Source organism: Mesorhizobium sp. AA22 (assembly GCF_001672375.2).
Lineage (GTDB): Bacteria > Pseudomonadota > Alphaproteobacteria > Rhizobiales > Rhizobiaceae > Mesorhizobium > Mesorhizobium wenxiniae.
The window spans coordinates 1-57289 of record NZ_CP048406.1; the positions used below are offsets into that span (position 1 = coordinate 1).

Annotated in this window: 54 protein-coding genes and 1 other RNA gene; 11 read left to right on the plus strand and 44 right to left on the minus strand. The window is 62.7% G+C overall.

Going from position 1 to position 57289, the window contains the following annotated elements; all coding sequences use genetic code 11:
• The 5 genes from dnaA (at window position 1) to A9K68_RS00025 (ending at window position 5337) form a co-directional block, all read left to right on the plus strand.
• Window positions 1-1473, plus strand: a complete 1473-nt coding sequence (dnaA, locus tag A9K68_RS00005; protein ID WP_245316063.1) for a chromosomal replication initiator protein DnaA — start codon at window positions 1-3, stop codon at window positions 1471-1473.
• Window positions 1474-1664: 191 nt separating this feature from the next.
• Window positions 1665-2783 (plus strand): DNA polymerase III subunit beta, encoded by a 1119-nt coding sequence (dnaN, locus tag A9K68_RS00010; protein WP_065005876.1) that lies wholly within the window; start codon window positions 1665-1667, stop codon window positions 2781-2783.
• A gap of 25 nt (window positions 2784-2808) precedes the next feature.
• Entirely contained in the window at window positions 2809-3975 is a 1167-nt protein-coding gene (gene recF, locus A9K68_RS00015) for a DNA replication/repair protein RecF (RefSeq protein ID WP_065005877.1), read from the plus strand.
• A 120-nt stretch (window positions 3976-4095) separates the two neighbouring features.
• Window positions 4096-4851, plus strand: a complete 756-nt coding sequence (locus A9K68_RS00020) for a molybdopterin-synthase adenylyltransferase MoeB (protein ID WP_065006125.1) — start codon at window positions 4096-4098, stop codon at window positions 4849-4851.
• A 3-nt stretch (window positions 4852-4854) separates the two neighbouring features.
• A complete protein-coding gene (locus tag A9K68_RS00025; RefSeq protein WP_065005878.1) occupies window positions 4855-5337 on the plus strand; it encodes a GNAT family N-acetyltransferase in 483 nt (160 codons plus the stop codon).
• 54 nt (window positions 5338-5391) lie between these two features.
• Here A9K68_RS00025 and A9K68_RS00030 read toward each other — a convergent pair whose 3' ends face one another.
• A complete protein-coding gene (locus tag A9K68_RS00030; RefSeq protein WP_029356930.1) occupies window positions 5392-6393 on the minus strand; it encodes a D-glycerate dehydrogenase in 1002 nt (333 codons plus the stop codon).
• A 158-nt stretch (window positions 6394-6551) separates the two neighbouring features.
• On the opposite strand from A9K68_RS00030, the gene A9K68_RS00035 reads away from it, so the two are divergent.
• Window positions 6552-7109 (plus strand): SH3 domain-containing protein, encoded by a 558-nt coding sequence (locus A9K68_RS00035; RefSeq protein ID WP_029356932.1) that lies wholly within the window; start codon window positions 6552-6554, stop codon window positions 7107-7109.
• Between the two features lie 63 nt (window positions 7110-7172).
• Here A9K68_RS00035 and irrA read toward each other — a convergent pair whose 3' ends face one another.
• Window positions 7173-7604: an iron response transcriptional regulator IrrA gene (gene irrA, locus A9K68_RS00040; protein WP_065005879.1), complete on the minus strand. Its 432-nt coding sequence runs from the start codon at window positions 7602-7604 to the stop codon at window positions 7173-7175.
• 241 nt (window positions 7605-7845) lie between these two features.
• Here irrA and fabA point away from each other — a divergent pair, with 241 nt between their 5' ends.
• The 3 genes from fabA (at window position 7846) to fabI (ending at window position 10528) form a co-directional block, all read left to right on the plus strand.
• On the plus strand, window positions 7846-8364 hold the full coding sequence (gene fabA, locus A9K68_RS00045) for a 3-hydroxyacyl-[acyl-carrier-protein] dehydratase FabA (RefSeq protein ID WP_065005880.1): 519 nt from the start codon (window positions 7846-7848) through the stop codon (window positions 8362-8364).
• A 118-nt stretch (window positions 8365-8482) separates the two neighbouring features.
• Window positions 8483-9703: a beta-ketoacyl-ACP synthase I gene (gene fabB, locus A9K68_RS00050; RefSeq protein WP_065006126.1), complete on the plus strand. Its 1221-nt coding sequence runs from the start codon at window positions 8483-8485 to the stop codon at window positions 9701-9703.
• A gap of 12 nt (window positions 9704-9715) precedes the next feature.
• Window positions 9716-10528 (plus strand): enoyl-ACP reductase FabI, encoded by an 813-nt coding sequence (fabI, locus tag A9K68_RS00055; RefSeq protein WP_065005881.1) that lies wholly within the window; start codon window positions 9716-9718, stop codon window positions 10526-10528.
• A 104-nt stretch (window positions 10529-10632) separates the two neighbouring features.
• Here fabI and A9K68_RS00060 read toward each other — a convergent pair whose 3' ends face one another.
• From A9K68_RS00060 to rimP, 10 genes are all read right to left on the minus strand, one after another.
• Window positions 10633-11646 carry a class I SAM-dependent methyltransferase gene (locus A9K68_RS00060; RefSeq protein ID WP_065005882.1) on the minus strand — a complete coding sequence of 338 codons (1014 nt, stop codon included), beginning with the start codon at window positions 11644-11646 and terminating at the stop codon, window positions 10633-10635.
• Between the two features lie 92 nt (window positions 11647-11738).
• On the minus strand, window positions 11739-13886 hold the full coding sequence (gene pnp, locus A9K68_RS00065) for a polyribonucleotide nucleotidyltransferase (RefSeq protein WP_065005883.1): 2148 nt from the start codon (window positions 13884-13886) through the stop codon (window positions 11739-11741).
• A gap of 406 nt (window positions 13887-14292) precedes the next feature.
• Window positions 14293-14562, minus strand: a complete 270-nt coding sequence (gene rpsO / locus A9K68_RS00070) for a 30S ribosomal protein S15 (protein ID WP_006337962.1) — start codon at window positions 14560-14562, stop codon at window positions 14293-14295.
• Window positions 14563-14745: 183 nt separating this feature from the next.
• Entirely contained in the window at window positions 14746-15840 is a 1095-nt protein-coding gene (corA, locus tag A9K68_RS00075; protein WP_065005884.1) for a magnesium/cobalt transporter CorA, read from the minus strand.
• A 44-nt stretch (window positions 15841-15884) separates the two neighbouring features.
• The gene (gene truB / locus A9K68_RS00080) at window positions 15885-16847 is read right to left on the minus strand and encodes a tRNA pseudouridine(55) synthase TruB (protein WP_065005885.1); all 963 of its coding nucleotides are present in this window, start codon (window positions 16845-16847) and stop codon (window positions 15885-15887) included.
• Window positions 16847-17284: a 30S ribosome-binding factor RbfA gene (gene rbfA / locus A9K68_RS00085; RefSeq protein ID WP_065005886.1), complete on the minus strand. Its 438-nt coding sequence runs from the start codon at window positions 17282-17284 to the stop codon at window positions 16847-16849. The genes truB and rbfA overlap by 1 nt, the downstream gene beginning before the upstream one ends.
• A gap of 122 nt (window positions 17285-17406) precedes the next feature.
• Window positions 17407-19974 carry a translation initiation factor IF-2 gene (gene infB, locus A9K68_RS00090; protein ID WP_065005887.1) on the minus strand — a complete coding sequence of 856 codons (2568 nt, stop codon included), beginning with the start codon at window positions 19972-19974 and terminating at the stop codon, window positions 17407-17409.
• Window positions 19971-20621: an RNA-binding protein gene (locus A9K68_RS00095; RefSeq protein WP_029356953.1), complete on the minus strand. Its 651-nt coding sequence runs from the start codon at window positions 20619-20621 to the stop codon at window positions 19971-19973. The genes infB and A9K68_RS00095 overlap by 4 nt, the downstream gene beginning before the upstream one ends.
• A 38-nt stretch (window positions 20622-20659) precedes the next feature.
• On the minus strand, window positions 20660-22255 hold the full coding sequence (gene nusA / locus A9K68_RS00100; protein ID WP_065006127.1) for a transcription termination factor NusA: 1596 nt from the start codon (window positions 22253-22255) through the stop codon (window positions 20660-20662).
• Window positions 22256-22303: 48 nt separating this feature from the next.
• A complete protein-coding gene (gene rimP / locus A9K68_RS00105; RefSeq protein WP_065005888.1) occupies window positions 22304-22948 on the minus strand; it encodes a ribosome maturation factor RimP in 645 nt (214 codons plus the stop codon).
• 282 nt (window positions 22949-23230) lie between these two features.
• Between rimP and A9K68_RS31195 the strand changes: the two genes are divergently transcribed.
• Entirely contained in the window at window positions 23231-23395 is a 165-nt protein-coding gene (locus tag A9K68_RS31195; RefSeq protein ID WP_082982091.1) for a hypothetical protein, read from the plus strand.
• Between the two features lie 75 nt (window positions 23396-23470).
• Here the strand turns inward: A9K68_RS31195 and A9K68_RS00110 are convergent, their stop codons facing one another.
• The 20 genes from A9K68_RS00110 to A9K68_RS00205 form a co-directional block, all read right to left on the minus strand.
• The gene (locus A9K68_RS00110; protein WP_065005889.1) at window positions 23471-24172 is read right to left on the minus strand and encodes a tRNA (guanosine(46)-N(7))-methyltransferase TrmB; all 702 of its coding nucleotides are present in this window, start codon (window positions 24170-24172) and stop codon (window positions 23471-23473) included.
• Window positions 24173-24183: 11 nt separating this feature from the next.
• Window positions 24184-25473 (minus strand): methionine adenosyltransferase, encoded by a 1290-nt coding sequence (metK, locus tag A9K68_RS00115; RefSeq protein ID WP_065005890.1) that lies wholly within the window; start codon window positions 25471-25473, stop codon window positions 24184-24186.
• Window positions 25474-25816: 343 nt separating this feature from the next.
• The gene (locus tag A9K68_RS00120; protein ID WP_029356958.1) at window positions 25817-26236 is read right to left on the minus strand and encodes a helix-turn-helix transcriptional regulator; all 420 of its coding nucleotides are present in this window, start codon (window positions 26234-26236) and stop codon (window positions 25817-25819) included.
• A gap of 137 nt (window positions 26237-26373) precedes the next feature.
• Window positions 26374-27966 (minus strand): apolipoprotein N-acyltransferase, encoded by a 1593-nt coding sequence (lnt, locus tag A9K68_RS00125; protein ID WP_065005891.1) that lies wholly within the window; start codon window positions 27964-27966, stop codon window positions 26374-26376.
• Between the two features lie 121 nt (window positions 27967-28087).
• On the minus strand, window positions 28088-28366 hold the full coding sequence (locus tag A9K68_RS00130; protein ID WP_156768169.1) for a hypothetical protein: 279 nt from the start codon (window positions 28364-28366) through the stop codon (window positions 28088-28090).
• 104 nt (window positions 28367-28470) lie between these two features.
• The gene (locus A9K68_RS00135; RefSeq protein WP_156768170.1) at window positions 28471-28812 is read right to left on the minus strand and encodes a hypothetical protein; all 342 of its coding nucleotides are present in this window, start codon (window positions 28810-28812) and stop codon (window positions 28471-28473) included.
• Window positions 28813-29232: 420 nt separating this feature from the next.
• Window positions 29233-29982, minus strand: coding sequence for an alpha/beta hydrolase (locus tag A9K68_RS00140; RefSeq protein ID WP_246811271.1), 750 nt, complete (start codon window positions 29980-29982; stop codon window positions 29233-29235).
• A 411-nt stretch (window positions 29983-30393) separates the two neighbouring features.
• Window positions 30394-31467, minus strand: coding sequence for a hemolysin family protein (locus A9K68_RS00145; RefSeq protein ID WP_065005894.1), 1074 nt, complete (start codon window positions 31465-31467; stop codon window positions 30394-30396).
• A 27-nt stretch (window positions 31468-31494) separates the two neighbouring features.
• Window positions 31495-32001, minus strand: coding sequence for an rRNA maturation RNase YbeY (ybeY, locus tag A9K68_RS00150; protein WP_065005895.1), 507 nt, complete (start codon window positions 31999-32001; stop codon window positions 31495-31497).
• A 12-nt stretch (window positions 32002-32013) separates the two neighbouring features.
• Window positions 32014-33063, minus strand: coding sequence for a PhoH family protein (locus tag A9K68_RS00155; protein WP_065005896.1), 1050 nt, complete (start codon window positions 33061-33063; stop codon window positions 32014-32016).
• Window positions 33064-33089: 26 nt separating this feature from the next.
• Window positions 33090-34391: a tRNA (N6-isopentenyl adenosine(37)-C2)-methylthiotransferase MiaB gene (gene miaB / locus A9K68_RS00160; RefSeq protein ID WP_246811439.1), complete on the minus strand. Its 1302-nt coding sequence runs from the start codon at window positions 34389-34391 to the stop codon at window positions 33090-33092.
• Window positions 34392-34618: 227 nt separating this feature from the next.
• The gene (locus tag A9K68_RS00165; RefSeq protein ID WP_065006129.1) at window positions 34619-35419 is read right to left on the minus strand and encodes a 1-acyl-sn-glycerol-3-phosphate acyltransferase; all 801 of its coding nucleotides are present in this window, start codon (window positions 35417-35419) and stop codon (window positions 34619-34621) included.
• Window positions 35420-35506: 87 nt separating this feature from the next.
• Window positions 35507-36001, minus strand: coding sequence for a ribosomal protein S18-alanine N-acetyltransferase (gene rimI / locus A9K68_RS00170; RefSeq protein WP_065005897.1), 495 nt, complete (start codon window positions 35999-36001; stop codon window positions 35507-35509).
• A complete protein-coding gene (gene tsaB, locus A9K68_RS00175) occupies window positions 36001-36705 on the minus strand; it encodes a tRNA (adenosine(37)-N6)-threonylcarbamoyltransferase complex dimerization subunit type 1 TsaB (protein ID WP_065006130.1) in 705 nt (234 codons plus the stop codon). Before tsaB ends, rimI begins: the two co-directional genes overlap by 1 nt.
• Window positions 36706-36887: 182 nt before the next feature.
• Window positions 36888-37994, minus strand: coding sequence for a DUF1513 domain-containing protein (locus tag A9K68_RS00180; protein WP_065006131.1), 1107 nt, complete (start codon window positions 37992-37994; stop codon window positions 36888-36890).
• 104 nt (window positions 37995-38098) lie between these two features.
• Window positions 38099-39178: an imelysin family protein gene (locus tag A9K68_RS00185; protein ID WP_065005898.1), complete on the minus strand. Its 1080-nt coding sequence runs from the start codon at window positions 39176-39178 to the stop codon at window positions 38099-38101.
• Window positions 39178-40785 (minus strand): di-heme oxidoredictase family protein, encoded by a 1608-nt coding sequence (locus A9K68_RS00190; protein WP_065005899.1) that lies wholly within the window; start codon window positions 40783-40785, stop codon window positions 39178-39180. The genes A9K68_RS00185 and A9K68_RS00190 overlap by 1 nt, the downstream gene beginning before the upstream one ends.
• Window positions 40786-40797: 12 nt before the next feature.
• A complete protein-coding gene (gene bfr, locus A9K68_RS00195; protein WP_065005900.1) occupies window positions 40798-41283 on the minus strand; it encodes a bacterioferritin in 486 nt (161 codons plus the stop codon).
• Window positions 41249-41560: a (2Fe-2S)-binding protein gene (locus A9K68_RS00200; protein WP_065005901.1), complete on the minus strand. Its 312-nt coding sequence runs from the start codon at window positions 41558-41560 to the stop codon at window positions 41249-41251. Before A9K68_RS00200 ends, bfr begins: the two co-directional genes overlap by 35 nt.
• 129 nt (window positions 41561-41689) lie before the next feature.
• Window positions 41690-42979, minus strand: coding sequence for an imelysin family protein (locus A9K68_RS00205; RefSeq protein ID WP_203546911.1), 1290 nt, complete (start codon window positions 42977-42979; stop codon window positions 41690-41692).
• Between the two features lie 468 nt (window positions 42980-43447).
• On the opposite strand from A9K68_RS00205, the gene A9K68_RS00210 reads away from it, so the two are divergent.
• A complete protein-coding gene (locus A9K68_RS00210; protein WP_065005902.1) occupies window positions 43448-44698 on the plus strand; it encodes an FAD/NAD(P)-binding oxidoreductase in 1251 nt (416 codons plus the stop codon).
• A gap of 156 nt (window positions 44699-44854) precedes the next feature.
• Here A9K68_RS00210 and A9K68_RS00215 read toward each other — a convergent pair whose 3' ends face one another.
• The 12 genes from A9K68_RS00215 to ffs form a co-directional block, all read right to left on the minus strand.
• On the minus strand, window positions 44855-46132 hold the full coding sequence (locus A9K68_RS00215; RefSeq protein ID WP_065005903.1) for a 4-aminobutyrate--2-oxoglutarate transaminase: 1278 nt from the start codon (window positions 46130-46132) through the stop codon (window positions 44855-44857).
• Between the two features lie 139 nt (window positions 46133-46271).
• Window positions 46272-47021 carry an ABC transporter ATP-binding protein gene (locus A9K68_RS00220; RefSeq protein ID WP_065006133.1) on the minus strand — a complete coding sequence of 250 codons (750 nt, stop codon included), beginning with the start codon at window positions 47019-47021 and terminating at the stop codon, window positions 46272-46274.
• On the minus strand, window positions 47018-47851 hold the full coding sequence (locus A9K68_RS00225; protein WP_065005904.1) for an ABC transporter ATP-binding protein: 834 nt from the start codon (window positions 47849-47851) through the stop codon (window positions 47018-47020). The genes A9K68_RS00220 and A9K68_RS00225 overlap by 4 nt, the downstream gene beginning before the upstream one ends.
• Window positions 47852-47861: 10 nt before the next feature.
• A complete protein-coding gene (gene nikC, locus A9K68_RS00230) occupies window positions 47862-48782 on the minus strand; it encodes a nickel transporter permease (RefSeq protein WP_065005905.1) in 921 nt (306 codons plus the stop codon).
• Window positions 48779-49846: an ABC transporter permease gene (locus A9K68_RS00235; protein ID WP_065005906.1), complete on the minus strand. Its 1068-nt coding sequence runs from the start codon at window positions 49844-49846 to the stop codon at window positions 48779-48781. The genes nikC and A9K68_RS00235 overlap by 4 nt, the downstream gene beginning before the upstream one ends.
• An 18-nt stretch (window positions 49847-49864) precedes the next feature.
• On the minus strand, window positions 49865-51508 hold the full coding sequence (locus A9K68_RS00240) for an ABC transporter substrate-binding protein (RefSeq protein ID WP_065005907.1): 1644 nt from the start codon (window positions 51506-51508) through the stop codon (window positions 49865-49867).
• A 221-nt stretch (window positions 51509-51729) separates the two neighbouring features.
• On the minus strand, window positions 51730-52986 hold the full coding sequence (locus A9K68_RS00245; RefSeq protein WP_065005908.1) for a lytic murein transglycosylase: 1257 nt from the start codon (window positions 52984-52986) through the stop codon (window positions 51730-51732).
• Window positions 52987-53014: 28 nt separating this feature from the next.
• On the minus strand, window positions 53015-53620 hold the full coding sequence (gene recR, locus A9K68_RS00250) for a recombination mediator RecR (RefSeq protein WP_065005909.1): 606 nt from the start codon (window positions 53618-53620) through the stop codon (window positions 53015-53017).
• Window positions 53621-53704: 84 nt separating this feature from the next.
• The gene (locus tag A9K68_RS00255; RefSeq protein ID WP_065005910.1) at window positions 53705-54607 is read right to left on the minus strand and encodes a cell wall hydrolase; all 903 of its coding nucleotides are present in this window, start codon (window positions 54605-54607) and stop codon (window positions 53705-53707) included.
• A gap of 256 nt (window positions 54608-54863) precedes the next feature.
• Window positions 54864-55187: a YbaB/EbfC family nucleoid-associated protein gene (locus A9K68_RS00260; protein ID WP_065005911.1), complete on the minus strand. Its 324-nt coding sequence runs from the start codon at window positions 55185-55187 to the stop codon at window positions 54864-54866.
• 23 nt (window positions 55188-55210) lie between these two features.
• The gene (locus tag A9K68_RS00265) at window positions 55211-57034 is read right to left on the minus strand and encodes a DNA polymerase III subunit gamma/tau (RefSeq protein ID WP_065005912.1); all 1824 of its coding nucleotides are present in this window, start codon (window positions 57032-57034) and stop codon (window positions 55211-55213) included.
• Between the two features lie 105 nt (window positions 57035-57139).
• An RNA gene (gene ffs, locus A9K68_RS00270) (signal recognition particle sRNA small type) lies at window positions 57140-57236 on the minus strand.
• Window positions 57237-57289 lie beyond the last annotated feature (53 nt).

Genomic DNA, 57289 nt, shown 5'->3' on the forward strand with positions numbered 1-57289 from the left:
ATGTCGGCTTCCATCGACGCGGAACAAAAGTTCGACCGGGTGAAGGCCCAGTTGAAGGCGCGTCTTGGAACCGAAGTCTATTCGAGCTGGTTCGGACGCATGAAGGTCGCCGAGGCGTCCCGGGGCATTGTCCGCATCTCGGTTCCCACCGCCTTCCTGCGCTCGTGGATCAACGGCCACTATCTCGACCTCATCGCCGAGCTGTGGAAACACGAGGATCCTGAAATCCTCAAGATCGAGATCGTCGTGCGCACCGCTACCCGCCCGGGGCGCAACGGCGTCGAACCCGAAGTGGCCCCGGCGCGCAAGATGACCAGGCAAGCGCAAACGGCGCTGGCCGCGGGAACAGCAAGCCCCGGCAGGCTGGAGCGGGTACCGGCACCTCGCCCGGGAACGCCTGCAGAGACCGAGTTCCGGCACAATGTGCTCGGTTCGCCGCTAGACCCGCGCTACACGTTCGGCTCCTTCATCGAGGGACCGTCAAACCGGGTGGCTTTCGCCGCCGCCAAAGCGGTGGCGGAATCGCAGTCGAGCGCGGTGCGCTTCAATCCGCTGTTTCTTCACGCGACGGTGGGGCTGGGCAAGACTCACCTGCTGCAGGCGATCGCGGCGGAATCGCTGAAGCAGAATCCGAAGTCGCGTGTCGTCTATCTCACCGCCGAATATTTCATGTGGCGGTTTGCCACCGCGATCCGCGACAACAACGCGCTGACGCTGAAGGAACAGCTGCGCGACATCGATCTTCTCATCATCGACGACATGCAGTTCCTGCAAGGCAAGTCGATCCAGCATGAATTCTGCCATCTGATCAACATGCTGCTCGACAGCGCCAAGCAGGTGGTGGTCGCGGCCGACCGGCCGCCGTCGGAACTGGAATCGCTGGAGCCTCGCGTCCGCTCCCGCCTCAACGGCGGCGTCGCGCTCGAAATGTCGGCGCCGGATTTCGCCATGCGGATCGGCATGCTCAAGCTGCGCCTTGCCACCGCCAAGGCCGATGATGCGTCGCTCGACATCTCGGACGAGATCCTCAACCATGTCGCTCGCACGGTGACCGGCAGCGGGCGCGAACTCGAAGGTGCGTTCAACCAGCTTCTGTTTCGCCAGTCGTTCGAACCGCAGATCACCATCGACCGCATCGACGAGATCCTCGGCCACATCTATCGTTCGGGCGAGCCGAAGCGGGTGCGAATCGAGGACATCCAGCGCATCGTCGCGCGCCACTACAATGTGTCGAAGACAGAACTTCTGTCCAACCGGCGCACGCGTACGATCGTCAAGCCGCGGCAGGTCGCCATGTACCTGTCCAAGGTGATGACACCGCGCTCCTTGCCGGAGATCGGACGGCGTTTCGGTGGCCGCGACCACACGACGGTGCTGCATGCCGTGCGCAAGATCGAGGATCTTTCAGGCGTCGACAACACGCTGGCGCAGGAGCTCGAATTGCTGAGGAGACTGATCAACGATCAGGCCTAACCGGCCCGAAAAACGCCGGCTAGCGGACTTCGCCAGTTTTATCCCCAGAAAGCCCGAGTAACCGGTCCGAACCGGTAGCGCGGGCTTGCGTTTACGGGTTTTTTCCTGTCAGTTTCTGAGCCTGTTCAGACCTTTCGCGGGTTGCCGCTTGCCGGAGACCCGCTCATTCGTTCAAGCGAGCCTGTTTCGTCATGCGTGTTATCCTGGAACGGTCAAATCTCCTGAAGTCGCTCAACCACGTTCATCGCGTGGTCGAGCGGCGCAATACCATACCGATCCTGTCGAACGTGCTGCTGAGCGCCGAAGGCGCCACCCTCGAAATGAAGGCAACCGACCTCGATCTGGAGGTGACCGAAGCCACGCCCGCCAAGGTGGAGCGCGGCGGGGCGACGACGGTTCCGGCGCATCTGCTCTACGACATCGTGCGCAAGCTCGCCGACGGCGCGGAGGTCATGCTGAAGACCGACGAGGACGGCAACGCCATGACGGTGACGTCGGGCCGCTCGAGCTTCCGTCTCCAATGTCTGCCGCAATCCGATTTCCCGGCGCTTTCGGCCGGATCGTTCTCGCATATCTTCCGGCTCGATTCGGTCGCGCTCAAGGGCCTGATCGAGAAGACCCAATTTGCCATCTCCACCGAAGAGACGCGTTACTACCTGAACGGCATCTACCTGCACACGCATGACGCCGACGGCAAGCTGAAGCTGCGCTCGGTAGCGACCGACGGCCATCGGCTGGCGCGCGCCGAGATCGACGCGCCGGCAGGATCCGAAGGGATGCCGGGCATCATCATTCCGCGCAAGACGGTCAGCGAGCTGCAAAAGCTCGTCGATGACCCGGACGTCGCCGTGACCACCGAATTGTCCGACACCAAGATCCGTTTCACCATCGGCAGTGTCGTTTTGACCTCGAAGCTGATCGACGGCACCTTCCCGGATTATCAGCGGGTCATCCCGACCGGCAACGACAAGAAGCTGATCATCGACCGCCAGAGTTTCGCCGCCGCCGTCGACCGCGTCTCGACCATTTCGTCGGAACGCGGCCGGGCAGTGAAGCTTTCGATTGGTGAAGGCCAGGTCACGCTTGCGGTCAACAATCCGGATTCGGGTAGCGCCACAGAAGAACTGGCCGCGGACTATTCGTCCGACGCGATCGAAATCGGCTTTAACGCCAAATATCTGCTCGACGTCGCTGCCCAGTTGACCGGCACTGAGGCAAAATTCATGCTGGCGGACGCCGGTTCACCGACGCTGATCCACGACATGGCCGACGAAACCACGCTCTACGTGCTGATGCCGATGCGGGTATAGGCCCGAACGAGGCCATCTTGTTGTCATGACCGGAGTTGCGAAGCAGTCTGAGCGCGACCAGCAGACTCATATAAGTAAGCTGTCACTTACGAACTTCCGCAATTACGCAACACTGTCGATCGACCTCGACCCCGGCGCGGTGGTTTTTTCCGGTGACAATGGCGCCGGCAAAACCAACCTGCTGGAAGCGATTTCCCTGCTGACGCCGGGTCGCGGCCTGCGCCGTGCACCTTATGCCGACGTGGCGCGCGAAGGCGGGGACGGCGGCTTTGCCATCCATGTCCGGCTCGATGGGCCGGACGGACCGATCGAGATCGGCACCGGCATTGCAGGCGGCGATGCCGCTGGCGAGGGCGGCCGGCGGGTGCGGATCAATGGCGCGGCAGCGCGCTCGGCGGAGGACATGCTGGAATGGCTGCGCGTCGTCTGGCTGACACCGGCGATGGACGCATTGTTCACCGGGCCGGCCGCAGACCGCCGGCGCTTTCTCGACCGGCAGGTGCTGGCGATCGATCCGGGCCACGGCCAGCGCGCGCTAGACTACGAAAAAGCGATGCGCGGCCGCAATCGGCTGTTCGCCGAAGGCTCGCGTGACGGAGCCTGGTTCGATGCGATCGAGACGCAAATGGCCGAAACCGGTGTAGCGATTGCCGCGGCGCGTGCCGAACTGGTGCGCCTGCTCGCCGCCATGATCGACAGGCTGCCAAGCGCCGGCCCGTTTCCGCAAGCCGACATCGGCCTGTCGGGCACGTTGGAAAGCGAAGTCGGCACCACCGCGGCTGTCGATGTCGAGGAGCGGTTTCGCCAAGCGCTTGCCGAAGGTCGCGATCGCGACCGCGCCGCCGGGCGCACGCTCGACGGCCCGCACCGTTCGGATCTCGTAGTGCGGCACCGGCCCAAGGCGATGCCAGCCGAACTGTGTTCGACCGGCGAGCAGAAGGCGCTGCTGGTCGGCATGGTCCTGTCGCATGCTCGGCTGACGGGCGAGATGTCGGGCATGACGCCGATCCTGCTGCTCGATGAGATCGCCGCCCATCTCGACGGCGGCCGGCGTGCCGCGCTGTTCTCGATCCTCGAAGAGCTGAACTGCCAGGCTTTCATGACCGGAACCGATGCGGCGCTGTTTTCCAGTCTCAAGGGACGCGCGCAGTTCCTGACCGTCGATCATGGCATGGTTAGCCCAACCATTTGACTTCTTGGATATCGTTATCCCAAAACTGCTGCGCACCCTCTGGCCAAGCCCGAGGGCAGGCTTTGCGGGTGACGTGAATTGACGCCTGACAAGGTTTTTCTTCCGCTATATGGTCCGGCGATGATCACCACCACGCTAACCGACGAAGAACTCGAACGCTACGCCCGCCACATCGTGCTGCCCGAAATCGGCGGCGCCGGCCAGCAGCGACTGAAGCGGGCGCGGGTCCTGGTCATCGGCGCCGGCGGGCTCGGAGCGCCGGTGCTCGAATATCTGGCCGCAGCCGGCGTCGGCACACTCGGCATCGTCGACGACGACAGCGTCTCACTGTCGAACCTGCAAAGACAGGTGATCCACGGCACCGATGCTGTCGGCATGGCGAAAACCGACAGTGCCAAAACGGCGATCGCCCGCATCAATCCCAACGTCGCCGTGAAACTGCACAATCTCAGGCTGACGGCGGACAACGCCCCTGACCTCGTCGCCCGCTATGACATCGTCGTCGACGGCTCTGACAATTTCGAAACACGTTATGCGGTGGCCGACGCCTGCGCCGCGGGAAAGCGGCCGCTGGTCCATGCCGCCGTCGGCCGCTTCGACGGCTCGGTGACCGTGCTGAAACCGTTCGAGACCGGCACGGACGGCAACCCGAATCCAAATTATCGCGATCTTTTTCCGGATCCACCGCCGGCGGGCCTGGTACCGTCCTGTGCCGTGGCCGGCGTACTCGGCGTGCTGACCGGCGTCATCGGGACGCTGCAGGCGATGGAGACGATCAAGCTGATCGCCGGCATCGGCGAGCCGCTGGTCGGCCGGCTGCTGCTTTACGATGCATTGACCGCGCGCTTCGACACGATCCGCTACAAGAGAAACTAGATCTTGGGCAGCCTGGTTTCCGCCGAGCAGCTTCCGGCCGATTTCGATCGGTGGGACGAGGTGCTGGCGCTGATCAGGCGCGCCTTCGCCTCGATGGACGGCCTCATCGATCCACCATCCTCGGCGCATCGGCTCACGGTCGAGAACCTTCGGGACAAGGCCCGGCAAGAGACGGGCTTTGCGGCGCTGAAGGACGGCAGGATCGTCGGCTGCGTTTTTGTTCTGGAGCGGGCCAATGATTTCTATGTCGGAAAGCTCGCGGTTGAACCGGGCTTTCATGGACGAGGCATTGGCAGGCAGTTGATGCAAGCGGTCGAAGATCTCGCCCGCGACCGCGGCAAGCCTGCGATCGAGCTTCAGACGCGGATCGAACTGACCGGAAATCACGCCGTCTTTGCCCGCCTCGGCTTTCGCGAAACGGAAAGGACGGCGCACAAGGGCTACGACCGTCCGACCTCGATCACCATGCGCAAAGTGATTTCGTAAGCCTTTGCTAACCTCAGATGAACGGACGGTCGCACGAGCCGCGATCGTGGCCGGTCACGTCCGCAGCGGCAGTACGCGATCCGGCGGGCGGTGGCCATCGAAGAAGGCGCGGATGTTGATGATCACCTTTTCGCCCATGTCGATGCGGCCTTCGAGTGTCGCCGACCCCATATGCGGCAACAGCACGACCTTGCCCTTGGCGGCGAGCTTCAGCAATTTGCTGTTTAGCGCCGGCTCATGCTCGTAGACATCGAGGCCGGCGCCGGCGATCTTGCCGTCCTGGATCAGCTTGACCAGAGAGTCCTCGTCGATGATGTCGCCGCGCGCTGTGTTGACGATGTAAGCGGACGGCTGCAGGAGCGCCAGCCGCCGCGCTGAGAGCAGATGGAAGGTTGCCGGCGTCGACGGACAATTGACCGATATGATGTCCATGCGGGCAAGCATCTGGTCGAGGCTTTCCCAGTAGGTCGCCTCCAGCTCATCCTCGACCGCCGGCAGCACGCGATGGCGGTTGTGATAGTGGATCGACAGGCCAAAGGCCTTGGCCCGCCGGGCGACGGCGGTGCCGATGCGGCCCATGCCTACAATGCCGAGGCGTTTGCCCCAGATACGTCGGCCGAGCATCCAGGTCGGCGACCAGCCGGCCCATTTCTTGTCGCCGGTCAGCACATTGGCGCCTTCCGCCAGCCGCCGCGGCACCGCCAGCATTAGCGCCATGGTCATGTCGGCCGTATCCTCGGTCAACACGTTCGGCGTGTTGGTGACGGAAATGCCCTTCTTCGCTGCCGCCGCCACATCGATCTTGTCGACGCCGTTGCCGAAATTGGCGATCAGCTTGAGGTTGTCGCCAGCCTGAGCGATCAGCGCTGCGTCGATATGATCCGTTATGGTCGGCACCAGCACGTCGGCTTCCTTGACCGCCGCGACCAGTTCCGGCTGCGTCATCGGCCTGTCTTCGACATTCAGCCGGGCGTCGAACAGCTCACGCATACGGGTCTCGACCGGGTCGGGCAGCTTGCGCGTGATGACGACGAGGGGCCTTTTTCTGCCTACCATTGTTTCCTCGAAACCCGACCTCGTTGAGACCTCTTTAACCAAGACAGGCGAAACTGCAGGCCGGTCGCGGTGCCAGTTCTCCATGTAACAAGAGGTTCCGCCGAAGACAAAGAAAAAGGGGCGCCAAGGCCGATGAGCCGGCGCCGAAAGGAATGAAAGTGTCTGGTTTCGCGTCGCTCCGCCTGGCCCTCAGCGCAGCATTTCTCGGCGCTCTCCTTTATTCCCCTCATGTGGCGGCACAGAATGCAGCAGCACCCGCCCAGAGCGCAACGCTCGGGCCGAGCGGCCTGCCGCTGCCGCGTTTCGTCAGCCTGAAAGCGGGCCGCGTCAACTCCCGCGTCGGACCAGGCGTTAACTATTCCGTCGACTGGATGTATATGAAGCCCGGCCTGCCGATGGAGATCATCCAGGAATTCGACACCTGGCGTCGTGTGCGCGATGCCGACGGCTCGGAAGGCTGGATCAACCAGTCGCTGCTTTCAGGCCGCCGCACGGCCATCGTAGCACCCTGGCAGCGGGGCAAAGATGCCCGAGTCAACCTTCTCGACGACCCAGAAAAGGATGCCAGCATCGTCGCGATCATCGAGCCGGGCGCCATGGGCACCATCAAGTCCTGTGACGGCCAGTGGTGCGAGATGACCTTCAACGGCCACACCGGCTGGCTCGCCCAATCGCTTGTCTGGGGCGCCTATCCGGGCGAACGGGTCAAGAACTAACCTCTTCTTGGCGGTTCGGGGATCCCGGCCGAGACGGTATCTCACGGCCTCATGAAGCGCCAATCAGTCGCGGCGTTTGGGGCGCAGTCTCACCACGATGTCGACATTGGCGATTTCCATGCCTTCCGGCGGCTCCGGCAGGTTGGAAACCGTTACGGGACCGCTGGCGATATCGAAGATCCTGTTTTCACCTTCAATGTAGAAATGGTGATGATCGGACGTGTTGGTGTCGAAGTAGGTCTTCGACCCCTCGACGGCCAGGATGCGCAGAAGGCCCGCCTGGGTGAATTGATGAAGGGCGTTGTAAACAGTGGCGAGCGATACCGGCACTCCGGCGGCGATCGCCTCCTCGTGCAGTTCCTCAGCCGACAGATGGCGGTCGCCCTTGGCGAAAAGCAGATCGGCCAGCGCAATGCGCTGACGCGTCGGCCTCAGGCCAGCGTCGCGAACCCGCTTGTCCACAGCGACATTTTCCTTTCGGCAGCCCAGATCCATCTATCCGTCCAAGCTCACAGTTTCGCCTCAAGACATGCCCAGAATGGCAAAAAACGAACATCGACCGAAACTGGACACCCCCGACATATATTCTGTCGGCCGAATACGATCAATAGCGCGCATTGACCCAGGCAGACGGGCAGGTTAAGCGCAAACGCCGGTTTCCGGCCTGAAATAGATTGTGTTAGGAAACCAACGACAAGGGCGCGCTACCGCCCGGACGATTACGGGGACGAGATTGATGGCGGTTTCGAAATCCAGCTATGATTACGAAGAACTGCTTGCCTGCGCCCGCGGCGAGCTGTTCGGACCTGGAAAGGCCCAGCTCCCCTATCCGCCGATGCTGATGTTCGACCGCATCACCGAAATCAGCGAGACGGGCGGTGCCTTCGACAAGGGCTTCATTCGCGCGGAATTCGACATCAAGCCGGACCTGTGGTTTTTCGCCTGCCATTTCATCGGCAATCCCATCATGCCGGGATGCCTGGGCCTCGACGCGATGTGGCAATTGACGGGGTTCTACCTCGGCTGGCTCGGTGAGCCGGGCAAGGGGATGGCGCTCTCGACCGGCGAGGTGAAATTCAAAGGCATGGTGACGCCGTCGGTCAAGAAGGTGGAATATGGCGTGGACTTCAAGCGCGTGATGCGCGGGCGGTTGGTGCTTGGTATCGCCGATGGCTGGCTGAAGGCGGATGGCGAACCCATATACGCAGCAACGGATCTCAAGGTGGGTCTGTCCAAGCAATCGGCCGCCGCCTGACCGGCGCCTCCACAGCGCCGCGAGTCCCTGGGACGCGCAAAAGGAAGCTGCAGAACTTTAATTTGCGCATGATCCTTGTCCGACAGGTTTCGGGCTCATGCGCTGGAAGGAGTTGCGAATGAGACGGGTCGTAGTTACAGGCCTCGGCATCGTGTCGTCGATCGGCAACAATGCCAACGAGGTGCAGGCCTCGCTCCACGATGCCAGATCCGGCATCAGCTTCTCCAATTCCTTCGCCGAACACGGCTTCCGCTGCCAGGTCTGGGGGGCGCCGACGCTCGACCCCTCTGCGCTGATCGATCGTCGCGCCATGCGCTTCCTGTCGCAAGGTGCGGCTTGGAACCATGTCGCCATGGACCAGGCTATCGTGGACGCTGGACTTGGCGAGAACGACATCACCAATGAGCGCACCGGCATTGTTATGGGATCGGGCGGACCATCGACCCGAACCATCGTCGAGGCCGCCGAAACCACGCTCAAGAACGGCAGCCCCAAGCGCATCGGCCCGTTCGCCGTGCCGAAGGCGATGTCGTCGACCGCTTCGGCGACACTCGCCACCTGGTTCAAGATCCACGGCGTCAATTATTCGATCTCTTCGGCCTGCTCGACATCGGCGCATTGCATCGGCAATGGTTACGAACTTATCCAGTGGGGCAAGCAGGACATGGTCTTCGCCGGCGGCCATGAGGATCTCGACTGGACGATGTCGGATCTGTTCGACGCGATGGGCGCCATGTCCTCCAAGTTCAACGACCGGGCATCGGCCGCCTCGCGCGCCTATGACGTCGATCGCGACGGCTTCGTCATTGCCGGCGGCGCCGGCGTGCTGGTCCTGGAAGAGCTCGAGCACGCCAAGGCGCGCGGCGCCAAGATCTACGCCGAGGTCGTCGGCTATGGCGCGACCTCCGACGGCTACGATATGGTGGCGCCCTCGGGCGAGGGTGCGGTGCGCTGCATGCGGCAGGCGCTGGCGACTGTCTCTTCGCCGGTCGACTACATCAACACGCACGGCACCTCAACGCCGGTCGGCGACTCCAGGGAAATGGGCGCGATCCGCGAGGTGTTCGGCGAACAGATGCCTTTCATCACCTCGACGAAATCACTGACCGGCCATTCGCTGGGTGCGGCCGGCGTGCAGGAATCGATCTACTCGATCCTAATGATGCAAGGCGGCTTCATCGGCGAGAGCGCCCATATCGAGCAGCTTGATCCGGAATTCGAAGGCATGCCGATCGTGCGGGAACGCATCGACGATGCCAGGATCGACACCGTTTTGTCCAATTCGTTCGGTTTCGGCGGCACCAACGCAACGCTGATTTTCCAGCGCTATTCCGCATAAGGATTGCCGACCATGGACGGATTGATGAAGGGCAAGCGCGGGCTTGTCATGGGTGTCGCCAACGACCATTCGATCGCCTGGGGCATCGCCCGGAAACTGTCCGAACATGGGGCGGAACTCGCCTTCACCTATCAGGGCGAAGCCTTCGGGCGCCGGGTCAAGCCGCTCGCCGACAAGCTCGGCGCGTCGGTGGTCGTCCCTTGCGATGTCGAGGACAGCGCATCGGTTGCCGCTACCTTCGAGACCTTGGACCAGGCCTGGGGCGGGCTGGACTTCGTCGTCCATGCCATCGGCTTTTCCGACAAGAACGAGCTGAAGGGCCTCTACGCCGACACCAGCCGCGACAATTTCATCCGCACCATGGTCATCTCCTGCTACTCCTTCACCGAGGTCGCCCGTCATGCCGCCAGGCTGATGAAGGACAGCGGCTCGATTATCACGCTGACCTATGCGGGTTCCGTCCGCGTCATGCCGAACTACAACGTCATGGGCGTGGCCAAGGCCGGGCTGGAAGCAAGCGTCCGCTATCTTGCCAACGACTACGGCCCACGCGGCATCAGAGTGAACGGCATATCGGCGGGACCGGTGCGGACGCTGGCCGGCGCCGGGATTTCCGACGCACGCCATATGTTTTCCTACCAGCAGCGCAACTCGCCGCTGCGCCGTACAGTGACCATCGACGAAGTCGGTGGCTCCGCCCTCTATCTCCTGTCCGACCTGTCGTCGGGCGTCACCGGCGAAATCCACTATGTCGATTCCGGCTACCACATCGTCTCGATGCCGACGCTCGACGAGTTGAAGCGGACCGACAACGTACGAGATTAATTCGGCCCGTAAAAATGCGGCGGCCTTGCCGGCAAGCAGACTGGTCGAAGAGCGCGGCCATAGATTCGCGAACGGCGCCTGCCGATCTGCACTGGACTCCGCGTTCAGCGGCGCGCCGCGAGAACCTTGAACAGGCCATCGCGGGCGATCTCGGCGTGACTGGAGAAGGCGGCCGCCAGCACCGGCTCGTAGGGCAGCTGACGGTTCGCCACCATGAACAGCCGCCCACCCGGCTTCAGTGCCTTCACTGCCGTGCGGATCATGCCGGCGCCGATCTCCGGCTCGGCTGCCCGGCTGCGATGGAAGGGCGGGTTCATGACGATGGCGTCATAGCGCCGCTCTACCGGCTCGCTCAAAAGATCGATCCAGAAGAAATTTGGTTCCGCCGCTGTATTGCCGATATTGCCTTTCGCCGCTTCCAGCGCATCGAACTCGGCGTCGTAGAGATCGAGCGCCGATATGCCAGGTGAGCGGGCGGCGACCTCGGCCGCCACATAGCCCCAGCCGGCGCAGAAATCGGCAATGTTGCCACGCAGGTCGCCGGGCAGATTGTCCACCAGCAATCTAGAACCTGCATCGATCTTGCCGAAAGAGAACATGCCTGGCGCGGTGCGGAAACGGCCCTCGACCAGAAGGGTTGGATTGGCGGCGCAAAGCGCTGCCGCTACCGCGGCGTTGGCCGGTCGACGGAACCAGAAGGCGATGCCGTGATGCTTCGGCAAATGGCCATCGAGCGGCACAAGTTCGTCGATGCGCTTGCGCAGGCTGGCAATGCCATCGTCCTTGGCGCCGGCGACGACAATCGACCCGCCCGGCCTCACACGCTCGATCACCTCAGCGATGCGCAATTCGTTTTGCCCGCGATGACGGCCGGCAAGCACCAATGCCGCGTCGAAACCTTCGCCTTCCAGGCGCGGCATTACCGCGAAGCCCGCCCCCTGCAGCGCGCGAAAATGCGGGCGGAAGCCTTGCACCAGATGCAGTGCTGCATCGAAGCCTTCGGGCAGGCGGAAACCCGGTTCGGCGCCCAGAAAGAGGATACGCTCGCCCTTACGCGGCAGGGAGACAGCCTCGACCTCGAACGGATGGAACAGTGTCTTCAGCGGCTCGGCGGACATTCTTCGACCTCGAAATGCAGCTGGGCTTGTCGTGAAAATGAAAACGGGCGCGACCTGTCGGCGCGCCCGCTTCGATTGTACCGTCAGATCGCTCAGGCGGCGTCTTCTTCGCCTTCGGCCTTCTTGTCGCGGGCGATTTCCTTGCCGGTGGCCTGGTCGACGACCTTCATCGACAGGCGGACCTTGCCGCGCTCGTCGAAGCCCATCAGCTTGACCCAGACCTTGTCGCCTTCCTTGACGACGTCAGAAGTCTTGGCGACGCGGTCATTGGCGAGCTGCGAGATGTGGACGAGGCCGTCACGCGGACCGAAGAAGTTGACGAAAGCGCCGAAGTCGGCGGTCTTGACGACCGTGCCCTCGTAGATCTCGCCGACTTCCGGCTCGGCGACGATGGTGTGGATCCACTTCTTGGCCGCCTCGATCTCCTTGGCGTTGGACGAAGCGATCTTGACCGTGCCGTCGTCCTCGATGTTGATCTTGGCGCCGGTCTTTTCGACGATCTCGCGGATGACCTTGCCGCCCGAGCCGATCACGTCGCGGATCTTGTCGGTCGGGATGTGCATGACCTCGATGCGCGGCGCGAATTCGCCGAGTTCGGAACGCGCGCCGGAGAGCGCATGGCCCATTTCGCCGAGGATATGCTGGCGGCCGTCCTTGGCCTGGTCCAGCGCGATCTTCATGATCTCCTCGGTGATGCCTTCGATCTTGATGTCCATCTGCAGCGAGGTGACGCCGTTGGCGGTGCCGGCAACCTTGAAGTCCATGTCGCCGAGATGATCCTCGTCGCCGAGAATGTCGGAGAGCACCGCGAAGCGCTCGCCTTCCTTGATCAGACCCATGGCAATGCCGGCGACCGGCTTGGCCAGCGGCACGCCGGCATCCATCAGCGCTAGCGAGGTGCCACAGACGGTGGCCATCGACGACGAACCGTTGGACTCGGTGATCTCCGAGACGACGCGCAGCGTGTAGGGGAACTGGTCTGATGTCGGCAGCATCGGGCGGATCGCGCGCCAAGCCAGCTTGCCGTGGCCGATTTCGCGGCGGCCGGGCGAACCCATGCGACCGGTTTCGCCGACCGAATAGGGAGGGAAGTTGTAGTGAAGGAGGAACTTCTCCTTATACATACCGGTCAGCGAATCGACGTACTGCTCGTCTTCGCCGGTGCCGAGCGTGGCGACGACCAGCGCCTGGGTCTCGCCGCGGGTGAACAGCGCTGAGCCATGGGTACGCGGCAGGACGCCGACTTCGGAGACGATCTTGCGGACCGTCTTCAGATCGCGGCCGTCGATGCGCGAACCGGTGTCGAGGATGTTCCAGCGCACAACCTTGGCCTGGAGCTCCTTGAACACGGTGCCGATCTGCTCGGACGTGTATTTTGCTTCTTCGCCTTCTGCGGGTGCGAACGCAGCCTTGACCTTCGCCTTCACGGCGTCCACGGCGGCATAGCGCTTCTGTTTGTCGGTGATCTTGTAGGCGTCGCGAAGCTCGCCTTCAACGATCTTCAGCATCTCGGCTTCAAGCGCCGAATAGTCTGGCGCGGTGAAATCGCGCGGGTCCTTGGCGGCGACCTCGGCGAGCTTGATGATTGCGTCGATCACCGGCTGGAAGCCGCGATGGCCGAACATGACGGCGCCGAGCATCAGATCCTCGCCGAGCTCCTTCGCTTCGGACTCAACCATCAGCACGGCGTCAGAGGTGCCGGCAACGATCAGGTCAAGCTTTGATTCCTGCATCTCGTCGACATGCGGATTGAGCACGTATTCGCCGTTGATGTAGCCGACGCGGGCGCCGCCGATCGGGCCCATGAAGGGGACGCCGGACAGCGTCAAGGCCGCCGAGGTGGCGACGATCGACAGGATATCCGGATCGTTTTCGAGATCATGCTGGACGACGGTGACAACGATCTGCGTGTCGTTCTTGTAACCGTCAGCGAAGAGCGGCCGGATCGGACGGTCTATGAGACGGGAGACCAGCGTTTCCTTTTCGCTCGGGCGGCCTTCGCGCTTGAAATAGCCGCCCGGGATCTTGCCGGCGGCATAGGTCTTTTCCTGGTAGTTGACGGTCAGCGGGAAGAAATCGAGGCCGGGCTTCGGCTCCTTCATCGAAACAACGGTGGCGAGAACCTTGGTTTCGCCGTAGGTGGCGAGCACCGCGCCGTCAGCCTGGCGCGCAATCTTGCCGGTTTCGAGGATGAGCGGACGGCCGCCCCATTCGATTTCCACTTTGTGGTGATTGAACATGTCTTGTCCTTCATATGCGGAAAGGGCCGCGCCGTTTCACGTGCGCGAGTGCCCCTTTCCCTTGGCTTCGTTTCTCGGGCAGCCACGGGCAAGACAACGGGAAGCTCGGGCAATCCGGCGCGGCTGCCGGGCGAGCGTCCTGCAATCCTGCCCCATGACCGTCCATGGGCGGTTTCGAATGGCCCTGTGCTATCTCGAAACCGGGTCTGGCCAGTCGATTCGACTGACCTTGCGCGTGGCCCCGAAAACCGCGGCTCTCGGAAAATGCCTTGCACAAATTCAAAGTTTCAGAGCGTCCTATTTGCGCGTCCAAATCGATGCGCGGCGCTCTACTTTCTTCATTAGAGCAATGGACTGCTCCAATGCGCGACCGGCGGGCTCTCGAAAGAACCCGCCGGCCAATTGGTCAACGGCGCAGACCGAGCTTCTCGATCAGCGTCTGATAGCGCGCGTCATCCTTGCGCTTGAGATAATCAAGCAGGCTGCGGCGCTGGGAGACGAGAGCGAGCAGACCACGGCGGGAATGGTTATCCTTCTTGTGGTCCTTGAAATGGTCGGTCAGGTTCTTGATGCGCTCGGAAAGGATGGCCACCTGAACTTCCGGAGACCCGGTATCGCCCTTGGCGGTTGCGAATTCACCCATCAATTCCTTCTTGCGCTCGGCAGTTATCGACATCGTGTTTTTCCTTATCTGTTTGAGGAAACGGGACGCCCTCGGCCGGGATGTCGTCCAGCAGGGGCCGGTACAAGCAAGGTGTCATTGCACGATGCTGCGGCGCATATAGTGCAATTCAGGCAAAAACACCAGCCCAATTCACAAGCCGGCTTTTTGCTGCATAAACGAAGAATTTCCCTTCGGCTAAAGCCACTTCTTCCATCTGAAGAAAGCGACAAGCCCGATCGCGACAACGGCCATGAACACGAGCGCCGCCGGATAGCCGTATTGTGCCTTCAGCTCCGGCATGTTCCATGGCGAGGTTTCGGGGTCGAAGTTCATGCCCCACACGCCAGCGAGAAAGGTGAGCGGGATGAAGATCACCGAGACGATCGTCAGATAGCTGATGACATCGCTGGTGCGTGCCTGGCTCAGCGACACATGCATCTCGATCAGACCGGTCAGCATGTCGCGCTGGGTCTCGACCAGTTCGATGAGCCGAAGCGAGTGATCGAGCGTGTCGTTCAGGAAGATCTTGGTCTCGGGCCTCACGTAGGACACGTCGTTGCGGATCAGCGTCGCCAGCGCATCGCGCATCGGCCAAAGTACCCCCTTCAGCACATTGGCGTCGCGCCGCAACTCGTGAAGCCGCCGCATCTGGTGCTTGTCCGCCGCGCGCAGCATCTGGTCCTCGATGCTGTCGACCAATTCGCCGGCAGTCTCGATCGGCGGGAAATAGCTGTCGACAATGGCGTCGATCAGCGCATAGGCGAGATAGTCAGCGTCGCGTGCGCGCAGCCGGTTGGGCATCGAGCTTTCGATGCGCTTGCGCACGGGATCGAATGGATCGCCTTCGCGCTCCTGAAAGGTGACGACGAAGTTCCTGCCGAAGAAGACCGCGATCTGCTCGTAACGATGCGCGGTGACGTCGTCGATCATCCTGACGACGACGAAGGCATGGTCCTCAAAGAAATCCACCTTCGGCCTCTGGCCGGTGTTGACGACGTCTTCCAGCGCCAGCGGATGCAGGCTGAAAATCCGGCCGATCTCCTCAATCAGCGGGATGTTGGCGAGACCGGTGCAATCGAGCCAAATGACCGGCCATGCGTGGCAATGAGCGTTGACGTCGTCGATGCTGGCATTTTCGATTGTCTCGAATTTGTCGGGCGACATCAGTGTCAGTCGCAGTTCGCTGCGCCGCGCCGCCGGGTCGGCGATCAGTGTGCCGGGTGATGCGCCGACCGGCGGCCGCCTTGCAGTCACCGGCGCCCGCTTCTTGATTGTCTCGGCCTTTGCCATGTGCCCCTCGGATGCTGCGTCTGATCGAGATTAGACGACGGGACTCACCCGGCAAAGACCCGCTTCGGCTTGAACATGCCTTGCTCGATGGCGCCGATGGCGACCAGCTTGCCGCGCGCCGTAGCGCAGGCTTCCTCGGCTTCCACTGGCGCGTCGCGGCCACGGATGATGACCGGATTGCCGAGGCGGATTTTTGTTGCAGCGTCGTCGCTGATCGCGATCTGCGGCAGGCAGTCGAGCGCGGCTGATGTGTCGACCAGAAGCGCGTCGATGGCGTCGAAATCGACCGGCACCGTGTCCGCTGAATCCGAACGTTCATCGCCCTGGCCGCCGAAGCGCGCGGTTTCCAGCTCGGCGATGGTGACGAAGTCTTCCTGCGTGAACGGCTCGACTTCGATTCGGCGCAGTTCGGCGATGTGACCGAAACAGCCGAGGTCGCGGCCCATGTCGCGGGCCAGCGAGCGCACATAGGTGCCCTTGCCGCATTCGACCTCGAAAATGGTGCGATCAGCATTGTGCTCGATCAGGTCGAGACGGCCGATCTCGACTTCCCGCGCCGGGATGTCAACCGTCGCGCCGTCGCGGGCAAGGTCATAGGCGCGCTCGCCTGCGATCTTGATGGCCGAAAACTGCGGCGGCGTCTGCATGATGACGCCGGTGTATTTCGGCATCAGCAAAAGCACATCGGCTTCAGCCGGACGCTGGTCGGAGCTTTTCGTCACCGGCCCTTCGAGGTCATCGGTCAAACGCTCCTCACCCCAGGCAACCGTGAAGCGGTAGACCTTGGCGCCATCCTGGACATAGGGCACCGTCTTGGTCGCTTCACCGAGCGCAATCGGCAGCATGCCGGAAGCGAGCGGGTCGAGCGTGCCGGCATGGCCGGCCTTTTCCGCCTGGAACAACCATTTGATCTTGGAGACAGCCTCGGTCGAACCCATGCCGACCGGCTTGTCGAGCACTAGCCAGCCGGAGATCGGCCGACCCTTCTTCTTGCCGCGACGCGCCACTATTTTTCGTCCTTGTAGTTGCCTTTGTTCTGGTTGCCAATCTGGGCGTCTGGGCCGAGATCGCGCGCCACTTCGGGCGAGTGCAGCAATTCGTTGATCTTCTGGAAATTGTCGTAGCTGGTGTCGAGCCGGAAGCGGAACTCGGGCATGTACTTCATCTGCCGAAGCGCGCCGGAAACGCGGCCGCGCACGAATTTCGCGTGCTTGTTGAGCGCCTCGACCACCGCATCGGCATCGCCAGCGCCGAGCGGCGAGACGAAGGCGGTGGCTATCTTCAGATCGGGCGACATGCGCACTTCCGAGACCGAAACCACTGCGTTCTCGATCAACGGATCGAGGATCTCGCCACGCTGCAAGGTTTCCGACAGCGCGTGGCGCACTTGTTCGCCGACGCGCAGCATGCGCTGGGATGGACCTGACGTGGTTGAACGGGGCATTTTCTCTATCCTGAAATCGTGAGGCACGGGATGGGACCGCGCCGCATGTCTCATATGCTTTGGGCGGCAGCCTTTCGACCACCGCCCGGTCTCAGTAGATGCTCAACTCAAGACGCTCGAACTCAGAGCGTCCTGGTCACCATCTCGACGCGGAAGCACTCGATGACGTCGCCGACGCGCATGTCTTCGTAGTTCTGGAAGGCCATGCCGCATTCCTGGCCACCCGGGACCTCCGCCACTTCGTCCTTGAAGCGCTTCAGGGTCTTCAGCGTGCCTTCGTGGATGACGACATTGTCGCGGATCAGGCGAACGCCCGCACCGCGCTCGACCTTGCCTTCGGTGACACGGCAGCCGGCGATCTTGCCGACCTTGGTGATGTCGAAGATCTCGAGGATCTCCGCATTGCCGATGAAGGTCTCGCGACGCTCCGGCGACAGCAGGCCCGACAGCGCCGCCTTCACGTCATCGACGAGATTGTAGATGATCGAGTAGTAGCGGATCTCGATGCCTGCCGCCGCGGCAGCCGCGCGCGCCTGCACATTGGCGCGGACGTTGAAGCCGATGATTGCGGCACCCGAGGTTTCCGCCAGCGACACATCGCTTTCGGTGATGCCGCCGGCGCCCGCATGGACGATGCGCGCACGCACCTCGTCGGTGCCGAGCTTGTCCAGCGCCGCGTTGATCGCCTCGATCGAGCCCTGCACGTCGCCCTTGATGACCAGCGGGAATTCCTTCAGCCCGCTCGTCTGCAGTTGCGACATCATCTGTTCGAGCGAGCCACGCTGGCCGGCATGCTTGGCCACCGCCTTCTCGCGCGCCAGACGCTGACGATATTCGGTGATCTCGCGGGCGCGGGCTTCATTGTTGACCACGGCGAAGCGGTCGCCGGCCTGCGGGGTTCCCTGCAGACCGAGCACCTCCACCGGCATCGCCGGCGGCGCTTCCTTGATTTGCCCGCCGCGGTCGTTGACCAGCGCGCGCACCCGGCCCCATTCGTTGCCGGCAACGAGGATATCGCCGGGCATCAGCGTGCCGGTCTGGACCAGCACGGTTGCGACGGGGCCGCGGCCCTTGTCGAGCTGGGCTTCGATGACGACGCCCTCGGCGGTGCGGTCCGGATTGGCCTTCAGGTCGAGGATTTCGGCCTGCAGCAGGATCGCTTCGAGCAGCTTGTCGAGATTGGTGCCCTTGGTCGCCGACACCTCGACGTCCAGCACCTCGCCACCCATCGATTCGACGAAGACTTCGTGGCGCAGCAGTTCCGAGCGCACCTTCTGCGGATCGGCGTCATGCTTGTCGATCTTGTTGATCGCCACGATGATCGGAACGCCGGCCGCCTTGGCATGGCTGATCGATTCGATCGTCTGCGGCATCACGCTATCGTCGGCCGCCACCACGAGGATGGCGATGTCTGTAGCCTGAGCGCCGCGGGCGCGCATCGCCGTGAAGGCGGCGTGGCCGGGCGTGTCGATGAAGGTGATCTTGTGACCGTTCTTCTCGACCTGATAGGCGCCGATATGTTGGGTGATGCCGCCGGCCTCGCCGGACACGACATTTGCATTACGGATGGCATCGAGCAGAGACGTCTTGCCGTGGTCGACATGGCCCATGATGGTCACCACCGGCGGACGCGGCTCGAGATCTTCGGGACGATCGGCGATGTTGAACAGGCCTTCCTCAATGTCGGACTCGGCGACGCGGCGAACCGTGTGGCCGAATTCGGTGGCGACCAGTTCGGCCGTGTCGGCGTCGATGACGTCGCCCGGCTTCAGGATCTGACCCTGTTTCATGAAGAACTTGACCACATCGACGGCGCGCTCGGACATGCGCTGCGCCAGTTCCTGGATGGTGATGGTTTCGGGCAGTATCACTTCGCGCATGACTTTCTCGCGCGGTTCGTTATGCAGCGCGCGCTTGAATTTCTCCTGGCGCCGACGCATCGACGATAGCGAACGCGCACGCGCATCCTCATCGGAAAGTGCGGCATTCAGCGTCAGCTTGCCGCGGCGGCGATCTTCCTCGCCTTTGGTCGGCTTAGCCGGGCGTGCCACTTCGGGCGTGACCGGACGGCGCACCGGGGCACCGGCGCCGGTCCGCTTCGGCTTGATGCCCTCGTCGTCGACTGTCGCCAGTTCGGCGGCCAGCGGCGCGCGGCGACGCGCCTCTTCCTCGGCTCGCCGGCGGGACTCGGCCTCGGCCTGCAGCCGGGCTTCTTCCTCGGCCTGGCGGCGCGCGGATTCCTCGCTCTCGCGACGGCGGCGCTCTTCATCCTCGGCGCGGCGCTTGGCCTCGTCGATGGCGCGCTGGCGATCCTCGACATCGCGCACCTTCGAACCCTCAAGGGCCCGGCGGCGCGCCTCCATCTCATTGCGCGACAATTCGTTCAGCACCATGCCGCCGCGTTCGACCGGCGGCGGAGGCGGCGGCGCCTTGGGCGCTTGCTGCACAACAGGCGCTGCCGCGACCGGCGGCTTCGGCGTGAACACGGACACAGGGGCAGCGGCCGGCTCCGGCTTGTCGCCGGGCAGCGAGAACTTGCGCTTCTTAGTCTCGACCACGACCGCCTTTGTGCGGCCATGCGAGAAGCTTTGGCGCACGGTGCCCTGTTCCGTACCGGGTCGCTTCAGCGTCAAGGTCTTCTTCGGAGTCACACTCAACGTCTTGTCGTCGCCCGATTTCGTATCGCTCATTCCATATCCTCTGCGGCATCATCTTCGTCAGCAACGGCCGCAAGCATTGCCAGATCGTCCGGGGAACCGCCCCGATACCGGTCGAGCGCAACCATGCGCTTCTGGACCGCCCTGCCCGCGTCTCCCGCGAGAACGGCAGCATGTATCACATTTGTACCCCCCAATGCCAAGCTCAACTCGGCCTCGGAGAAAAGTTTGTAGGCGAGGATGGCGGGGCCGCCAAGGTGGACGGTTGCCCGTCGCGCCTGGCGGATCTTGCGGACGCCGTCATCTGACGCTTCGGTCGCATGCAACACGAAAAGCGCCAGCCCACCACGCACCGCGCTCTCGACCTTGGTGGCGCCGAGCGCGATCGCACCTGCCTTGCGGGCAAGACCGAGCATGCCCAGGGCGGATCTGGAAAGCAGCCCGTCAACCATGCCGCCGAGATCGGTCGGCACAGTCACCTGCGCCTTGAAGGCGCGAGCGAACAGGTTTTTCGCTGCCGCCTTGTCGATATGTAGGCGGTCGGCCGTCACCCAGCAACCGCGGCCGGGCAGGTTTTTCTTGATATCCGGAACGACGGCCGAATCCGGGCCGACGACGAAGCGGATCAATTCATCCGGTTCGGCCTGTCTGCGCGTGACGATGCAAGTGCGATCGTTCATCTCGTCCAAGGGCGGGTTGTGTGCGATGCGGTTTCACCTCACGCACCAACGGCTTCGTCAGCCGGCACGTCTTCGGCTGCAAGCTCGTCTTCGGTGATCCAGCCGGCCTTGAGGCGGGCGGCCAGAACCATCTGCTCGGCATCGGCGCGCGACACGCCGTGACTGGCGAGCACGCCGGGGAACACCTTCGTGTCGCCGTCCTTGCGTTCTTTCCAGCCGGTCAGGTCATCGGCCGCATAGCCGGCGAAATCCTCGATCGTCTTCACGCCGTCCTCGCCGAGCGTCACCATCATGGCGGTGGTCACGCCAGGAATCTCACGCAACTCGTCCTTGACGCCCAGCGCCTTGCGCTTCTCGTCATGCTCGGCTTCGATCTTCTCCAGATACTCGCGGGCGCGGGCCTGGATTTCCGAGGCGGTGTCCTCGTCGAAGCCGTCGATCGACGCGATCTCGTCGGCATCGACATAGGCGACTTCCTCGACGCTGGTAAAGCCTTCGGAGGCGAGCACCTGGCCGACCATCTCGTCGACGTTGAGCGCATCCATGAACAGCGCCGAGCGTTCGACGAACTCCTTCTGGCGGCGCTCGCTCTCTTCCTGCTCGGTCAGGATATCGATATCCCAGCCGGTGAGCTGCGAGGCGAGCCGGACGTTCTGGCCACGGCGGCCGATAGCCAGCGACAGCTGGTCGTCCGGCACCACGACTTCGATGCGTTCGGCATCCTCGTCAAGCACGACCTTGGCGACTTCCGCTGGCTGCAGCGCGTTGACGATGAAGGAAGCAGCCGAAGGCGACCACGGAATGATGTCGATCTTCTCGCCCTGCAATTCGCCGACCACCGCCTGAACGCGGCTGCCGCGCATGCCGACGCAGGCGCCGACAGGATCGATGGAACTGTCACGCGAGATGACGGCGATCTTGGCGCGCGAACCCGGATCGCGGGCGACCGACTTGATCTCGATGATGCCGTCGTAGATTTCCGGCACTTCCATGGTGAACAGCTTCGCCATGAACTGCGGATGGGTGCGCGACAGGAATATCTGCGGACCACGCTGCTCGCGGCGCACGTCGTAGACATAGGCGCGGACGCGATCGCCATATTTGTAGTTCTCGCGCGGGATCAGCTCGTCGCGGCGGATGATCGCCTCGCCGCGGCCGAGATCGACGATGACGTTGCCGTATTCGACGCGCTTGACGGTGCCGTTGACGATCTCGCCGATGCGGTCCTTGTACTCGTCATACTGGCGGTCGCGCTCGGCCTCGCGCACCTTCTGCACGATGACCTGCTTGGCCGACTGGGCGGCGATGCGGCCGAAATCCATCGGCGGCAGCTGTTCGGCAATGAAGTCGCCGAGCTGGGCGTCGGGATTGCGCTCGCGCGCGGAGGAAATGGCGATCTGCGTCGCATAGTCGTCGACTTTCTCGACCACTTCCATCAGCCGCTGCAGCTTCATCTCGCCGGTATTCGGATTGATGTCGGCACGGATGTTGGTTTCCTGGCCATAGCGCGAGCGCGCAGCCTTCTGGATCGCATCGGCCATGGCGGCGATGACGATCGACTTGTCGATCGACTTTTCACGCGCGACCGCGTCGGCGATCTGCAGCAGTTCAAGCCTGTTGGCGCTTACAACCATCGTTTTTCTCCCGAGCTTGTTGCCGAGCCTTTGCGCCCGGCAGCCCAATCACATTTCCTGTTCGGTTTCATCTTCCGCGCCCGCTTCTGCGCCCTCTGGCGCGTCTTCGGGTTCGCCGCGGCGCTTCTTGGCTTCCTTGCGCGCCCTGTTGTCTTTCGACAGCGCGTCGCGGATAAGGTCATCGGTCAGGATCAGCCGTGCCTCGGCAATCGCATCGTAGGGCACACGCACCGTCGGCTCTTCGCGATAGGCCGCCTTGTCGCGCTCGATCAGCACGCCGTCCGCGTCGCTCTCGGCGATCTTGCCCTTGAAGCGCTTGCGGTCGGCGACAAGGACCGACGTTTCCATCTTCACCAAATGACCCGTCCAGGTCGCGAAATCCGACTTGCGGACCAACGGCCGGTCGATACCCGGCGACGAAACTTCGAGATGATATGCCTTTTCGATCGGATCATCGACATCGAGCGCAGGCGACACCGCCCGGCTGACCTCTTCGCAATCCTCGACGGTCATGGTGCCGTCCTCGCGCTCGGCCATGATCTGCAGCGTCAGCCCGTTCTGGCCCGTCAGATGCACCCTGACTAGGCGGAAGCCGATGGCACGCAACACCGGCTGCACGATCAGCGCGATGCGCGCATCGATGCCGCTTTCGCGGATGATGCGGTCGTCGCTGTCGGGTACCGTTGCAGTCATTCGATTCCTGTCGCTTCATCGGCGGTCGGAAGGTAACAAAAAAGAGCGGGACCGGGTGGACCCACTCTTCGCCATACCGACCAAGAATTTGAGCTTGATATAGACGATCGCGGCCGCCGTTTCAAGTCCGCATGCAGGGTATGGTGAAAGTGCCGGGGGCAGCGTTGCGTAGGGCGCATGGCGGCCATGCGGCAACATCCCTGTGATATCAGGCGAAAGCGCTTATCTATGTTGCGCTGCACAAATTCAATCACGCATCGCAGCAGGCGAAAGGGCATAATCATGACCAACCGCAAAGTTTTCTCGGCCATCGGCGATTTCTTCACCGTGTTCGGCAGCGCCGTCGCCGCGTCGCACGCGGTCGAAGCCGGCCGCAAGCCACGCGCGCGCGATCTGCGCAATCTCGGCATGGATCCGGCCGCCTTCAGCAAGATCGGCCGCTTCTAAGACCGGCGACGCAGCGCGAGGACATCTTTGGTCCTCGTCGACGGCAAAGCGCGCGACGCGCGCTGCTGAGTAGGACTATCTCCGGACGAAGGTGAGATAGGCCGGCCGCCGGCCTTCGCGAATGGCCTTCGCCTCGTAGCGCGTACCCGGCCAACCCTCATAGGGCCGATGCCAGTCGGCGGCCTCTTCAGCCTGCCACGCAAACGCATCATGTACCCGGCAATGCAGCAGCGTCCAGTTCACATAGCTATCGATATCGGAAGCAAAGCGGAATTTTCCGCCTGACTTCAGGACGCGCGCGAAACGGTCGAGATTGACCGAACTGACGAAGCGTCGCTTCCAGTGTTTCTTCTTCGGCCAGGGATCGGGATAGAGAAGGTCGATGCCATCGAGCGAGGCTTGCGGGAGCCAGTCGAGCAGGCGCGTGGCGTCGTCGTCATAGACGCGAAGATTGGCAAGCGGCCGTTCCCTGACGGCCATCATCATCTTGGCCATGCCGTTGACGAAAGGTTCGACGCCGACAAAACCGGTTTCAGGAGCCGCCGTCGCCCGATGCAGCAGGTGCTCGCCGCCGCCGAAACCAATTTCGAGATGAATGGCACAGACATCGGCTTCGAACAGGCTGCGCAATTCGGCCGGCGGTCCGGCCGTTAGATCGAGCCGGTAGGTGCTGAAGCCGCTTTCCAGTGCCGCCGCCTGCTGCGGACGGATGGTCTTGCCGCGCCGGCGACCGAAAAATGCTTCGGTCGCACGGCTTGGCCGGTCTTTCGGATGCATGGACGCCGCGGCTAGGCCGCGACTGCTTCGGCGGGCGCTTCCGCGAGTGCATCCTTGAGCGCCTTGGCGAGGTCGGTCTTTTCCCAGGAGAAGGACCCGTCACGGCCGGCCTTGCGGCCGAAATGGCCATAGGACGACGTCTTCGCGTAGATCGGCTTGTTGAGATCGAGGTGGCGGCGGATGCCGGACGGCGACAGGTCCATCACGGTGCGCAGCGCCTGCTCGAGCTTTGCCTCATCAACCTTGCCGGTGCCGTGCAGGTCAACATAGACCGACAGCGGCTGGGCGACGCCAATGGCATAGGAAAGCTGGATGGTGCAGCGATCGGCGAGCTTGGCCGCCACCACATTCTTGGCGAGATAGCGTGCCGCATAGGCTGCGGAACGGTCGACTTTGGTGGTGTCCTTGCCGGAAAAAGCACCGCCGCCATGGGGCGCAGCACCGCCGTAAGTGTCGACGATGATCTTGCGCCCGGTCAGGCCGGCGTCGCCGTCTGGCCCGCCGATGACGAACTTGCCCGTCGGGTTTATGTACCAGTTGCAGCTGTCAGCGATCTTCAGCTCGCCGAGCGCCTCGCGAATATAGGGTTCGACGACATTGCGGACCTTCTTCGAATCCCAGCTGGCGTCGAGATGCTGGGTGGACAGCACGATTTGCGTCACTTCCGCCGCCTTGCCGTCGATATAACGGACGGTCACCTGGCTCTTGGCGTCCGGCCCGAGCCGGCCGGCATCGCCGTTGCCCTCATGGCGCGCGGCGGCCAGCAATTCGAGTATCTTGTGGCTGTAGTAGATCGGCGCCGGCATCAGATCCGGCGTCTCGCGGCAGGCATAGCCGAACATGATGCCCTGGTCGCCGGCGCCTTCCTCGCCTTGCCGGTCGGAGGCGTTGTCGACGCCTTGCCCGATATCCGGCGACTGGCCGTGCAGCAGAACCTCGATCTTTGCTGTCTTCCAGTGGAAACCGGCCTGCTCATAGCCGATTTCGCGGATCGCCTTGCGGGCGGCCGACTTGAACTTCGCCGGATTGACGAGCGGATGACCGGCGGCATCCATCAGGATGTTGCCGGCCTTGTCCTTCTTGAGCAGGGTCTCGGGGACGCGGACCTCGCCGGCGATCACGACGCGATTCGTGGTCGCCAGCGTCTCACAGGCGACGCGGACCTTCCAGGGGTCCATGCCAATCTTTCTGGCCTCGCGATAGACCAGATCGACGATCTCGTCGGAGATACGGTCGCAGACCTTGTCGGGATGACCCTCGGCAACGGATTCCGAGGTGAATAGATAGTTTTGCCGCGTCACGGGTGTCCCCTCTTGAAAAATATCGGCACGCTGCCGATTGGCGCGCCACGTGTTAGCTGTGCCGGGCGGCGCTCGTCAAGCGGTGCGGCCATTCTGGTATGAAAATCGCGTTATTATCTTGTACCACTGTGACCGGCGGCAGGATGCCGCAAGCGCGCTTAGCTCCAATACGTTGCTTAGCTTCAGCACGTTGATGAAAAAGACCTTGAGCATGGGTGTCGAGTAAAATCGATCCGCTCTCCGGCATGCCTATAGGATGTGCGCGAGATCGCGAGAATTTGCCTGCCCCGCTATGACGGCCTCGCCATTTCCGGGTTTTCAACGGCCAAATCAATCGGCCCAATCAATCGACTTCGTCGGTGGAAAGGGCCTTCACAAGCTCGATGATCTTGCGGCGTATCTTCACGTCGGCGATCTTGACGAAGGCCCGGTTGAGTTGAAGACCTTCAGGACTGCCGCAGAATTCGACGGCAAAAGCCATTGATGTATCCTCGGCAAATCCGCGGTTGCCCACGGTCTCCTGGCCCGGCGCGTCCTCGAAAAAGAAAGCGACAGGAACGCCGAGTATCGAGGCGATTGCCTGCAAACGGCTGGCACCAACACGATTGGTCCCCTTTTCGTATTTCTGTATCTGCTGAAAAGTTATGCCGAGGTTCTCGCCCAGCTTCTCCTGACTCATTCCCAACATATTGCGACGAAGCCTGATGCGACTTCCGACATGAATGTCGATAGGATTCGGCTTCTTCTTGTTTTCTTCTGCCATTTTTTCCTCGCCGAATTTTTCCGGCTTTTTGTGTTTTTCTGCCCAAACGAAGCCGGCGGCCGGTGCCCCAACACAACGACGTACCGACTTCGAGAAGTTTCAGGCCCTTACAGTATGAGTTTCTAATGTGTCGACTGTCAATTCGCCCGTAGCTTTTGCCTTACATTCGATGTGAAAGCGGCCAGGGCAAACAGCAACAAGATCATCAGTCCGTTAATGCGTCTTTGGCGCGAAGAAACGATGGCTTGATCGAAAATCGGCACATGTACATCGATGGCTCCGCGTGCGTCGATCGCCAGCGCGTCGAGGATGCGCCCGCGCGGATCGACGACAGCGGAGATGCCGTTATTGGCCGCGCGCAACAAGGGCACCCCGTTCTCCACGGCACGAATCTGCGCCTGCCTGAAATGCTGGTACGGACCCGGCGTGTCACCGAACCACGCGTCGTTCGTGACATTCACAATAAGCTCGGCTGACGTAGCGTCAATCGCCACCAGATCGGGAAAGATGACTTCATAGCAAATGAACGGAAGCACGCGGATGCCGCCGGACAGCGCGATCGGATGCCGCTCATTGCCGGCCGCGTAGGTCGTCGGCCCGGCGACGAGCTGTTTGAGCCCGAAGCGGCCAAGCAGGTCGGCAAGAGGCAGATACTCGCCAAAGGGCACCAGATGAACCTTGTCGACAGCATCTGCGATTTCGCCCTTGTCGTCGATCGCCACCACCGAATTGTAGTACCGCCTGTCGGCATCTGCCGCCGAGCCGCCCTCCTCCCGGACGACGCCGGCGATCAGCATCTGGCCGTCGTCAAGCATCTCTCCCAGCGCGGTCAGCGCATCGGGACGTTCGGCGAAAAAAAACGGCACGGAGGTTTCCGGCCACAGGATCAATTGCGGCTTGTCATGGCCGGCCTCCGGCGCCTTGGCCGAAAGCCCCATCAGCGTAGCGAAGATCCGGTCGGGCACCGAAGCGTCCCACTTCTCGCTGAGGTCGACAGCCGGCTGCACAATGCGGACGTCGAGGCTGCGCTCCGCCGGCTTCTCGGGAATAGCAAGCCGGATATAGCCGAAGCCGACATGGGCCGCGACGAGAACGGCAAGCAGTGCAGCTCCCAGGCGGACATGCCGGCGCGCCGCAAGCAGGGCCGGCAATGCAAAGACGAAGACCGCCAGCGCGTTCATGCCGACCATGCCGGTCACCGACACGCTCTGCATAAGCAAAGGCACCGGCATCGCCGCGTAGCCGACGGCATTCCACGGGAACCCGGTGAACAGAAAATCGCGCAGCCATTCCGCCAGGCCAAAACCGAAAGCAAGGGCAGCGATGCGGCCGATGTCGTTGCTCCACAGCAGCCGGGCAACCGCTGTTGCGAAGCCGTAGAAAAAGGCGAGGGCCAGCGGAATTCCGACCACCGCGAAGGGAAGCGCCCAGGCGAAACTGTCGGCCTCGACCAGAAGTGCCGAGCCGATCCACCACAGGCCGGCGAGAAAATAGCCGAACCCGAACCACCAGCCGATGGCGAAAGCCGGCCGCAAACGCCAGAACCAGCCATCGGAGGCTTCGCCGGTCGCGCCGTCGAGGAGCCAGACCAGCAGCGGAAACGAAATAAAACAGACGGCGAAGAAATCGTAAGGCGCCTGGGCAAGAACCGCCAGCGCGCCAGCAAGAAACGCCACAAACGTGCGGCGCCAACCCCACAGCAGAATTATCCGGCCGGCCAGGCGTTTCATAAATTCTTCCCAGTCGTGCGAATCACCGAGCAAGATTTATCAGGCTGCGGTCCACGCTCCAAACGGCCACCGCTTCAGCCGGCGTGCCGGGTTGAATCTTCGGCAATCGACCTTTGCGAGCTCAAAAGCAGGGTTCACAGACGAAGTGAGAACGATAGCGTGGATGCCCTATCAGCCTGCCAAAGCCGACAAGAAATGCTCCCCATGCGAGCACAACTGCCACAGCCATGATGCCAACTCCTGAAGCCAGTTTGCAAGCCAAGCCGACCGATGAAGAAAAGCGCCAAGGGCGTATCAACGCAACGATTGCGGCTGATGCCAGCAGAATAAGCACTGGAACGCCTAAGTCCACGGCGTGCATCTCCAGCATAAGAGCGAACGGAGTATCCACCTTTATCATCGGCTTAACCTCCCCTAAACCCTGAAGGCATTCAAGATGGCGACACCGATGACTTGAAGGGCCAGTTTTTCCACCCGTTGCGGACGCGGGCTCGCGCAAGACGTTCAGCTGTTGCCTAACCGTCTCCGCAGCAGGAAATGAAAGTCGCACAGGACAACCAGCCCAACCAGCATGCCGGATGTGGAGCCGACCACATCGCGCCAGCCAAGCTCGGACCAACTCAACACAGCTTTGGACAGGGCATACAGCGGGACCAGGAATGACAGCCCGGCGAAAAAGGCGGTTACGGCAAACCAGGTTCTTTCGAAAGAGAGCGCCTTCCGCCTATCGAAGCCACGAATTCGTGCGGTCCGCGAAATCAAGTGGCCGTAGGCTGCTTCGTCTTGCTTTCGCAGGCTCGGGATGAATATGGCGATGGAGCAGAGGAACGCTGCATACATTGCCAAGAGGCCTCTGAAAATCCGAAGGTGAGGATCACTGCCGAAGGGAGCCACGCAGTAGACCGCCCCGAGGAGCACCGCAGCCACAAATCCATAGAAACAAAGCCGGATGGGATGCCACCAGTCTAGCGACGCAAGAAACATTTTCCGCCTTAAACCCGCTGCCAATAAGCCAACAGAACTTCTTCCGCAGATATTGATTTCCGCTTTCCACCGTAACGGAAGTTCGCGGAATCGAAGACCATGCGCTAATGCCCGATTACAATCTTGAATATCGAAAGCTGCGCGAAGCGGGCTTCTCCGGCTGGTCGGGAGCCAATCGAGATGGGAACATCCGGACTCTGACAACCACGCTCATGTGGCTTGAAGCCGAATAGCTGTTAGCAGGCCAGCGAGGGAAAACTCTTCGCCCTTCCAATTCATCCATCAGTCTTCGCCGTCGCGCGACAGAAATGCGTTCAGCCGCTCCAGAACGAGGGCCGGGGCTTCGAGCTGAGGCAAGTGACCGACGCCAGGCAGTGTTTCGAACGACGCCCGCGGGATCAGCGCATGAAGCGCTTTGCCTCGCTCCAGCGGGATCCATGGATCGTCCTTGCCGCAGATTATCTTTACCGGACACGTAATATTCCCGAACACCTGCTCGACTTCGGCGGTGTACTTTTCGTCGGCTTGCGCGAATTGCCGATAGAAGCTTCCTCGTCCCTCCTCGGCAAGCCACGGCTCGACAAGCTTCTCGAAATCACCCGAATCGATGTCATTGACGATGGCCCCCTTGATATAGGCCTCCACGACCGCTCTGTGGATGTGCGACGGCAGGCCCAAAAAGGCATCCACATGACGACCGACGTGATCGAAGAACTCCGATCCCCACGGGCGCATGGCGACGACATTCATCAGAACATACCGCTCGAAGTCGCAGCCATGCAGCAAATGCGCCCTTAGCGTCGTCGCTCCGCCGAAATCATGGGCAACGACCATGGGCCGCTCAAGGTGCCAGTGCGCAAGCATCTCGGCGAATACCTTTCCTTGCACATCGAGTGAGGTGCGCTGCTCCGCGGCTTTGTCGGATCGCCCGTATCCGGGCATATCGTACCAGTGGACACGATAGCGCCTTGCAAGGTCTGGAATAATCCGATGCCATGAGAACGAAGACCACGGCCAGCCATGGGCCAGCACGAGCGCAGGCCCGTTGCCAGATCGACCCGCTGCCACAGCGCCCGCGGATGTTTCGACGGTCTCATCGAGTTTCCACGGCATCAGATATTCTCCCGGTATTCAGGACAGCGTCCAGATGAATTGGTTCGGAACCATATAGTTCGAGACCACTTACCAGCCATCGCTGAGATTGAGACGGAGATGCTAACGGTGCCAGCCTTCGATCCGTAGATCGCCCAGCCGCTCGGCCTCCTCGCTTGGAATGGTGCGTACGGTCTGGGAGGAAGGCCAGACGTGACCCTCAGGATCGAGCGCCCTATACCGTTGTTGAGAGCTTGAACGGATCGTCGACCGTCATCGGGCGGCGGTGCTTCAGGTTTTCTTGTCGCAGGTTCTTGTCCCAAAACCGCGAGACACTTTTGCGGAACCTGCTCACGCCTGCTCGGCGCGCACCGCGCGCCGGCGGCGCTCGCCCTTCTGGGTTTCCATGATGCGCACGCGCTTGACGCGGCGCGGATCGGCGTCGAGCACATGGAATTCGAAGCCAGGGATGGCCTGCACCACTTCGCCGCGGGCCGGAACCCTGCCAAGCGTGTTGAAGATCATGCCGCCGATCGTGTCGACATATTCGCCATGCTCGCCGGCGGCGAAATCCTCGCCGATCATCTTGGCGACATCGTCGATCTCGGCCTTGCCGTCGACGACGAACACGCCCTCGCCGGTCTGGGTGATCATCGGCTCGTCCTCGTCATGCTCGTCCTCGATGTCGCCGACCACCATCTCGACGATATCCTCGAGCGACACCAGACCGTCGGTGCCGCCATATTCGTCGATGACCAGCGCCATCTGGGTACGCATCGCCTGCATCCGCCCCATGAGATCGGAGGCGAGCATCGACGGCGGCACGAAAAGCACCGGGCGGATCAGGGTCAGGTCGCCTATGGTGCGCGTGAGATCGACCTTGGCGAGATCGAGAAGCGTGGCGGCGGCGGTTTTCCTGGTCGTCCTGCCCTTCCTGACGCGGGCGATCTTGGTGATGTGCGCGAGCACGTCGCGGATGTGGACCATGCCGCGCGGGTCGTCGAGCGTCTCCGAATAGACCGGCATGCGGGAATGGCCAGACTGCTCGAACAGCCCCAGAAGATCACCCAGGTTTGTCGTGATCTCGACCGCCTCAATATCGGCGCGAGGCACCATGACGTCCTCGACGCGCACCTCGCGCAAGCGCAGGATGTTGTTGAGCATGGCTCGTTCGCCGGGCGAAAAAGCGCCGGCATCGCTCGCCGTTTCGGCAAGTGCGTCGGCGATCTCCTCGCGCAGGCTGGCGCCGTTGCGTTGCCTGAACAGGCCGAGCACGCGATCGAACAGGGAAGGACCGGCAGGCGATGGCTCGCTGGCGAAGCTGCCGGTCGTGGTACTCGGACTCGAGCTCTCTTCCGTCTGTTCGGATGGCTTGGTCGCACTGCCGGCGTCTGGGCGGGCGGCAGTCTCTGGTTTGTCGTTCATCGTCGTCCGGTCATTTGATCTTTTTAGTTACGCGTAGGGATCGGGAATGGCAAGCCTCGCAAGTGCTGCGCGTTCGACGGCTTCCATTTCCTCGGCCTCGGCGTCGGTCTCGTGATCGTAGCCCAGCAAATGCAGCAGGCCGTGGATGACGAGATGGATGATATGGTTGTCGACAGGCTTGTCTTCCAGTGCGGCTTCCCGCGCAACCGTCTCGGCGGCCAGCACGATGTCGCCCAGCATGGGCGGCAGCGGGCCGCCCGTTGTGAGCGGAAAAGCCGGGAAAGACAGGACGTTGGTCGGTTTGTCCTTGCCGCGCCAGCCGGCATTGAGGCTGCGGATATGGGCATCGTCAGAAAAGACGATGCTGAGTTCGGAACGGCCGGCTACGCCGGTTTCGGCAAACGCAGCGGCAACGGCGCGATCGACCAGCCGCGTCAGCGCAGCCTCTTCCGGCCAGTCGCCCGCTTCGACCGCTATATCGATGTCGACGGGAACCGGAAGATCCTCGCCTCCGGATTTCCTGTCCTCAGCCATAAGGCTGCATCATCAGCCTTCGGCGCCCAGGCCCCGGGCCAGCTTGCCGTCGCGGTCGTAAGCCTTGACGATCTCGGCGACCAGCGGATGCCTGACGACGTCGCCTTCGTTGAAGCGCACTGTCACCATGCCGGTGACGCCGTCGAGGATCCTGAGCGCCTCGACCAGACCGGATTTGGTGTTTTGCGGCAGGTCGATCTGGGTCGGATCGCCGGTGACGATCATGCGAGAGTTCTCGCCGAGACGGGTCAGGAACATCTTCATCTGCATCGGCGTGGTGTTCTGCGCCTCGTCGAGGATGACGGCGGAGTGCGCCAGCGTGCGGCCGCGCATGAAGGCCAGCGGCGCGATCTCGATCACCTCGGCGGCTATCGCCCGCTCGACCTTGTCGGCCGGCATCATCTCGTAAAGCGCGTCGTAAAGCGGCCGCAGATAGGGATCGACCTTCTCCTTCATATCGCCGGGCAGGAAGCCGAGCCGTTCGCCGGCCTCGACTGCCGGCCGCGACAGCACGATGCGCTCGACCATGCCACGTTCGAGCAGCATCGCCGCATGCGCCACCGCCAGGAAGGTTTTTCCCGTGCCAGCCGGGCCGATGCCGAAGACGAGTTCGGACCGCTCCAGGGCGCGCATATAGGCGTCCTGGTTGAGCGAACGGGCATAAATCGTCTTCTTGCGCGTCGATATCTGGGCGGCTGACACCTTGCCCTTGCGCTCCAGCGTCGGCAGCGTCAGCTGGTCGTCGGCGGCGATCGCCATGCGCACGGCGCCGTCGACGTCCGACTGGCCGATGTCAGCGCCTTTCTGGAGAATGCCGTAGAGATTGTCCAGGGCGCGGCGCGCCTGCTCGGCGGCCGAGGCGGAGCCCTTGATGGTCAGTTGGTTGCCTCGCGAGCGGATATCGACGCCAAGCTTCTGCTCCAGCCTGGCCAGATTCTCGTCGAACTGGCCATAAAGGGCGCTGGCAAGCTTGTTGTTGTCGAAAGTCAGAACGATGTGCGCCATATCCGAAGCCCCCGATGGTAGGTTCTGGGGCAGGTTCTTCACTTCCGCAGCGCTCAACCGTCTCTCCTCATCTGCCGAGACCTTCAGGCCAATTCGGCGAACAGGCTGTTGTAACCCGTCTTCGTGATTCGTACCTGGATAATCTCACCGATTTCGCCGGACTTTTCATCAACAATAACCGGCTGCAGCCACGGCGAGCGGCCGACCTTCTGGCCAGCCTGGCGGCCCGGCTTCTCGATCAGCGTGTCGATGGTGCTGCCGACCAGGCTCGCGCCGAAATCCTGCTGCTGCTTCAGCAGCAGCGCCTGCAGTCGCTGCAGGCGCTCGTCCTTGACGGCTTCCGGCACATGATCGGCCATTTCCGCGCCTGGCGTGCCAGGGCGCGGCGAATATTTGAACGAGAAGGCCGAGGCATAGTTCACCTGGCGTACAAGGTCCATCGTCGCCTCGAAATTCGCATCCGTCTCGCCGGGAAAGCCGACAATGAAGTCGCCTGAAAGCGCGATATCGCTCCGTGCGGCGCGGATCCGGTCGAGCAGCGTCAGATAATCCTTTGCCGTATGCCTGCGGTTCATCGCCTTGAGGATGCGGTCGGAGCCGGATTGCACAGGCAAATGCAGATAGGGCATCAGCGCCGGCAAGTCACGATGGGCGGCGATCAATTCGTCGTCCATGTCGCGCGGGTGACTGGTGGTGTAGCGCAACCGCGCCAGCCCGGGAATCTCGGCCAGCCGGAACAGCAGGCGGCCAAGACCCCATTCCTCGGCGTTTTCGCCCTCGCCATGCCAGGCATTGACATTCTGGCCAAGCAGCGTCACCTCGCGCACGCCGGCTTGCGCCAGCCGCTCGGCCTCGGCGACGATCTGCGCCACCGGCCGCGACACTTCCGAGCCTCTGGTATAAGGCACGACGCAGAAGGTGCAGAACTTGTCGCAGCCTTCCTGCACGGTCAGGAACGCGGTGACGCCGCGCTTGATGATCTCGGCGCGTTTCGGCTGCGGCAGGTGCTCGAACTTGTCCTCGATGGCGTAGTCGGTCTCGACGATCTTTTCGCCGCGGCGCACCCGTGCCAGCACGTCGGACAACCGGTGATAAGTCTGCGGGCCGATGACCAGATCGACGGCCGGCGAGCGGCGGATGATCTCGGAGCCCTCTGCCTGCGCCACGCAGCCGGCGACACCGACCAGCATCTCGCGGCCGGCCTGAGCCCGTTCGGCCTTCATCTCACGAATGCGGCCAAGTTCGGAATAGACCTTCTCGGCGGCTTTCTCACGGATATGGCAGGTGTTGAGCAGCACCAGATCGGCCTCACCGATGGCGTCCGTTGCCACATAGCCGTCGGCGGCCAGCGCGTCGGTCATGCGCTGCGAATCGTAGACGTTCATCTGGCAGCCATAGGTCTTGACGAAGACCTTCCTGGTCGCGGCAGATGGTACGACCGCACTTTCGGCCGCAGTTTCGATGTCGTCCCGTTCGATCGTGTTCAATTCCATCTGGCGGCTTCTAACGCCTTTCGCCGACAAAAAACAGACGATTCTGCCCTGCAGCGCCATGTGTCCTCTTGGACGCGCAAGACGCTGGAGCACTTGAGTGGCGCAGTAGCTATTCCGGTTTACCGGCTCGGGCGCGGATCGGCGAGCGCCGCCTGCACCATATCACGCACCTGACTTTCCATCAGCCTTGCCGTTTCCTTGCGGCTGGAGCCCTTTGAAAAGGCGACCGGCTCACCGAAATGCACTTCGACATCGAGCCCGCCTTCCGCCATCAGCACCTTGAGATGCGGCATCAAATCCTCGTCACCGATCCAGGCGGCAATCGGCCGGTGCCTGCGGCCGAGCGGCACGCCATGCAGGCGCGTATAGACGATCGCCACCGGCTGGATGAAGACGGTTTCGGCCGCCCCTTCCGAAATTGCCATCGAGGCGGCGCCGAATAGCGTGCTCTTGAACGGCAAGATCATGTTGCCGTCGCCGGTCGACCCTTCGGCAAACAGCACCATGGCGTCGCCCTTGGCCATGCGGTTGGCGATCTCGCTCGCCTGGTCGCCCGACGAACGCTTGCGCTCACGCTCGATGAAGACAGTGCGCTGCAGCTTCGATAACATGCCGATCAATGGCCAACCGGCCATGTCAGCCCTGGCGATGAATTTCACGTCGACCATCGACCCTAGCACCATGATGTCGGTCCAGGAGATGTGGTTCGACGCAACCAATAGAGGGCGCTGGCTGGACAGCGTCCCCTTGAGATGGATGCGCATGCCCAGCGCCCTGATGATGAGCCGGTGCCAGATCTTCAGGACGAACGTCTCGCGCCAGAGCCCGGTCTTCATCGACAGGATCTGCAACGGCACGAGAATCAACGAGCCGACGACAACGAGGCCCAGTGCCAGGAAAATCCTGATTTTTCCGATCATTTTGCTCCAGGCCCTGCCCACGTATGGCCAGAGCGTTGTGCGTCCAATTGGACGCACAACGTACGCTCTAGCAATTTTGAATCTGCGCTAGCGAAGATCGCGGCGCATGACAAGCGCGCCGGTCGGGCCGTGTTCGGGCGACCTGTAATAGTTGGGACGCTTGCCGACCTCGCGGAATCCCAGCCGCCGGTAGAGCGCGATCGCGGCAACGTTAGTCTCGTCGACCTCGAGGAAAAGCGCCTCGGCGCGTTGCGCGTGCAGTTCGCGCAGAACGGCATCCATCAATTGCCAGCCGAGCCCCTGGCGGCGATGGGAGCGCGCCACCGCGACAGTCAGGATCTCGCCTTCACCGGCAGCCAGGCGCGCCAGGACGAAGCCGACCGGCGGCTTGGCACCCTGTCCGGTCTCGCGCGCGGCATAGCCGAACACCGCGTCCTGCTCGAGCAGTGCGGCGAATTCGTCGTCGGTCCACGGCCGAACGAAATCCTCGCGATGCAGCACCGACATGGCCGCGCTGTCGGCAATCGTCAGCGGCTCGAGCGCAAAGTCCCTGCGGCGCGGCTGGAGGAAAGGAATGCGCATCAGGTTTTCTTCCCGGCTTTCTTCCTGGACAGGATAAAGCCGGCCTGCGGCTTGGCGTCGGCGCCGCGCAGATAGAGCGGTTTCGGCTTTTCGCCTTCAGCCTTTTTGCCGGCAGCTTGGGCGGCAGCCAGCCGGGCATAGACGGCGATGTCGGCCGTGGCACTTGTCGGGCCGATATCAAAGGCGCGCCCGGCCGAGGCGGCAATTTGCGTGGCAGCTGTGCCGGCCAGAACCGGAGAGAGATCTACCGCCATGGCGACGGCTTGCGAAAGCGTGGTCACGGCCGGACCATAGCGCAGAACCGACTCTTCATCGTAAAGCGCGGCATGGATCTCGTCGCGCCCGGCGTCGAGCGCGGCCAGCACAGCGCGGCCGGGAAATGTCTCTTTGGCTTGCGCCGCCAGCGCTTCCAGCGTCGTCACCCCGATTGCCGGGATTTTCAGCGCCAGCGCAAGACCCCGCGCCGCCGAGACGCCGACGCGCAGGCCGGTGAAGGAGCCCGGACCGGTGGAGACAGCGATGGGGCCGACGCCGGCATAGTCGGTTCCGCCGGTCCTCAACGCCTCTTCGATAACGGCCATCAGATGCTCGGCATGGCCCTTGCCGAGATCGAACACCGAACGGCCGAGCTCCTTCCCGGCCGCCGCGTCGTAGACACAGGCGGCGCAGAGATTGGCGGCACAGTCGATGGCGAGCAACTTCATGAGGCGGCCGGTTGGAGCACCCACTTGGGCGCAGGGGTTCGAAAAACAATTTCCCTGTGCCTGCCATGGCTCATCGCCGCAAGGGGATAATGCATAAATCGTTTGGCGGCTTTGCTTCGACCTCGCCTGAAGGCGGTGACTTCTAACGAACGTAACCGTCAGGGAACCGGTGCCGGAAGCGCCTATTCGGCCTCCTCGATGCGCAGCATGTGATTGTCCCAGACATAGCCCGGCTCGGACCGTGTCGCGCCGCCGGCTTCGAGGATTTCGCCGGTGCCAGTCGTCGCCATGAAGCTCGGCCCGTCGGGCGCCACGCCGCAGACCTCGGCCAGTGCGCTGATGGCGACGATCCCGCCGCTGGCCGCATCGATCACCGCCAGCGAATTCCCTTCCGGCGAGGACACGGCGACGGTGCCGGCGGCGAGGTTGGCGGCGACCGAGCCGATGTAGTTCCTGAAGCCGGAGAGCACGTCCTGCGGCATGTCGAGCAGTTGCAGATCCTTGCCGCGCGCGGCGCGGCCGACCAGCAGCGGACGATCGGTGCCCGGCCCCCTGTACTGGCAGCCGAACCAGACCGTGCCGGATTTATCGGCAGCCATGTGACGGATCGACAGCTGGTGCAGCTCCGGCGGCAGTTCGTGCTTTTCGAGAAGGTCGCCGGTCAGGCGGTCGACCAGCACATAGGATGGCTTCATCGTCGCGATGTTGAGCTCGGCGCGGCCGTAATCCGGATGCGTCTCGATGCCGCCATTGGCGACGGCAATCGTCCTGCCGTCGCCCAACAACAGAAGCTCGTGCGAACCCATGCCGTAGGTCGGGAACTCACTGATGCGCTTGAATTTCGCACGCGCGTCATAGACGCCGACCACACCGGCGGCATTGTCGAAATCGTTCTCGGTGGCGTAGAGCAGCGCACCGTCGGTCGAAAACACGCCGTGACCGAAGAAATGCCGTCCACTGACGCTGGCAATGGTCCGTGGTTCGTCGCGACCTGTGTGGTCGAAGACCACGGCGAAGGTGCCGGGCTGCCTGGCAAAGACCACGGAGCGCTTCGACACCGGATCGAAGGTGACGTCGTGACCGCGGGCGGGAAGGTCGATGGCATGCAGGACCTTGCCGGCCTCGGACAGGATGGCCGCGCCATAGCTGCCGTCACGCTTGACGAAAGCGGTGGCGAAGACGGCGTCGGCCGCAAGTGTCTTCGCCCATGCGGACGGCGTCATCGCGGCAACAAAGCCTGTCCCGGCGGCCCTGAGGAAATCACGGCGATCGATCAGCGGCGTCTTCAGGATGCGATCTCCGTTCGAGCATGATCTTGTCCAAAAAGTCTGCAACTTTTGGGGTGATGCTCGGTTTCTTTGCCGCATGATCTTGTCCAAAAAGTCTGCAATGCTCAGTCTCCGTCGAGCGACGAGAAGCCGGCGGTCAGGCCGAATTCGGCTGTCAGCCTGGTGCCGATCAGGGTCGACAGGCTGGATGTCACCAGCGAGAAATGGTCGAGCTTCTGGCGCAGCGCCGGGTCGGCGAGCGCCTTGTCGATCGGACCTCTGATGGCCGTGGCGTCGGCGGCCCCGTTGACGAGCTGGATGTGGATCGAATCTGCCATCCAGCGCGCGTCGGGCGACAGCGCTTCGCCAAGCTGCGAGGCCCGGAACAGCGCGTCCATGCCCGAAAGATTGCCGGTCAACGAGCGCGCGGTGTTTTGCGAGCGCCAGTAGATCGCCTGTTTCGGCTTGTCGGCTTGCGGATTGCTGCCCAAAAAGCCCTTTAGGCGCACGTCGCGCACCATTTCCAGCTCGTTGATGAAGACGCCGACCAGTTCGGTCACCACTTCGGTGCCGTCGCGGTAGAGCGCGTTTTGCGGGCCCGGATTGGCCCAAAGCGCGGCAAAACCGTCGGGCTTGTTCCAGGCGTCGCTGACCTCGGCGGCAATCGTTTCGATGTTGCCAGCGACGGCCGCGCCGTAAGCACAGCGATAGGGATCGTCCTTACCGGCGAGCCGCTCGGCGCTATCGCCGTAAAGCACGAACTCCAGCGCGCCGAGCCCTTGCATGGCGACGCTCTTTGTCGCCAGCTGGGCTGGATCGGCGGCGGTGCGATCTTTATTAGCCAGCGCCGCCTGGACCTGCCTCAGGCCGATGCTCTTGCGGTCCGGCCAGAACAGCATGCGCTCCAGCCGGTTGTTCTGCGTGATCGGTCCGATGCGGATGATCTCGACGACCGACCAGGCATCCACGGTGCCGGAGAATTCGGCGCGCGCCGCATCGAGATGATCCTGCGAAGGCGCGTCGCAAAGCCTGCGCATCGCCTTGGTCAGGCTGCCCGCATGCTCATGCAGCCGTGCATAAGCCGGGCGGACAAAGCCGTCGATGGCCTGCTGGATCACGTCGGAGGCCTTTGCCGCTGCGGATGCCGGCAACGCGCCGGCGAGGACCAGCGGGAGAACCAGGACAAGCGCAAGACGCTTCGACATCAGAACGACTCCAGGAATTTGACCAGTGCGTCGCGATCGGCCGCATCGGCGGCGGCAAAGCGGTCGCGCGCCTTCTGCCCCTCGCCGCCATGCCACAGGATCGCCTCGGCCAGGGTGCGCGCGCGCCCGTCATGCAGGAAGAAACTGTTGCCGTTGACGGTCTGGGTAAGACCGCTGCCCCACAGCGGCGGAGTGCGCCATTCGCTGCCGGTAGCCTCGCCCACCGCTTGCCCATCGGCGAGACCCGGCCCCATGTCATGCAGCAGAAAATCGGAATAGGGCCAGATAAGCTGGAAGGCCTGCGCCTTGTTGGGCGTGCCGCGGCGGGTGACGAATTTCGGCGTATGGCAGGAAATGCAGCCCATGTCGTAGAACAGCTTCTTGCCGGCCAGCACATCGGGCTCGTCGAGATCGCGCCGCGCCGGCACGGCGAGGTTTTGCGAATAGAAGGTGACGAGGTCCATGACCGGCGGCGGCGCCTCGACCGGGCCGAGGCGCTCCTGCACGCCGTTGGGCATGGCAAGGCAGGTCTTTTCGGCCGCGGTGCAATCGCCCGAGTGGTTTGGCACTTCCGGCGTCGAAATGCCGATGTCACCGGCGAATGCGTCCGCCGCTTGCTGACGGATCGACGGCGTCTGAGCCTTCCAGCCGAAGCGGCCGAGCGTCAGTTCGCCGCTCTGGCCATCGCGCACGATGTTGGGCTTGCCGGAGATGCCGTCACTGTTCCGATCGTCCGGATCGGCATGGGCGAGAATGTCCGCCGGTGCGATCTGCTCGACCAGGCCGAGGCCGATCATCGGTGGCGTCATGCGCGGCGAAAGCGTCGTGTGCGGATCGAGCGGCCCGTTGGCAAGATCATCGACCGAATAGCTCGGCTTGCGCAGCCAAACCACGGTACCGTCCGGCAGCGTGACTTTCTGCTCCTGATAGTCGACACGCATCCGGCCTTCGCCCCGAAGACCCGGCACGGCCAGGTCCTGCAATTGCGAGCCGTAGACCGGATCGGGGAAGTTGAGCACCTTGCGGGCGGCCAGCGCTGCTCTCTCCTCATCGGTGCTCGCCTGCCGCGCCAGCCGCAGGAACATCGACGTGGTACCGCTGTCGCCTTCTGGCGGACTACCGCGACCGTCCTTCAGATGGCAATTCTGGCACGCCCGCTCGTTGAATAGCGGCCCAAGCCCGTCCGACGCCTGCGTCGACGAGGGCGACGAAACCCAGTTCTTGCGGAAAAGGGCATTGCCGAGCTTGAAGGTGCCTTCTTCCTCGAAGGTGATATTGGCGGAAGATTGCGAGAAAGCGTCCTTGTTGGGATCTTTCCGTGACGTGCCGGCGCCGCCCTGCATCGGCTCGAACTGCTCGGGCTTGGAAAAATCCTTGGTCGGCCGGGTGATGGCGATGACGCGCGCCAGATCCTTCGGCGTCAGATCGGTACGACTGGTGGCGAGGCCCGCCGGTTCGGGCGCGCCGGCCATCGCCGAGGCCGTAAGTGGGACCACTACGGCCAGCGAAAGGCCGCGAAGCCAGCTGTATCGCGGGTTTTCCTGGGACGGCAGGCCGCAACCCTCGGCCCGCCGCAAGCGGCGCAAGAAATCTAAGCGGCGCCGCATTCCCGCATGTCCCTATTCCGCTTCGTCGGCCGATGCGGCGTTGAGCTGGCCGTATTTTTCCTCGCCGATCGAGGCGAGCAGGTCGAGTTGCGTCTCGAGGAAGTCGATGTGACCTTCCTCGTCGGACAGCAGATCCTCGAACAGCTTCATCGTCACGTAGTCGCCTGCTTCGTCACAAATCTCGCGCGACCGTTTGTAGGCAGTGCGCGCGTCATATTCGCCGGCAAGATCGGATTCGAGCACTTCCTTGACATTCTGTCCGATACGCAGCGGTGCTACCGACTGCAGGTTCGGATGACCTTCAAGGAAGATGATGCGGGCCACGATCCGGTCGGCATGGTGCATCTCCTCGATCGATTCCGCGCGTTCCTTCTTCGCCAGCTTGGCGTAGCCCCAGTCTTCCAGCAGCCGGAAATGCACCCAGTACTGATTGACCGCTCCAAGTTCCAGAAACAGAGCTTCGTTAAGCCGCTCTATGATCTGCTGTTCGCCTTTCATGGGTTCTGCTCCCGTATTGGACGCGCAGGCCTCTGACGCGATCCAGGTGTGAAACGACATCCACGCCGCTCGCCTCCGAGCGGGCGTGGTAATTTTCGGTTACCCGAATGATCGTTTCGACCACATTTGGGAAGCAGCCGCAACAGCGACCACGCTTCTGCATGGCATGATAGATCTTCGCCGGCACGATAAGTTGCCAGGGATCCTGATCCAGCAGCCCGACGATCGTCTGCTCAATCTCCTTCTCGGTGATGATGTTGCAATGGCAGATCAGCATTATTTGCTCTGTATGGCTGACGACGCGTGCTCGGCGCCGTGTGGCTTATTTTCTCAATCGAACCGAAAACCGCTTTCCACTTTTTACGCGGACCTTCGGTTCGGGATCGTGCTCGAGGCTCTTGACGCCTTATTGGAACACCTTGTCTGGAGCATCGAGGCTGTCCGAGCCCTCGAAGGCGATGGCATTGAGTTTCAGGGTGCCGACGGCGCGTTCGATCGACTTAGTCTGGTCGACCAGCGCATCGATCGCCGCCTGGACTGTGGCGTTGCCTTCAATGTTGCCTTCGCCGATCTGCTGGTCATAAGCCTCGCCGCCAAGCGCCCGCGCCTTGATGGCTTCCATCTTGGCGACGGTGACATCGAGCTTGTCCGACAGTTCCTTGTCGATCGCCGGATCGGCCTCCTTGACCATGTCGGATACCGAGGGGCCTTCGACGACGGTGCCGTCGAGGCGCGTGTAGCTGCCACGATAGGCGGCACGAATGCCGACGGCATCGTAGAGATGGGAATCGTAGGTGTTGTCGGAGAAGCAGTCGTGCTCCTCTTCGGGATCGTGCAGCAGCAGGCCGAGCTTCATGCGCTCGCCGGCAAGTTCGCCATAGGACAGCGAGCCCATTCCGGTGAGGATGGTCGAGATGCCTACTTTCGGCTCGCCATCGACAAGGTTCTTGCGGGTGGCGCCGCCATCCTTCCACTCGTTGACCATGTCCTGCAGATCGGAAACCAGAAGGTCGCTCGCCGACTTCAGGTACTGCGCCCGACGATCGCAATTGCCGCTGGTGCAGTTGGCGAGATCGTAGTCCGTATAGGGCCGTTCGCCCGCGCCCGGGCCAGTGCCGTGCAGGTCCTGGCCCCACAGCAGGAATTCGATAGCGTGGTAGCCGGTCGCCACATTGGCCTCGATGCCGCCGGCTTCCTGCAACGTGCCGGAGAGGAACTCCGGAGTAAGATTGGTGGCGTCGATCTTCTTGCCGTCGACCTCAATCGACTTGTTCGCGATCACATTGGCGGTGTAGAGCGCATTCGCATCCGACTCGGTGCCGTAGCCGGCAGCGACATAGTCGATCAGGCCTTCGTCCAGCGGCCAGGCGTTCACCTTGCCTTCCCAGTCGTCGACGATGGCGTTGCCGAAGCGGTAGACTTCGGTCTGCTGATAGGGAACACGCGACGCCTTCCAGGCCTCGCGGGCGGCAGTCAGCGTTTCCACCGAAGGCTTGGCAAGCAGCGCGTCGACGGCCTTGTCGAGCGCCTGCGCCGTCGTCAGCGAATCCTCATATTTGGCGAGCGCAATGTCGGAATAGGTCTTGATGACAGCCTTGGCATCGGTTTCCGCCTTGGCCGGCAGCACGAATATCGCCGCCGTCAATGCCGCCGTGGCGCCGATCGCGGCGAGCCTGCCATATCGTGCCGTGATCATCGCTCTCATGATTGTCATCTCCTCGGAATTCAGTGAAATGCCGGCGCCAAAGGCGCGTCGACAGGCAATCGGCACCAAGGCAGGTCCATGGCATTGGCCGAGAAACAGGCCGCGGCATAGCGCGGTTTGCGGAAGAAAGACATCGAAATACCTCCAATCGAAAGGGTTCAAGGCCCAGACATCAAAGGGATGCGCTTGACACGCAAGGTTCCATAAAGCGATGAAGGCGCCGGAAGTCAACCGATTTCAGAGAGAAAAGCCAATCGAAACAACAGTTTAGAATTATTCTAAACTGCAAGTGTCAACTTTAGCCGCATTTTAGCTTGTCGTCATTAACAGCACTATTGATGGACCGCCATTCCGGGTGCGACCCGCAAAGGTGGTCTCGCGGCGGGGTCAGACAATTGCCACGTGGCGAGACGTCCTAGACTTGGACGAAGAATTGGGGATGAGGAAATTGGGGCTGCGATGAAAAACGGTGTGATCATTGTCGGTGCGGGTCATGCGGGCGTGCAAGCGGCCGCCAGCCTGCGCGAGGACGGTTACGACGGACCCGTGATCCTCGTCGGCGACGAGAATGAACTGCCCTATCACAAGCCGCCGCTGTCGAAGACCTTCATCAAGGATCAAGAGGCCAAACCGCAGCCGCTGCGCGGCGAGGCCTTTTATACCGGCAGTACCATCGACTACCGGCCGGGCATCAGGGTCGACCGCATCGATGCCGGACGCAGGCTGGAGCTATCAGGTGGCGGCGTGCTGCCTTTCGACCGACTGATCCTGGCGACCGGTTCGCGGCCGCGAATCCTGCCGCTGCCGGGTTCGGAGCTTTCAGGCGTGGTGTCGCTGCGCTCGCTCGCCGAGGCGCGGCTGATCCGCGCGTTGAGCGCGCAGAGCGAGGATGTGGTCATCCTCGGCGGCGGCTTCATCGGGCTGGAGATCGCCGCGACGCTCAAAGCGGCCGGGCGCGAGGTCACCGTGGTCGAGGCGGTCGACCGGCTGCTCGGCCGGGCAGTGGCGCCGGTCATCGCGAGGCACGTGCGGCAACGGCTGGAAGCGACTGGCGTGCGCATCCTCACCGGCACCACGATTGCGCGGCTCGAAGGCGAGAACGGCCATGTCTCTGCCGCGATCACCACATCCGGCGAGCGCCTGCCGGCGCAGATGGTCATCGTCGGTATCGGCGTCGTGCCGAATGTCGAACTGGCCCAGGCCGCCGGCATCACAATCGCCAACGGCATCCGCGTCGACCAGCAGATGCGCACGTCAGTCCCCGAAATCCTCGCCATCGGCGATGCCGCCTCCTACCGGCACTGGCTCACCGGCAGCGATGTGCGGCTGGAATCGGTGCAGAATGCGACCGACCAGGCGCGTCTTGCCGCGCGCACCATCGTCGGCCATGCGGACGCCTTTGCGGCGGTGCCATGGTTCTGGTCCGATATCGGCGACATGAAGCTGCAGATGGTCGGCCTGATTTCGGGCGGCGACAGCCATGTCGTGCTGGGCGACGTCAACGAGAACAAATTCTCGATCTACCATTATGCTGGAAATCGTCTCCTCGGCATTGAATCGGTCAACCGGCCGGGCGACCATATGCTTGGCCGCAAGATGCTCGGCGCCGGCTTCTCGCCAACGCCGCAAACGGTTCCGACGGGGCCGGATGGACTGAAGGCGGCGCTCGCCGCCTTCCAGCAGGAAGAGCCTGTCCGCGCCGCTGAATAGGATATGTTGATATTCAGGTGATGCCGGATTGCGAACGGTGGTTTCCTGCGCTTCCGGTACTCACGGACCCAAATGTCCGCTCCGTTCCGGTTCTCGGAACCCACCATTCTCGGCTCGGCCTGACATGAATCTCAATACATCCCAAGAAGGCGAGGGTCAGGCGGCGCGGACCTCACGGATCGAGCTTTCCAGAATGTCGAGCGCTTCGTTCATGACGCCGTCCTGGATGGTGATCGGCGCGAGGAAACGGATGACGTTGCCGTAGACCCCGCAGGTGAGCAGGATCAGGCCCTTATCGAGCGCCGTGAGCCGGACGGCATTGGCGATCTCGGCCGACGGCAAGCCCTTTTTGACATCATTGAACTCAACCGCGTTCATGAAGCCGGGGCCTCTGATATCGACGATCTCCGGCGTGTCGTCGCGGATCGATTGCAGCCGCTGCTTCAGCCTGTTGCCCAGCGTGTTGGCGCGGTCGCAGAGGTTTTCCTCCTCGATCACATCGAGCACGGCATGCGCCGCCGCGACGCCAATCGGGCTGCCGCCATAGGTGCCGCCGAGCCCGCCCGGGTTCGGCGCATCCATGATCTCGGCACGCCCGGTGACCGCCGACAGCGGGAAGCCGCCGGCCAGGCTCTTGGCCATGGTGGTGATGTCAGGCGCCACTTCGTGGTGATCCATGGCGAACATCTTTCCGGTGCGAGCAAAGCCGGTCTGCACCTCATCGGCAATCAACAGCATGCCGTGCTGGTCGCAGATCTTGCGCAGTGCCGTCATGAACTCGCGCGGCGCCTCGTAGAAGCCGCCCTCACCCTGCACCGGCTCGACGATGATCGCGGCGACGCGGGCCGGATCGACATCGGCCTTGAACAGGCGGTCGAGCGCGGCCAGCGAATCGGCGACGGAGATGCCGTGCAGCGCTACCGGGAACGGCGCGTGGAAGACATCGGCCGGCATGGCGCCGAAGCCGACCTTATAGGGCACGACCTTGCCGGTCAGCGCCATGCCCATGAAGGTGCGGCCATGGAAGCCGCCGGCAAAGGCGATGACCGCCGGCCGGCCGGTGGCGTTGCGGGCGATCTTGACGGCATTCTCCACCGCCTCGGCGCCGGTGGTGACGAAGATGGTCTTCTTTTCGAAATTGCCCGGCAGCATGCCGTTCAGCCGTTCGGCCAGCCTGACATAGCTCTCATAGGGCACCACCTGGTGGCAGGTGTGGGTGAAGCGGTCGAGCTGCGTCTTGACCGCCTCGATCACCTTCGGGTGACGATGGCCGGTGTTGACGACGGCGATGCCGGACGAGAAGTCGATGTAGCGGCGGCCTTCGACATCCCAGATTTCCGAGTTCTCGGCGCGGTCGGCATAGATTTGCGTGGTCATGCCGACGCCGCGCGAGATCGACTGGTTCTTGCGTTCGGAAATGGCTGAATTCTTCATGATGTCCCTCGCCGGGCCGGCGCCCGTTCTCGTTTGGATGATTGCCGGGAATTGTTCTGATCTTATTTCATGTTTTCCTCAAGTTGGCACCGCCGCCAGGTCGTTGGGCCTGCTGCCGTTAGCGTCGCTGAAATTTGATTCACGCCGTCCTGACAAACCCGTCGCTGGCCCGCAAGAGGTTGCGCGTGTAACCCTTGGTCACGTGCCGCTTGACAAGGTCGCTCGCTGCCAGATTTTCCACCGCTTCGCCGTTCTGCATCACCATCAGCCGCTCGCACATATGGGTGATGATGGCGAGGTCGTGGCTGACCATCAGGAAGGTCAGCTTGCGCCGCCGCCGGATCTCCTCCAGCAGATTAAGCACTTCGGCCTGCACCGACGCGTCGAGCGCCGAGGTCGGCTCGTCGAGCAGCAGGATCGACGGTTCGAGGATCAGGGCGCGCGCAATCGCCACGCGCTGGCGCTGGCCGCCCGACAATTGATGCGAATAGCGGAAGCGGAAGCCGGTTCCCAAACCGACCTCGTCCAGCGCCCGCTGGATGCGCTTTTCGCCATCGGCAAAGCCGTGGATGGCGAGCGGCTCCTGCAGCAGGCGGTCGACGGTCTGGCGCGGATGCAGCGAGCCGTATGGGTCCTGAAAGACCATCTGCACCTCGCGATAGAAAGCCTTGTGGCGGCGCGCGCCGAGTTTTTTTCCGTTGACCGTGATGCTGCCCGAAGCGATCGGCGCGAGACCGGCGATTGCCCTCAGCAGCGTCGATTTGCCGGAGCCGGATTCGCCGACCAGGCCGAAGGATTCGCCTGATTGCACTTCGAGGCTGACGCCCTTCAGCGCGCGAAACCGGTCGAAGACCACCTCCAGCCTGTCGACGGAAAGCGCTGATGTCATGCCGCCCACTCCGGCTTGCGGTCGAGCACCGGCAGCGGGTGACGGTCGGCGCCGATCTTGGGCATGCAGTTGAGCAGGCCACGCGTATAGGGATGCTGGGCACGGCCGAGTTCCGACGCCGCCAGCTGCTCGACGACCTTGCCGGCATACATGACGATCACCCGGTCGCAGAAGGACGAGACCAGGCGCAGGTCGTGCGAGATGAAGATCAGCCCCATGCCGCGCTCGCTGACCAGCCTGTCGAGAATGCCGAGCACGTCGAGTTGCACAGTGACATCGAGCGCCGAGGTCGGCTCGTCGGCGATCATCATTTCCGGCCCGGCGATCAGCATCATGGCGATCATGGCGCGCTGGCCCATGCCGCCCGACACCTCGTGCGGATGCAGGTCGAAGACACGGGCGGGATCGCGGATCTGCACCGCCTCCAGCATGGCGAGCGCGCGGTCGCGGGCTTCGGCCTTGCCGACCTTCTCATGCGTGCGCAGCGTCTCGACGATCTGACGGCCGATGCTCATCACCGGGTCGAGCGAATATTTCGGATCCTGCAGGATCATGGCGATGCGTTTTCCCCGCAACGCACGGCGGTCGCGAGGCAAGGCCGTGAGCAGGTCGATGCCGTCGAAAGCAAGTTTCCTGGCGGTGACCTCGGCCTGCGGCGGGGTCAAGCCCATGATGGCGCGGCCGGTCTGCGACTTGCCGGAACCGCTCTCGCCGACGATGCCGAGCCGTTCTCGGCCGAGCGAGAAGGAGACGCCGCGCACCGCTTCGATGCGGCCGGTACGCGTCGGAAAGGTGACGCGCAGATCGTCGACGTCGAGAAGCGTGCTCATTGATCACCGCTCATTGGTCGCCACTGCGGGGGTCGAGCGCGTCGCGCAGGCCGTCGCCGAGCAGGTTAAAGCCGAGGCTGACGATGAGGATGGCAAAGCCCGGTGCGCCGGCCACCCACCATTGGTCGAGTACGAAGCGGCGGCCCGACGCGATCATCGCCCCCCATTCCGGCAGCGGCGGCTGTGCGCCGAGGCCGAGGAAGCCGAGACCGGCGGCGGTCAGGATGATGCCGGCCATGTCGAGCGTCACCCTGACGATCAGCGACGAGATGCAGAGCGGCATGATGTGGCGAAGCACGATGCGGAATGGCGAAGCACCCATCAATTGCACCGCCTTGATGTAGTCCGAATTGCGCACGGTGAGCGTTTCGGCTCGCGCGATGCGGGCATAGGGCGGCCATGAGGTGATGGCGATGGCGAGCACCGCATTCTCGATCCCGGGGCCAAGTGCGGCGACAAAGGCCAGCGCCAGGATCAGCTTCGGAAACGCAAGAAAGATGTCGGTGATGCGCATCAGGATCGCATCGATCCAGCCGCCGGCATAGCCGGCGACCGCGCCGACCAACAGGCCGATAGGGGCGGCGATGATGGCGACGAGTATGACGACGTAGAGCGTCCATCGCGAACCGAAGATGATGCGCGAAAGGATGTCGCGGCCGAGGTCGTCGGTGCCGAACCAGTGCGCGGCACTCGGCGCCAGCAGGCGCGAACCCTTGAGGTCGCCGAATGTCGGCGAATAGGGCGCCAGCACATCGGCAAGGGCCGCGACCATCAGCAAAGCGATGATGATGAGCAGGCCGAGAAACGCCAGCCGATTGGCGGAAAAGCGCCGCCACGCGACATAGGCGCGGCCGAGCCTTGCCTGCATGCGCGACGCCGGCCGCTCGCTGAGCAGCCAGTCGCGGCGGCTCTGGATTGCTTCAGCGCTCATCGTACCTTGGTCCTTGGATCGAGCACCCGGTAGAGCAGGTCGGACAGAAGGTTGATGCCGATGAAGACCGAGCCGATGACGATGGTGCCGCCGAGCACCGCGTTCATGTCGGCATTCTGCAGGGAATTGGTGATGTAGAGACCGATGCCCGGCCACGAGAACACCGTCTCGGTCAGCACCGAGCCTTCGAGCAGGCCGGCATAGGATAGCGCAATCACGGTGACCATCGGCACCGCCGCGTTGCGCAGCCCGTGGCCCCAGATTATGCGTGTTTCCGACAGGCCCTTGGCGCGCGCCGCCACAATATATTCCTGGGCAAGCTCGTTCAGCATGAACGATCGCGTCATGCGGCTGATATAGGCAAGCGAGAAATAGCCAAGCAGCGAGGCCGGCAGAATGATGTGGCGGAAGGCATCACGAAATACATCCCACTGCCGCTGCCACAGCGCATCCAAGAGATAAAAGCCGGTGATCGGCGTGAAGGTATACTCGTAGACGATATCGAGGCGGCCGGGAAAAGCCACCCATTGCAGCTTGGCATAGAACAGCACAAGCGCCAGCAATCCCAGCCAGAAGATCGGCACGGAGTAGCCGACCAGTCCGATGATGCGGACGATCTGGTCGATGATGCTGCCGCGCCGGACCGCGGCCAGCACGCCGAGCGGCACACCGAGGAATGCACCGATCAGCGTCCCCAGCGTCGCCAGTTCGATCGTCGCAGGAAAGGCGCGGCGGATGTCGGTCATGACGGGATTGGTGGTCAGCACCGACGTGCCGAAATTACCGTTCAGGGCATTCTTCACATAGATGTAGAACTGCTCGACCAGCGGCAGGTCGAGACCCATCTCGCGGCGGGTGCGCTCGACGACATTGGCCGGCGCCCGGTCGCCGAGCACCGCCAGCACCGGGTCAATGGGGATGACCCGCCCGATGAAGAAGGTCACCGCGAGAAGACCGAGATAGGTGGTTATCGCGATGACCAGGAAGCGGGCAATCGCCGACGCGACAGCGACAGCACGGGCGCTGCCGCGCCCTGCCGTCGCTTCGCTTTCAACAGTGCTCATGCGGCAAGTCCGCCGACATCACTCCTTGGAGATCTGCCCGACGAAGTTGGTGTCGAAGCTCGGGCCGAGCGCAAAGCCCTTGAGGTTCTTGCGCAGGCCGGCCACTTCCAACTGCTGGTGGATGATGATGAAAGGACTGGTTTCGAGGACCTTCTTCTGCAGATCCTGGTACATTGCGGCGCGCTTGGCCGCATCCTTCTCGAGCAAAGCCGCCTCGGTTTCTTTGCTCAATTCCGGGATCTCCCAGGCGTTGCGCCAGGCCAGCGTCTTGGTCTTGCCTTCATCCGAATTGTCCGGGTTGCTGGCGAAGGTCTGGGCATTGGAGTTCGGATCGAAATAATCCTGACCCCACTGGCCGATATAGATGTCGTGGTTGCGGGCGCGGTATTTGGTCAGGGTCTGCTTGCCGTCGCCGGGAATGATCTCCAGCTTGACGCCGGCCTGTCCCAGCGTCTGCTGGAACGATTCCGCCATGCCGGTCTCCGGCTGCCTGCTGCGTACGTCCATGGTGACGCTGAAGCCGTCGGCCAAGCCGGCCTTGGCGAGCAGTTCCTTGGCTTTGGCGACGTCGAACGTGAACGGATTCTCGTCCAGCTCGCCGAGCACGCCTTTTGGCAGGAAGGTCTGGTGGATCTCGCCGATGCCCTTGAGGATGGTCGAGCTCAACGCATCGTAGTCGACGAGATATTTGAAGGCCTGGCGAACCTCAGGCTTGGCGAGGTTCGGGTTCTTCTGGTTGAGGCTGATGTAAAAAACCGTGCCCTTCGGTGCGCTGGTGGTAGTGAGATCGGTGTTCTTGGCGATTGCGTCGAGGTCGTTCGGCTCGAGATTGCGGGCGACGTCGATGTCCCCGGCCTCGAGCGCCAGTCGCTGACCCGAGCTTTCCTTCATGTTGCGATAGATGACGCGGGCAAGCTTGGCCTTTTCGCCGTGATAATTGTCGTTGCGCTCCATCACGACGACCTCATTCGCCCGCCATTCGCGCAGCTTGAACGCGCCGGAGCCGGCATAGCCGGTCTTCAGCCAGGCGTTGCCGAAATCGTTGTCGTATTTGTAATCGTCGCTGGGCGTCACCGCCGCGACATGCTCCTTGACCAGCTTGGCGTCGACGACCGAGGCGACGGTTGCCGACAGACAGTTCAAGACGAAGCTCGGCGCATAGGCCTTGTCGACCGTGAACTGGAACGTCGTGCCATCGATGGCCTTGGCCTTCTCAGTGACGTTGTCGCCGTTGATGCCGAACTGCCCGATTATAAAGGCCGGGCTCTTGTCGAGCTTGATGGCGCGCTCGAACGAATAGGCGACGTCCGCCGCCGTGATCGGGTTGCCCGAGGCAAATTTCAGGCCGGGCTTGAGCTTGAAAGTGTAGGTCAGGCCGTCGTCTGAGACGCTCCAGCTTTCGGCGAGATCGCCCTTGACCTTGGAGGTATCGCTGAGATCGAGGCGGACAAGAAGATCGTAGGTGTTGCCGGTGACCTCGGCAGTCGACAGCTCGAACGCCTCGCCCGGATCCATGGAGATGATGTCGTCGATGGCGAAACCCTCGACCAGCGTGTCGGCGGGAGTGACCGCAAAGGCCGGCGTGCCGGCCAGAAGCAGCGCGGACATGGCTGCGCCCGCGAGCAAGAAGCGGGAGCGTAGAGCAAACTTTTCCATCATCATTTTGATTGTTCCCTGTTTTGTTGACCTGAGTTCCCGGCCCAGGCTTGTGGCGTTCTCTTGCCAAATCAACGGTGATCCCAGAACCGGTTGTCTTGGCAACTTTTATCCAGTTCCGCCTCACCATATCCGGCGGTTTCAAGCGCGGCAACGAGCATTTGCAAAGCTGTTGGTTGGACCAGATCAGCCAGCTACCACCGCCGGGAACGAACCCCGGGGGTGAGCTATTTCAATGCGGTGACCAGGTCGGCATCGGGAAAACAGGTGGCGGCTCGACTGTTCCTGGCCTGCCACTTACCGATCGAGCGGCGGGTCTTGAAGCCGGGCAGGCCGTCGGCACTGCCGACATCATAGCCCTCGGCCTCCAGGGCGCGCTGCAGGGTGGCGATGTCCGACCTGTGGAGCCCGCCGACCGCGCCCCAGCGCCCTGAAAAATTGCTGTCGCCACGGGCGATGCGGTCGGCGCCGTGGCCGATGAACAGGGCGTAGAGATCGCTGGTGTTGTATTGCTTCAGCACGTAGAAATTGGGCGTGACGATGAAGGCCGGACCGCTGCGCCCGGCCGGCATCAAAAGAAAGCCTTCAGCCTTCAGCTCACGCGCCGGAAACGATCCTGCCGCGACAGGCTTGATGCCCATATCAACCCACTCGGAAATCCTCTTGCCCTGGTCCGGACCTTCGAGCGAACAGGAGACCGCTTCCGGTACAGTCACCTCGAAGCCCCAGCCGCGACCCTTCACCCAGCCATGGTGGACGAGATAGTTGGCGATCGAGGCTAGCGTGTCCGGCACCGAATTCCAGATATCGGCCCGACCGTCGCCATCGAAATCGACGGCATGGTTCAGGAACGAACTCGGCATGAACTGCGGCTGGCCGAGCGCGCCTGCCCAGGACGATTTCATCGCACCGACCGGGGCCAGCCCACGCTCGACGATCTTGAGTGCTGCCATAAGCTCGGTGCGAAAGAAGTCCTTCCTGGTCGCCATGAACGCCTTGGTGCCCAGCACTTCGAAAGCGTCGTAAGGCATCTTCGCCGCGCCGAAGCCGCTCTCGCGGCCCCAGATCGCCAGCAGCACCTCGCCCGGCACGCCGTAGCGCTTCTCGATCGCGGCAATGGTCCTGGCATTGGCCGCCTTGCGCGTGCGGCCACCGGCGGTCACGGCGCGAACCGTCTTTTCGGCGAAATAGGCGCCGGGCGAACCGAACTCCGCCTGATGCTGCTTCTGCGGCGTCGTCGCCTTTTTGCCCGGCATAACCAGGTCGGGCAGTTTCAGGTTCGGTGTGACGCCGTCGAAGGCGGCATCGAGGGTTTTTCTGGAGATGCCTTTGGCGTTCGCCTCGGGCCAGAGATCGCCTTGCAGCCAGACGCGGAACTGGTCGTCGATTTTTGCTGCGGAAGCAGGGGTGGGGAGGAGGCCGATCAGTGCGGCCAACAGAAATACAATGCAGAGTATGCAAGGGCAGCGTTCCTTCGCAGTCATCTCAGAAGCATCCTTCCCGCCAGCCACCTCAAAACGCCGTCCGGGAGCGCAGCGCCGCGGCCAGCGTGCCTTCGTCAAGATAATCGAGTTCGCCGCCGACCGGCACGCCATGCGCCAGCCGCGTTACTTTGATCTCGAAGCCGGACAATTGGTCGGTGAGATAATGCGCGGTGGTCTGGCCCTCGACCGTGGCGTTGACGGCAAGGATCACCTCCTTGACCTTGCCGCCGGCGACACGGTCGACCAGCGATCGGATGTTGAGCTGCTCGGGGCCGACGCCGTCGAGCGGCGACAGCGAGCCGCCAAGCACGTGGTAGCGGACATTCATGGCGGCCGCCCGCTCCAGCGCCCACAGGTCGGCCACGTCCTCGACGACGATCAGAGTGCCGGCGTCGCGGCGCGGATCGGTGCAGATCATGCATGGGTCGGACGTATCGACATTGCCGCAGGTCGAGCAGATGCGCACCTTGTCGACCGCCTCGCCCATGGCGGCGGCGAGCGGCGACAGCAACTGCTCCTTCTTTTTGATGAGGTGAAGTGCTGCCCGCCTGGCCGAACGGGGCCCGAGCCCCGGCACCTTGGCCAGAAGCTGGATCAGGCGTTCGATCTCGGGACCGGCGATTCGCTTCGACATCGCATCGGTTTATGATTTTTCCGCACGCTTTGGAACAGTTCTGCGGGCGAGCGGTCTGTTCAACGCGTAAGGATGCTGCTGCCGTCAGTATGCTTCCAGCGGCCGGCTCTGGCCGGCGATCATCGCACCGATGGCGTCGGTGTTCTCGGGTGTCGATTCAAACGACATCGTCGGCTCGGCCGGCGCCGGGAATGACGTGACAGGTTGCGCACCGGCAGTGCCGCCAAAACTGGCCGCGTCCGGCTCCTGCATCGGCTCTTGCATCGCCACAAGGGTCGCCTTCTCTGGCGTCGCCTTCTCCAGAGTAGCCTTTGCCGGTTGCGTTGCGACCGCGGTCACATAGGTTGCCTTGGCGAATTTTGCCTTGGCGACCGGAGCGGCGGAGGCCACGAGCGTCACAGGCGCTGCGCGCGCCGACCCCCGCGGCGTGGACTGTGCCACCGCGACCGTCGGCTCGTCCGGCAACGGTTTCCAGTTCCGGCCGCGCTTTTCATAGAAGGCGTTGCCGCCGGCAACCATGGTGTAGTGCATGTTCTTGTAGGGGAAACGCAGGCCGGCGGTGTGAAAGAACATCGTGTTCTTCAGCTTGGCCTTGCGCTCGCCCCTGAGCACCGCCTCGGCGGCCTCCTCGACGTCGGGCATCGCCTTCGAATTCATCTGCCGTGTCATCACGCCCGGTGCGAACTGGCCCCGCGCGCCGACCACCTGGCAGATGGTGTTGCCGTGCTTGCCGGAACGCAGCCGGTTCATGACCACCGTGCCGACGGCAATCATGCCGTCACGGCTCGACCGGTTGGATTCGAAGAACATCGCGCGCTGGAGGCACTCCTTGTCCTTCAGTGTGTGACGGTAGGGCCGGGATCTGACGGCATCGGTCAGGTTGGCCACCGACAGGCTGTGCGAGGTGGTCTGACTGCAACCGGCCAGGAACAGCGGAGAGGTGATGACGCCGAGCAACAACGACGTCTTCCATCGGGTCGCGATCAAAGATATCCCCTCATTCTGTCGCCAGCCCGCCCCTGTTGCGGCAAGAATGAGACACTTTCAGGCAAAAAGATGGCTAAAGCGTTATTAAGTGTGCGGAGTTGCCTAATGGACACACCGGTGGAGCAAGCGACCGCCGGATCGCGGCATGGCACTCGATACCACTGTAACGGCATGGGTCCTGTCCTAGGATACCCGCAGGGAGCCTTCCCCAAGGCTCGAGCAATGGGTTCAGTCGACCGGCATAGCTATCAACACCTTAGAACGGCAGCTTCATTCCCGGCGGTATCGGCAGTCCTGCGGTCAATGCTTGGGTCTTTTCCTGCATCATCTGCTCGACCTTCGCCCTGGCGTCATTGTGGGCAGCGAGAAGCAGATCCTCCAGAATCTCGACCTCGTCCTCCTTGAACAGAGACGGGTCGATCTTCAGCGCCTTCATCTCGAATTTGCCGGTCAGCGTCACGCTGACCAGGCCGCCGCCGGCCTGTCCGGTGGCTTCCAGCGTGGCGATCTCGTCCTGCATGGCCTGGAACTTGGCCTGCATTTCTTTCGCCTTGCCCATCAGGCCGAGAAGATCTTTCATCGCTTGGTCCTCTACGATTGATATCAGGTTTCGTCTTCGTCTGTCGCCGGCTCGATCGGAACCTCTGCCTCCACCGCATCGGCTTCCGGTGCGTCGGGAATGCGCACGTCGATGATCTTGGCGCCGGGAAAACGCGCTAGGATGGCGGCGACGGTCGGGTCGCTCTTGGCGTCGAGGAGGGCGCTTTCGCGTTTGGTCGATTCCATCTCGGCCAGCGTCTGGCCACCCTCTTCCTTCGACAGCGACACCAGCCAGCTGCGGCCGGTCCAGGCGCGCAATTTGGCGGTCAGATCGTTGAGCAGCATCTTCGGCGCATCATCGGTCAGGCTGACGTCGATGCGGCCGGGCTCGATGCGCACCAGGCGCACGCAGCGCTTCACCAGCACCTTGAAGGCCATGTCGCGCTGGGCATCGGCAAGCGCGACGATGTCGGCCAGCGATTTCACCGGCACCGGCGGCGCATCCGCAACCGGCTCCGGAACGAAGGCTGCAGGCATCGGCGCGGGTTCGACCAGCCGCATGGTGTGCGCGCCGCCATTGGCCGTCGGCATCCGCGTCTGCGCCACAGCGCTGGCGCCGCCATTTCCGGGACTTGCTGGGCCGGGATTTGCGACGACAGAGCTTGCGGGCGCACTATTCGAGCGTGGCGCGCCGTTGGGCACCGACGCTCCGCTCTCCAGCGATTTCAGCGCCTCGTCCAGTGTCGGCAGGTCGGCGGCATGCGCCAGCCGGATCAGCACCATTTCGGCGGCACTGACCGGCCGGTTGGAGGACTGCACCTCGGGAATGCCTTTCAACAGCATTTGCCAGGTCCGCGACAGCACCCTGACTGACAGCGCCTTGGCGAAATCGGCGCCGCGCCGGCGCTCGTCTTCCGACAGCGACGCGTCCTCAAGGGCCGTCGGCACGAAGCGCAAACGGGTGACGAGGTGGTTGAACTCGGCCAAGTCGGTCAGCACCGCGGCCGGATCGGCGCCGGTATCGTACTGGTTGCGGAACTCGGCCAGTGCGGACGCCACATCGCCTTTCATGACATGTTCGAACAGGTCGACGATGCGGGCGCGGTCGGCGAGCCCGAGCATGGCGCGTACCGCTTCGGCGCTGACAGCGCCGCTGCCATGGGCGATCGCCTGGTCGAGAATGGACAGCGAATCGCGCGCCGATCCTTCGGCCGCACGGGCGATCATCGCCAGTGCGTCGTCGTCGACCGCAATGCCTTCTTTGCCGGCGATCGAGGACAGATGCGCGACCAGCGTGCCGGCATCGATACGCCTGAGGTCGAAGCGCTGGCAACGCGACAGAACGGTGATCGGAACTTTTCTGATTTCGGTGGTGGCGAAGATGAATTTGACGTGCGGCGGCGGCTCTTCCAGCGTCTTCAGCAGGCCGTTGAAGGCCTGGGTCGAGAGCATGTGCACTTCGTCGATGATGTAGACCTTGTAGCGCGCCGACACCGGGGCGTAACGCACGCGCTCGATGATGTCTCTGATGTCGTCGATGCCGGTATGCGAAGCGGCGTCCATCTCGATGACGTCGACATGGCGGCCTTCCATAATCGCTTGGCAATGCTCGCCCAGCACGGCAAGGTCGACCGAAGGCTGGTCGACGGTGGCGGTCTTGTAGTTGAGCGCCCGCGCCAGAATGCGCGCTGTCGTCGTCTTGCCGACACCACGCACACCGGTCAGCATCCAGGCCTGGGCGATGCGGCCGGTGGCGAAAGCATTGGTGAGGGTGCGAACCATCGGCTCCTGGCCGATCAGTTCGGAAAAATTAGCAGGACGGTATTTGCGCGCCAGAACGCGATAGGCGACTGCCTTTTCCGTTCCCGAATTTCCGGCATCGCTCATTCGCCCGTAAAGCTCCAAGGGCCGCGCCTGCAGGCGGCCGATTCCTGCGCATAGTTTCGCCCGCAGGGCTTGGCGCCGTCAATGTCGCGGGAGAAAGGCGAAGAGGTGGGAGGCTGGAACAATGACCCGTTCCGGGCTCGTTAGGGCTGCTTCCTTCCGGACCTGACCCGGTTGGCGAGTGGACCGTCCACCACCAACCTCCCGCTTCCATATCGGCAATCCGGCGATGAAATGCAAGGGCGCAGGATTCAATCA

Coding starts and splice junctions, on each gene's coding strand:
- corA (WP_065005884.1), bottom strand. CDS start 15,840: ATGGCAAAGGCCGAGACAATCAAGAAGCGGGCGCCGGTGACTGCAAGG.
- A9K68_RS00145 (WP_065005894.1), bottom strand. CDS start 31,467: ATGAACGACAAACCAGAGACTGCCGCCCGCCCAGACGCCGGCAGTGCG.
- A9K68_RS00235 (WP_065005906.1), bottom strand. CDS start 49,846: ATGAGCACTGTTGAAAGCGAAGCGACGGCAGGGCGCGGCAGCGCCCGT.
- fabB (WP_065006126.1), top strand. CDS start 8,483: ATGAGACGGGTCGTAGTTACAGGCCTCGGCATCGTGTCGTCGATCGGC.
- A9K68_RS31195 (WP_082982091.1), top strand. CDS start 23,231: ATGACCAACCGCAAAGTTTTCTCGGCCATCGGCGATTTCTTCACCGTG.
- A9K68_RS00240 (WP_065005907.1), bottom strand. CDS start 51,508: ATGATGATGGAAAAGTTTGCTCTACGCTCCCGCTTCTTGCTCGCGGGC.
- irrA (WP_065005879.1), bottom strand. CDS start 7,604: ATGGATCTGGGCTGCCGAAAGGAAAATGTCGCTGTGGACAAGCGGGTT.
- recF (WP_065005877.1), top strand. CDS start 2,809: ATGACCGGAGTTGCGAAGCAGTCTGAGCGCGACCAGCAGACTCATATA.
- dnaA (WP_245316063.1), top strand. CDS start 1: ATGTCGGCTTCCATCGACGCGGAACAAAAGTTCGACCGGGTGAAGGCC.
- recR (WP_065005909.1), bottom strand. CDS start 53,620: ATGTCGAAGCGAATCGCCGGTCCCGAGATCGAACGCCTGATCCAGCTT.
- A9K68_RS00030 (WP_029356930.1), bottom strand. CDS start 6,393: ATGGTAGGCAGAAAAAGGCCCCTCGTCGTCATCACGCGCAAGCTGCCC.
- rbfA (WP_065005886.1), bottom strand. CDS start 17,284: ATGCCCCGTTCAACCACGTCAGGTCCATCCCAGCGCATGCTGCGCGTC.
- A9K68_RS00130 (WP_156768169.1), bottom strand. CDS start 28,366: ATGATAAAGGTGGATACTCCGTTCGCTCTTATGCTGGAGATGCACGCC.
- miaB (WP_246811439.1), bottom strand. CDS start 34,391: ATGAACGTCTACGATTCGCAGCGCATGACCGACGCGCTGGCCGCCGAC.
- fabA (WP_065005880.1), top strand. CDS start 7,846: ATGGCGGTTTCGAAATCCAGCTATGATTACGAAGAACTGCTTGCCTGC.
- A9K68_RS00020 (WP_065006125.1), top strand. CDS start 4,096: ATGATCACCACCACGCTAACCGACGAAGAACTCGAACGCTACGCCCGC.
- A9K68_RS00225 (WP_065005904.1), bottom strand. CDS start 47,851: ATGAGCACGCTTCTCGACGTCGACGATCTGCGCGTCACCTTTCCGACG.
- A9K68_RS00200 (WP_065005901.1), bottom strand. CDS start 41,560: ATGCTGATCTGCCATTGCAACATCATCACCGAGAAGGAGATTGAGCAG.
- pnp (WP_065005883.1), bottom strand. CDS start 13,886: ATGTTCAATCACCACAAAGTGGAAATCGAATGGGGCGGCCGTCCGCTC.
- infB (WP_065005887.1), bottom strand. CDS start 19,974: ATGAGCGATACGAAATCGGGCGACGACAAGACGTTGAGTGTGACTCCG.
- A9K68_RS00245 (WP_065005908.1), bottom strand. CDS start 52,986: ATGACTGCGAAGGAACGCTGCCCTTGCATACTCTGCATTGTATTTCTG.
- A9K68_RS00120 (WP_029356958.1), bottom strand. CDS start 26,236: ATGGCAGAAGAAAACAAGAAGAAGCCGAATCCTATCGACATTCATGTC.
- A9K68_RS00190 (WP_065005899.1), bottom strand. CDS start 40,785: ATGCGGCGCCGCTTAGATTTCTTGCGCCGCTTGCGGCGGGCCGAGGGT.
- ybeY (WP_065005895.1), bottom strand. CDS start 32,001: ATGGCTGAGGACAGGAAATCCGGAGGCGAGGATCTTCCGGTTCCCGTC.
- rimP (WP_065005888.1), bottom strand. CDS start 22,948: ATGACTGCAACGGTACCCGACAGCGACGACCGCATCATCCGCGAAAGC.
- nikC (WP_065005905.1), bottom strand. CDS start 48,782: ATGAGCGCTGAAGCAATCCAGAGCCGCCGCGACTGGCTGCTCAGCGAG.
- A9K68_RS00165 (WP_065006129.1), bottom strand. CDS start 35,419: ATGATCGGAAAAATCAGGATTTTCCTGGCACTGGGCCTCGTTGTCGTC.
- rimI (WP_065005897.1), bottom strand. CDS start 36,001: ATGCGCATTCCTTTCCTCCAGCCGCGCCGCAGGGACTTTGCGCTCGAG.
- A9K68_RS00095 (WP_029356953.1), bottom strand. CDS start 20,621: ATGAACGATCGCACTTGCATCGTCACGCGCAGACAGGCCGAACCGGAT.
- dnaN (WP_065005876.1), top strand. CDS start 1,665: ATGCGTGTTATCCTGGAACGGTCAAATCTCCTGAAGTCGCTCAACCAC.
- fabI (WP_065005881.1), top strand. CDS start 9,716: ATGGACGGATTGATGAAGGGCAAGCGCGGGCTTGTCATGGGTGTCGCC.
- A9K68_RS00220 (WP_065006133.1), bottom strand. CDS start 47,021: ATGACATCAGCGCTTTCCGTCGACAGGCTGGAGGTGGTCTTCGACCGG.
- A9K68_RS00265 (WP_065005912.1), bottom strand. CDS start 57,034: ATGAGCGATGCCGGAAATTCGGGAACGGAAAAGGCAGTCGCCTATCGC.
- tsaB (WP_065006130.1), bottom strand. CDS start 36,705: ATGAAGTTGCTCGCCATCGACTGTGCCGCCAATCTCTGCGCCGCCTGT.
- A9K68_RS00205 (WP_203546911.1), bottom strand. CDS start 42,979: ATGATCACGGCACGATATGGCAGGCTCGCCGCGATCGGCGCCACGGCG.
- A9K68_RS00060 (WP_065005882.1), bottom strand. CDS start 11,646: ATGTCCGCCGAGCCGCTGAAGACACTGTTCCATCCGTTCGAGGTCGAG.
- A9K68_RS00185 (WP_065005898.1), bottom strand. CDS start 39,178: ATGTCGAAGCGTCTTGCGCTTGTCCTGGTTCTCCCGCTGGTCCTCGCC.
- A9K68_RS00210 (WP_065005902.1), top strand. CDS start 43,448: ATGAAAAACGGTGTGATCATTGTCGGTGCGGGTCATGCGGGCGTGCAA.
- lnt (WP_065005891.1), bottom strand. CDS start 27,966: ATGAAACGCCTGGCCGGCCGGATAATTCTGCTGTGGGGTTGGCGCCGC.
- rpsO (WP_006337962.1), bottom strand. CDS start 14,562: ATGTCGATAACTGCCGAGCGCAAGAAGGAATTGATGGGTGAATTCGCA.
- A9K68_RS00215 (WP_065005903.1), bottom strand. CDS start 46,132: ATGAAGAATTCAGCCATTTCCGAACGCAAGAACCAGTCGATCTCGCGC.
- bfr (WP_065005900.1), bottom strand. CDS start 41,283: ATGAAAGGCGAACAGCAGATCATAGAGCGGCTTAACGAAGCTCTGTTT.
- A9K68_RS00110 (WP_065005889.1), bottom strand. CDS start 24,172: ATGCATCCGAAAGACCGGCCAAGCCGTGCGACCGAAGCATTTTTCGGT.
- nusA (WP_065006127.1), bottom strand. CDS start 22,255: ATGGTTGTAAGCGCCAACAGGCTTGAACTGCTGCAGATCGCCGACGCG.
- A9K68_RS00260 (WP_065005911.1), bottom strand. CDS start 55,187: ATGAAAGATCTTCTCGGCCTGATGGGCAAGGCGAAAGAAATGCAGGCC.